Below are 57,671 nucleotides of genomic sequence, written 5' to 3' on the forward strand. Positions count from 1 at the left end.
CGGTCGTCAAACCGTCGTGGCGATAACCGTCAACGGAAAGAAGCTGCGGGCGATGATCGATTCCGGAGCGTCCGTCACCGTGTTGAGTCGCCATGCTGCAGAACATGTCGGCATCAACCTCGATGGACCGGACGCGAAACCTGGCGTCACCGGTACTGGTATCGGTTCGAAGTCCGTCAAGGCGTGGACGGTCAATATCGATTCCTTCTCCGTCGGCACCGAGTTGATTCAACACACCCAGCTGGAGGTCATCGACTCCTCGATAGGCCGCGATGTCGACATGCTGCTCGGCGCGGATTTTCTTCTGGCCCATCACATGTTCATCGCAAACAGCCAGGACAAGGTGTATCTCACCTACAACGGCGGCCGCCTGTTTGCGCTAGCCAAAGCCACCACCGATGGCGAAAGCCCAGATAGCGAAAAAGCTGCGCCACTGCAGAATGCCGCCGACTACGCATTGCGTGGTGCAGCGCATGTATCTCGTGGTGAGCCGGAAGCAGCGATCGCTGATTTGAACGAAGCGATTCGCCTGGCGCCCGAACAAGCCACTTACTATCTTGCGCGCGCACGTGCCTATCTTGCCGAGCGACAACCTGGTGCTGCATTGGCTGATCTGGACAAGGCTGTGGGTCTCGAACCAAAAAATGTCGATGCGTTGCTGATGCGCGCCCACGTTCGTTTCGAGCACGGAAACGGTGCCGGCGCGTTGTCGGATGCCAATGCGGCAAATCCGCTAGCGCCCATGGGATCTCCGGACTCCCGCACCGTCGCGGGCCTGTACGTCGCGCTCGAACAACCCGCCACGGCTTTGCCTTTGCTGGATGGCTGGATTCAAATGCATCCGTATGATGTACATCTTGGCAACGTACTCAACGAACGCTGCTGGGCCCGCAGCTTGAGCAATCAATCGCTCGACGATGCCTTGAGTGACTGCCGCAAAGCCATCAAGCGCGATGGCGAAAATCCACAATATCTCGACAGTCTCGGCATGGTGCAACTGCGACTCGGCCATTATCCCGAGTCGATCGCTGCCTACGAAAAGGCGGCCAAGGACACGCATTCCGCCTGGACACTTTATGGACTCGGGCTGGCAAAAATCCGCATCGGCCAGAAAGAGGCGGGCAATGCCGAGCTCGTTGCCGCGCGCGCGATCAAGCCGGACATCGATGCACACGTCGCGAAAATCGGTTTGATCGCGACGAAGCCTTGAAGCGGGTTAATCGATTTGGAAACTGAAGCGCCCGAAACGCTTCAGGCGTAGCGCCAGCCGTCGATTTCCACCAGCAACTCGCGGCGACAGATATCGCCGTGCAACAGCAACACGGGCACGCCGGGCAGGCGGCGTTGCAGGAAGTCGCGCACGCGCGACACATCGCCACTGTTGCGCACGTAGGCTTTCATCGGCGAACGCGTATCGAAGCCCGCAGCCATGTGCGCGTTGGCCAGCAGCGCTTCGAGATTGACGAGCGTTTCCTCAAGCTGCGCGTCGAGATCGTCGTGATGCGCGGATGCATGGCCGACCACCGCCGCCGTGCCGGAGATTGCCAGCGCATCGCCTGCCGGCAACACCATCGCGCGGGCGAAACTCGGTGGCGTGCGACCGTACTGGCGTGGGTAACGCCACGCGCTGACCTGGCGTGGATTCTCCACGCGTGTACCGGGTTGGTCGCATGCCAGCAGGTAAACCTGCAGGCGTGGCGCGGAATCGAGATGCCCGATCGCCGTCGCCGCGGGAAAGCCGTCTGCGAAAAACGAACCCATGCCACGCGCGCGCCCTTCGCAGAACTGCTTGTAGCGTTCGGCGTCGTCTTCGCCCTGGTTGATCGCGCCGAGGTAATTCCATACGCGCGTGACGTGCTGCGTGCCGCGTGCACCGACGAAACGGTGCATCTGCTCGTAGGCGAGTTGGGCTGTGCGCAACGGGCCGCCGTGTTCGGTTTCATCGAGCTCGATGGCCGCGAACAACCAGCCACCACCGGACGACCAGCGAAGTGCGCCTTGCATGCCGTACTGGACTTCGGCATCGACCTGCCAGAGTTCCATCGGCGCCGGCGAATCGACGCTTTCCAGCGCGACTTGCAGCAGTCGTGGATCGTCAATGGCAGGGCCGCCGCTGCCGAAACGCAGCACCGCCAGCGTGCCGGGTTCGGCCAGCGCGGACGCCACATCGGTCAGCCGATACGACACCCGAGGTGCCTGGCGTGGAAGCGTCTGGAGCAGTGGGTCTTCACATCCCTGAATCATTGCGTCTAACCGGGAACGACAAGGGCGCTATGTTACACTCCGCGCCCACTGCCACCGGGGGGAGGCAATGCAATCAGAGTACGGAATCGAGCATGGCAGAACAGACAGCGGCACAACACGACCTGGCCACGTTGATCGTGCAGTGCCTGAACCTCGAGACCGTCACGCCGGAACAGATCGATCCTGATGCGCCGCTGTTCGGTGGTGACCTCGGGCTGGATTCGATCGACGCGCTGGAAATCGCGCTGGCCGTATCCAAGCGCTATGGCTTTCAGCTCCGTTCGGACAATCCGGACAACCGGCAGATCTTCACCAGCCTGCGTACGCTATCCGAACACGTCGAGCAACAACGCGCGGGCTGAAGCCGGCCGAGCCGGGTTTCATGGCGACCTCACACGCAGGCCGGGCATCCGTGGCACGCTGTGATCAGGTTGCGGTTCTCGCGGAATCCGGCATGACATCCACCACTGCAATGCCTGATAATGCACGGCGCTACGCGTTGTTGCCGTGGCTTGCCTATCCGTTGCTCGCGGTAGCTGGTGCACTGACCCATCGACAGATTTTTCCGCTGCTCGCGCTGATGTCGCTGATGACGGCAGTGATGTGGTCGCGGTTGCGTGCGCGTCGCGTCACTGCCTGGCTGCTGTGGTTTGCGCTGGCAGCAGGCATGGCATGGCTCTCGTTGCTCGGTTTCGCCGGCTTGTTGCTCGAAGCGGTACCGGTGCTGATCAACGCGCTGCTTGCGTACGGCTTCGGCCGCACATTGTGCACCGACGAACCGCTGGTCGCGCGCATCATCGTTGCCGTCGAAGGCGAGGATCGGTTGGCGATGGCGGGCGTCTCGCGGTACGCCCGTCAGCTCACGGGGTTCTGGACGTTTCTGCTGGCGACGCAGGCACTCGTGCTGGCGGTGCTGCTGATGTGCGCGCAGCACAGCGGATTGCTGGCGCAATTACATATGACATCGCCGTTGCCGATTCCCGATCACTGGGCTGCACTCTGGTTGCACGCGGGCGGCTACATCCTGCTCGGGTCGGTGTTCGCGCTTGAATATGGCTACCGCCGCTGGCACCTGCGTCATCTCGAACACACCAGCCTGCGCGATATCGTCACGCGGGTATCGCGACACTGGCCGCAGCTTTTGCGCAGTCATGGGACGCCTGCTGCATGAACGCCCCGGCTTTTGAACAGTCATTTGCCATCGACGCCGGACATCCGTCGTTGCCAGGACATTTTCCCGGTCACCCGCTAGTGCCTGGCGTGATGCTGCTGGAACAGGTGGCGCTGGCGCTTCGTGCATGGCGTGGTCAGCGACTGGCCGGCGTGAGCGAGGCGAAGTTCGTCGCGCCATTGTTGCCTGATCAGATTGCGACCGTTCGACTGACGCGGTCCGATGCAGCAACGCGCGTGCGCTTCGAAATCCATCGCGAAGGCAACCTGCTCGCACGCGGCATGATCGAAGGCGCGACATGAGCACGAACGAACACTGGCAGAGCCGGCCCGAAGGCGGCGGACGTTTCGCGATGTGGCTGATCCGCGCGATCGCCCTCTACGGCGGTCGTCGACTTGGCCGGATTCTGCTGTACCCGATCACGTTTTATTTTTACGTGCGCCGCGCGCCGGAAAGAAAGGCGTCGAAGCAGTACCTGCAACGCGTGTTCGGGAAGCCGCCGATGCCGTGGCAGGTGTTTCGTCATCTGCATGCGTATGCAGCGACCACGCTGGATCGGATCTTTCTTCTCGCACATGGCGAGAAGGGATTCGAGATCGAGACCGTCGGCCTGGAAATGCTCGACCGGCAACTGGAATTCGGGCGCGGCGCGCTGCTGTTCGGTTCGCATCAGGGGAGTTTTGAAGCCCTGCGCGCGATCGGCACGCGGCGCCCGGATCTGTTGCTGCGCGTGGTGCTGGACAAGCAGAAGACGCCAGCGATGACGGAACTGCTTGAAGCGCTGGCGCCCGAGGTCGGCGCATATGTCATCGACGCATCGCGCGACGGCACATCGATTGCGCTGGCGATGGCCGAAGCGTGCCAGGCCGGACAGCTGGTGGCGATGCTCGCCGATCGTGGACGCGGACACGAGGTTCTGCGTCGTGCGCCGTTCCTCGGATCGCCGGCGCCGTTCCCCGTCACGCCGTGGTTGATGGCGCACACGCTGCAAGTGCCGGTGATGCTTTGCTTCGGCCTTTATCTCGGCGGCAATCGCTATCGGCTGGTGTTCGAACCGATGGCCGAGCGCGTGCATATTCCAAGGCACGATCGTGGGCCGGCGCTGGACGCGCTGATCGCCGCCTATGCGCAGCGGCTGGAGCACTACATTCACCTCGCGCCATACAACTGGTTCAACTTTTTCGATTTCTGGCAGGACGACGGTGCCGCGGCGCCAGCCATTGACGAAACAGCGGGCGAACACGTCGGTGCGTGATGTTCCGCTGCTGGAAAAAGCCGACTGGGCTTCGCTGATTCCGCATGCCGGCGCGATGTGCCTGCTCGACGCAGTGCTGGTGTGGGATCAGCAAGGCATCCACGCGATCAGCGAAAGCCATGCGCGCGCGGATCATCCGTTACGCAGCACACTTGGACTTCATGCCGTACATCTTGCGGAATACGGCGCGCAGGCGATGGCCGTGCACGGCGGCTTGCTGGCGCGATCGAAAGGCGCGCAAGCTGCGCGAGCCGGCCGGCTGGTCAGCCTGCGTGATGTGCAGCTGCACGTTGAATACGTCGATCTTTCCGATGGCCGTCTGGACGTCCATGCCGAATGTCTCTACGCCGACGACGGCGGCGCGCAATACACGTTTCGCATCGAGCATCGGGACAGCGTGCTGGCCACCGGCCGCGCCGCGGTGATTCACCCGGCGGACTGAAGCTTTCGGCCGCTCGGCGCGGCTGTCGTTCTACGCAAACTCGAACAGCATCGGTTGCGGATGTCCCGACAACGGCGCGTGCAGTTTTGCATCGGTAGCGGCGGCGCGCAGCGTGATTGCATCGGCGATCCCTTCGAGCAGGCGCACATTCTCGCGCAGGCGCGCACGAAGGCCGGCATCGTCCAGTGGATCGTGCAGTCCGCGGTTGAGTTCGGCGAACCACGCCAGCGAGCACTGATCGAGCATCTCGCGCCGTGTTTGGCGCCCGCCGGCCTGATGCCAGTCGCGAAACAGTTGCTGCATGCGCTGGTTGAGCGCCTGTGCGCGTTCCAGTTGCGGGCGCATCTCGCCGAGCAGATCGAGATCGGTCAGCCGCTGCTGGAACATCAGCTGACACAGCACGCCCCAGTAGTACGCGTAATCCCAGATCACCTTGGTCGGCAGCACTTCGGGGTTGCCGAACAACGGGTACTGATTGCGGAAAAGCGCCAGCGTGTTTTCGTAGAACGAGAAATAAAGCTTCTCGTAGAAATGCGCGTAAGGCGCCACGTTGCGGCCGGCGCGATCGTGGCCGATCAGGGCGACGATGTACGTGTTGGCGATGGCGATGAAGTCGCTGCCCGGCGAATAGAACGGATCGAGGAACGTGCCGGCTTCACCGGTCAGCGCCCAGCGATCAGCGGAGAACAACTGCTTGCAACCGTGCGAGTAGCCGCGCAGGAAACGGAAGTCGAGCAGCGTATCGCGCTCAGCTTCAATCGCACGGCCCATCGCGGGTTGGCGTTCGTGCAGCCAAGCCAGCGCCTTGTCGAAATCGCGCATGCCGTCGAGCGGATGCATCTTCGCGTCAGTGACGATACCGATCGAATGCGCGCCGGAACCGAGCGGAATCAGCCACGCCCAGTAACCCGGGCCCATCAGGTGATTGGTCGAGCGCCAGCGTTCCGGCGGCGACACGCGGCCGCGCCAGTCGGCGTCGTCGTTCCAGCTGTCGATGTCGATCATCGCGTCCATGCGGAACCACACCGCGTTGGCGTGATGGCCGTTGTCCAGGGTGAGATCGAATCGCCGACGCAGGAGTGCAGCGCGGCCGGATGCGTCGAGCAACCAGCGTGAGCTGACATGGTGCTCTCCGTTGTCGTCGGTGAAGCGCACTTCGTGCGCAGCGCCGTGCGTGCCGACGTTGAAGGATTTGACCGTGGCACCATCGCGAAAATCGATGCCTCGCCGACGCGCTTCCTCGCCAAGGAAAGTTTCGAAAATGCCGCGATCGAGTTGATAACTCGGCGCTGGCAGAATTTTGCTGACGCCGAGCTCGGTGGTGTTCTCGACGTCTGTTCGGCCGTCCGAAAAGAAATAGCGCAGGCCGAACTTGCGGATGTGTTCTTCATCCAGATGCTCGCGCAGGCCCAGCGTGTGATCGAAATAATGCGCGCCGATTTCCACCGTCGATTCGCCGACCTTGTGCGCCGCCGACTGCAGCGGATGACGCTGGCGTTCGATCACCAGAATGTCCATGTCCGGAAATTCGCCGCGCAACTGCAGCGCCAGACAAAGTCCGGCGAGGCCGCCGCCGAGAATCACTGCTTCACGCATCGCATCACTCATGGATAGAACGCCTTGTCGCCATCGCCGGTTTCGCGGCGCTGCGGGTGAAATACAGCAACATCGGCGTGGTCATCATCGTGGTGACGATCGCCATGATCAGCAGAAGGGTGAACATGCGATGGTCGATCACGCCGGTGTCCAGGCCGACCTTCATCACGATCAGTTCCATCATCCCGCGCGCATTCATCAGCGAGCCGATGGCGAATGAGTCACGCCAACTCTGCCGCGCGATGCGCGCGCCGGCAACGCCGCCGAGGACCTTGCCGAGAATCGCCACTGCCAGCAGCAAGGCCAGTGCCACGCCCATGCCCGGCTGCAGCAGGTCGGCGCTCGTGCTCAGGCCTGCGAGCGCGAAGAACACCGGCAGCAGCAACAGCAGTGCAACCTTCTCCACCCGTTCGATCAGGCTGGCGAGCAAGCGGTCGTCGCGTGGTAGACAGAGCCCGAACAGGAATGCGCCGAACACCGGATGCAGGTTCAGGAATTCGGTGACCGCCGCGCAGGCCAGCGCACCCATCAACAACAGGGCGAGCGCGCCGCCGTCCACGCCACCGTTCGGTACGTGCCTCGACAGCGCGCGTGCGCTGAGCGGGCGTATCACCAATAGGCATAACGCCAGCAGCAGCGTCAGCCCGACGAGCGTGCGCCAGAACGGCATCCAGTCGCCGTGCGCGGAAATCAACGCCACGATCACCGCGAGCATCAGCCAGGCCAGCACGTCGGCCACTGCAGCTGCGGCGATCGCAAGCTGGCCGGGGTTGCTCTGGGTCAGTTCGCGATCCTTGAGGATGCGCGCCATCACCGGCAATGCGGTGACTGCACCTGCGGTCGCCATGAACAACGCGAACGGCCAGAACGCGATGCCGTGCGGCGCGAATTGCGGATACAGCATCGGCGCCGCGCCGAGACCCAGCGCCATCGGCAGGATCACTGCGCAACCGGCGATCCAGCCCGAGGTGGCGAGGTTGCGACGGATGCTGCCGGGCAGGCGCAATTCCGCGCCGACCACCACCATGAACAACACCAGCCCGAGCGTGCTGAGGCTCTCGAGTCCTGCAAGGCTTTGCGGTGCGAACAGCGTTGCCTGCCAGTGCGGCGCAAGCGCGCCGAACACCAGCGGACCGAGTGCGAGTCCGGCGATCATTTCGCCGACGACCGGCGGTTGTCCGAGCCAGCGCAATAGCCAGGCAGCGACCCGCGAAGCGAGCAGAATCACCAGCAATTGCATCAGCAGCATGGAATGAATCACGACAACTCCCTCGGTCGCCAGGTCAGACGCAGGTATCGCCCATGATGACGGGTTTGCCGCGCGAGCGTCGATAGCTCGCCGGGATTTTCCCGTATTGGATGACGCGCCCCACCGTGTAGAACGTGATGCGCGTGACATCCCGCACCGGGCTGAAATGACTGCGCCGGAATTCGCCGTGATAGCGCGAGGCGATCGGCACCGACACGACGCCGATGTTCTTTTCGCGCGATGCGGCGATCAACACGGCGGCCTCGAAAACGAAATCTTCCGCCGGCAGATCGACCAGCTCCAGCGCGGCAGGTGGATACCAGCGCTGCCCGCTTTGCGTGTCGGCAATCGGCTGCGCACAGGCGAACGAGATGCCCCAGTCCGCCACCGCGTTTGCGCGACGACGGCCTTTGGGCTGTTGTTCGCGATCGAGCAGGCGTGCGCCGATCACGATGCGATCGGGGTAGCGTGCGGCTGCAGCCACAATGCGCGGAATGTCGCTGGCCTGATGCTGGCCGTCGCCATCCATCGTCAGCACGGCGTCGTAGCCGCAGCGCAGCGCTTCACGAAAACCCCTGCGCAGCGCTTCGCCTTTGCCGCCGCGCACAGGCTGGCGCAGCAGCGTGACCGGCAGTGCACCGACGATCTGCGGCGTCTGATCGTCCGAGCCGTCGTCGATCACGATCACCGGTGCGCCGAGCGCCAGCACCGATTCGACCACACCGCGAATGGCCGCCTCTTCGTTGAAACAGGGAATCAGCACGCACCAGCGCAAAGCGGTGGTGTTCACGCGGCGCGCTCGGCAACCATCGCCTGCGTGTCGATGCGCAACTGCATTCCGCTTGATGCGTCGACGCGACAATGACCGCCGCCGCGCGCCAGCACCGCGAGCAATGCCAGCGCAGTGGCCGACGGATTGCCGCGACTCCAGCCGGAGAGTGGCTCGGGCAGTTCGCTGATGTCCTGTCCCGATGTCAGCGTCATGTCGAGGCACGCGAGCGTGTCGATGCTGCGCTCGGGTGTGAGCACCAGCGCACAGGCGAACGCCTGCGTGCAGCCGGTGACTTCGTTCAATGGACCGCTGCCGGCGGTGTCGCTGCAAACCAGCAGCACCGGGCGTCGTTCGGCGACGACCTGGCACGCCGCTTCGAGCAGGCCGGCACCGAAACTCGCGCGTTGCGCGGCCAGCGCGGTGGATGGCGCGTGGCAATCGGTGGCGATCGTCCAGTAGCCGACCGGCGCGTTGTGGACGGAATTGTGGAAGCGCGTCGGCGAGAGTTCGCCGGGCGCATTCGCAAGGGTTGCGCACATGTAATCGGTGATCGGCTGGTCGCCGTGCGACGAGGCGAAAACGCAGGCCAGATTGCGAGCATCGCGGCCGCTCATCACCACTGCCTGTCCGGCGACTTCCACCGCCAGCAGTACGCTTTCCGGTGCACGCCGGCGTTCGTTCGCAGGCAGCGTGATCGCGGCTGGCCGCGCCGGCGGCGGAGTCGGCTCGATGCCATCGAGTAGCTCGCGCAGCGCGGCGAAATTCGCCAGTTGCGGCGACCACACGCCGACACCTTCGACATGCACGCGCAACGCGCTCATCCGCTGAACCCCGCGCGTGCGAAGGCGAGGCATGCGTTGTTGCCGCCGAAGCCGAATGAATTGCTGAGCGCCACATTGACGCGCTGCTTTTCGTTGCGCCATGCGAACTGCGCGCCGCACACCGCGTCGGGCGTATCGCCGCCGAGGTTGCCGGGAATCAGGTCGTGTTCGATGGCGAGCAACGCGATCACCGCTTCGACGATGCCGGCCGCGCCCAGCGTATGGCCGGTGAAACCCTTGGTGGAACTGGCGCGCGTGCTTGCCGGAAACGAGCGGCTGACCAGCGCCGCTTCCACTTCGTCGTTCTTCTGGCTCGCGGTGCCGTGCAGGTTGATGTAGTCGACTTGCGACGCATCGAGCCCGGCGCGGAGCAACGCATCGCGCAGCGCCAGTTCGGCGCCGAGTCCTTCGGGATGCGGCGTGGACATGTGATGCGCATCGCTCGCTTCGCCGTAGCCGAGCAGACGCGGCGCATGCGGCGCGACGTCGGCGCGTTCCAGCAATGCGAAGCCGGCCGCTTCGCCGATCGAGATGCCGTTGCGCGATGCGTCGAACGGGCGGCACGGTTCGGGCGACACCAGTTCCAGCGCGTTGAAACCGAACAGCACGCTGTCGCACAACGTGTCCACGCCGCCGACCACGGCAGCATCGACCAGGCCCAGCCGCATCAATCGTTCGGCGTTCGCGAACACCTTGGCGCTGGACGAGCACGCGGTGGAAACGGTCAGGCACGGACCTTCGATGCCCAACGCCTCGGCAACGAACGCGGACAGCGAATGCGGCGCATGCACCGGTGGCCAGAGCATGTCGTCGGGAAGGCCGCCATCGGCGTCGAGCCGTCGATACGACTCTTCGGTGGCGCCGATGCTCGATGTCGATGTGCCCAGCAACAGCGCAACGCGTTTGGCGCCGTAGCGATCGCGCGCGGCGCGCACGCGTTCGAGAAAACCGTCCTGGTTCAGCCCGAGCCAAGCCAGCCGATCGTTGCGGCATTCCCAGCGGGCGAAAGCGGTGGGCAGCGGTCGATCCTCGATGCCGTCGACGCGGCCGATCCAGCAGTCCAGCGGCGCGCTGCTGAAATCGTTGTGGCGCAGGCCGCTGCGTGCATGCTCCAGCGCATGCAGATGCGCCACCAGGCCGTGGCCGATGGCGGAAGTGACGGTGTATGCGGAGACCGCAAGGGGGTTCATCGGTACTGACATCGCAAAAGCCTAGCGGTCACTTCGGGAATTGCCTAGCCGCAACTGGGGCAGCACCTGTGCATCGTCTCCATGCGCGCATGAAAATGCTGCGAACCTCTTCGCCGGCCGCACTCTTGAACGCTGCGCACGCTCCCGGCAGACTGCGCGGGCCGCGCGTTCGCCGGTGCCAGGGGAAAAACGATGTCGCGCTCACGACTGCTGCTGTTGCCAATGTTGTTGCTGGTCATGGCCTTCGGTCGGGCGCCGCTGGTGAATCCGCCGCCCGTCGCTGTGCCAAGCGGCATGACCGCAGCACGGGTGAGCAAGGCGGTCGATGCCGCTCTGATCGGACGTGGCTGGACACTGAGTGCCGAACAGGCCGATGGCGTCGACGGCACCCTCAGTCGCAGCGACTACTCCGCAAAGATTCACGTGTCCTTCGACACCAGCAAAGTCTTGATCACCTACGTCGACAGCCACAACCTCAAGTACGAGGTCGAAAGGAATGGCCAGCGCATGATCCATTCCAATTACATGAACTGGATGCGCTTCCTGACGCAGGACATCGGCCGCAACCTGCAAATGATGAGGGTCAGCTGAGCCGAATTTGCCCCGGTTGCGTGCGTTGTGGATATGAGGATCAGGTTTTTCGCGCGGCGTCACGCCACAGTGTGCAGTCGGTGACCCTTGCTAAGCTCGGCGCATTGAATCGACGAGCCACACGATGAGCGAACAAGCCGACCTGGCCGAAACTTTCCTGCGCGGATTGCAGCAGCGCATCTGCACTGCTGTCGAAAAGATCGACGGCGGCGCGCGTTTCGAGGAAGACGCCTGGGAACGCGCGGCTGGCGGCGGCGGAATGACCCGCGTGCTGCGCGATGGCGCGGTGTTCGAGCAGGCCGGCGTCAACTTCTCGCGGGTCAGCGGTAACCAGCTTCCGCCAAGTGCCACGGCGCATCGGCCCGAGCTCGCCGGCGGCAGTTTCGTCGCCACTGGCGTGTCGCTGGTGCTGCATCCGCGCAATCCGCATGTGCCGACCACGCATGCCAATGTGCGGTACTTCGAGGCGAGCAAGGAAGGCGTCGATCCGGTGTGGTGGTTCGGCGGCGGCTTCGACCTGACACCGTTTTATCCGCGCGACGAGGATGTGCGGCATTGGCACACGGTAGCGCGCGACTTGTGCGCGCCGTTCGGCAACGACGTCCATACGCGCTACAAGCAGTGGTGCGACGAGTATTTCTATCTCAAGCATCGCGACGAGACGCGCGGCGTCGGCGGCTTGTTTTTCGATGACTTGAACGAAGGTGGCTTCGAACGCTGCTTCGATTTCATGCAGGCGGTGGGCAACGGGTTTCTCGACGCGTACACCCCGATCGTCGAACGCCGCAAGGACACGCCATACGGCGACCGCGAGCGCGAATTCCAGCTGTACCGGCGCGGGCGCTACGTGGAGTTCAACCTGGTCTACGACCGCGGCACCTTGTTCGGGCTGCAATCCGGTGGACGCACCGAGTCGATTCTGATGAGCCTGCCGCCACGCGTGCGTTTTGAATATGCGTATGTACCCGAGCCAGGTTCCGCCGAAGCGAAACTGGCCGAGTATCTGAAACCGCGCGACTGGCTGTAGGAGCGCACCCTGTGCGCGACGCTTTTTGTGACATAACGAAAAGCGTCGTGCACAGAGTGCGCTCCTACGCGCGTTTCGTTACGGCGTCGCGCCGCTGAACTTCACCGGCGTCGCACCTTTCACCGGGCCGATCTGCGCGCTGTCGCTGACTTTCAGTTCCACTTCGCGGCGAAATTCCAGCGTGCCTTGTACGACGGCGTGTGGGCCGATCACGATCACCGGGTTGCGGCTGTTGGAGTGAAACCAGCCGCTCGGCTTGTCGACCAGGATGCCGCCTTCCACACGCGAGTTCGCGCCGACGGTGATGTCGCCGCTGACGGTTTCGATGCCGCCGGCCACGTGCGCCGCGTCGAGTTCGATCGCACCGTTGACGTTGTCCAGCTTGCCGCCGACATCCGCGTTCTGGCCGAGCTGAATGTGGCCGTTGACCGCATTCACTTCGCCGCGCACATGGGTGGATGCGCCCAGCGTGATCGCACCGTTGACCGTGCCGACTTCGCTGGCCTGCGCATGAGTACCGAGATCGACCGAGCCGTTGACGGTGCTGGCTTTCTGCACCACGGCGTTGTCGCCGATCTCGACCGAGCCATTCACCGAGCTGACGTCGCCGGCATGCTGGCCGGCTTCCACGCGCGCGGTACCGTTGATCTTGTCGATATCGTCGTCGTGTGCCGCCGCCATCAGCGGCAGGCCCAACGCGAGCGTGGTGGAAATAAGTACCGTCGAAAGACGACGCATGGCGATCTCCGTGTAGAGGTTGGTGCTGCTTAGGATGCCGCTCGCGGCCATCGGGTTTAGCATGACCTGTGGCAGGGTTCGCATTTGACGATGTCCGGGCCGGCCTGCACCATTCCCGGTTCACGCACCCAGCAGAGCGTCCTCATGCATCGACTTGTATTGATCCGGCACGGCCAGTCCCAATGGAACCTCGACAACCGCTTCAGCGGCTGGGCCGATGTCGATCTCACCGAACAGGGCGTGGCCGAGGCGAAAGAGGCGGGCGAGCTGTTGATCGCCAATGGCTACACGTTCGACGTGGCGCACACCTCGGTGCTCAAGCGCGCCGTGCGCACGCTGTGGGGCGTGCAGGACACGATGGGGCTGATGTGGCTGCCGGTGGTTACCGACTGGCGGCTCAACGAACGCCACTACGGCGGCCTGACCGGGCTCAACAAGGCCGAGACCGCCGCGAAGTACGGCGAGGATCAGGTGAAGATCTGGCGCCGCAGTTACGACATCCCGCCGCCGCCGCTGGAACGCAGCGCGAACGAATCCGTCAACGATCCGCGCTACGCCACGCTCGATCCGAAAGACATCCCCGACACCGAGTGCCTGAAGGACACCGTCGCCCGCGTGCTGCCGTACTGGCACGAAGTGCTGGCGCCGGCGATCAAGGCCGGACAGCGCGTGGTGGTGGCCGCGCACGGCAATTCGCTGCGTGCGCTGGTGAAATATCTCGACAACATTTCCGACGATGCGATCGTCGACCTCAACATTCCGAACGGCGTGCCGCTGGTGTACGAGTTCGACGACGACCTCAAGCCGCTGCGTCATTTCTATCTCGGCGACGCCGCTGCGATCGAGGCGAAGATGGCCGCGGTCGCCAACCAGGGCAAGGCGAAATAACGCGATGCCACAAGCCACGTCACCAAAAGATATCGCCGCGGCGCTCACCGAGCACTGGTCGCCGCGGGTGATCGGCGAACTCGACGACAATTATCTCAAGGTCGCGAAAGTACACGGCGAACTTTGCTGGCACAGCCACGACGCGGAAGACGAGCTGTTCCTCGTTCTTCGCGGCCATCTGCGCATCGAGCTGGAAAACGCCGAGCCGGTGGAGCTCGACGAAGGCGAACTGTTCGTGGTGCCGAAAGGCGTGCGGCACAATCCGGTCGCCGACGAGGAATGCCTGATCATGCTGATCGAGCGCAAGTCGACACTGCACACCGGCCACACCCTCAGCGAAAAAACCCGCACGCTGGCCGAACAACTCGGCGCGATCTGAGCGCGGCGCATGACAGTCGTCATGCGCAATCACAGCCTGTGGTCAATCGTCACCCGCAGGTGACTGCTTTAATCTGACACCGATTCGTTGAACGGGAATACGCATGTCGCAGCAGCTGCTTCACTACCTTCCGATTGCCGCCCTGATGGCTTTCATCGTCTGGCGTCGCGTCAGCCGTTCGTTCGGCCAGCAACGCATCAAGCGCAAGTCGATGATCTTCCGCATCGTCATGTTCAGCATCATCGGTGCGCTGCTCGCGCTCAGTGGTTTCCACAAGCTCGCGTTGCTCGAAGGCCTGGTCGGCGGCGTGTTGATCGGCGCGGTCATCGGTACCGTCGGCCTGCGCCTGACCCGTTTCGAAACCGATCCGGTGAAGGGTGATTGCTACGTGCCCAATCCGTGGATCGGCGCACTGCTGACGGTGCTGTTTCTCGGCCGCATGGCCTGGCGTTTCATGGCGATGGCGCCAGCCATGCACGCCGCCACGCAGAACGACATGTCGCCGTTCGCCGGTTACACATCCAGTCCATTGACCATGCTGATCGTCGGCCTGATCGTCGGTTATTACATCGTCTACTTCACCGGCCTGCTGATTCATCACCGTCGCTTTCAGCGCGGCGAGCCTGCCGGCAGCACGGTCGCCTGATCGGGCGACTTAATGGGTAATGCTGACGTCGATCTCGATCGGATAAACCGGCTGGTCGGCGAGCTTCGGCGGGGCCGGCAGCATGGTCGATGCGAGCCACGCCGTCATGCAGTTCGCGACCGGCGTGCCCGGTTCTGCTGCCACGCGCGTGGTGCGTCCGTCGGATGTCACATCGGCAACCAGGGTGAAGGGTGATCGATCCGCCGGTGCGTTGCTCGCCAGGCAATCTTTCAATGCCGTGGTCATCGGGCCGGTGATCTGCGACCACAACGCTTTCTGATAGGCCGGCCCGGTCGGTCCGACCTCAACCAACCTGCCGCGCGTCACGCGTGCCGCAAAGGCCTCGTCTGCACGTGCAGTCGGCGGCAGCAATTGCAGGGCGATGGCGAGAACGATGGACATGGCGATCTCCGGCATGAGTTGGCAGCGCGCACGGTAGCAGTTCGCGTAGGTCGCGCGTGGCGTTTTGACATCACTCGCGATGCATGTTGCGCCGACGCGGATCGCGATAGACCAGCATCGTTGCGACCAGTCCGCACAACGCCGCGAACGAAAGCCACAGGCCCGGCGCGGCTTTGTTGCCGGTAAGGTGGATCAGCCACTGCGAAATCGCCAGGCTCGATCCGCCGAGCGTGGTCGCAAGGCTGTATGCGAGCGAGAACCCGGCCGTGCGAACGTCCACCGGCATGATCTCGGTGAGCGCCACCACCAGCGCACCGTTGTAGCTGGCGTAGAGAAACGACAGCCACAGCTCCACGCCAAGCAGACGTCCAAATCCCGGCGCGGCAACCAGCCAGTGAAGCACCGGATATGCGGTGAGCAAGGCCAGCACCGTGCATGCGATCAACAATATTCGGCGACCGAAACGATCGGACAGCGCACCCATCAGCGGCAGCCAGACCAGATTGGACAAGCCGATCAGCAGCGTCACCACGAACACGTCCGACTCCGACAGTTTCAGCACTTCCTTGCCGAAGGTCGGCGTGTACGCGGTGATCAGATAGAACGACACCGTGGTCATCAACACCATCGCCATGCCGCTCAGCACAATGCGCCAGTGCGTGATCATCGAGCGATAGATTTCACCGACGTCGGGGCGATGCTTGCGCGCGAGAAACGCTTCCGTTTCCTCCAGCGAGCGACGCAGCAGGAACAGGAACGGCACGATCAGGCAGCCGACGATGAAGGGAATGCGCCAGCCCCAGTCGTACATCGCCTGCACAGGCATCCAGCGCTGCAACATCAGGCCGAGCAACGCGGCGAACACCACCGCGACCTGCTGACTCGCCGACTGCCACGAACAATAGAAACCGCGATGGCCGGGCGTGGCGATTTCGGACAGGTACACCGACACGCCGCCGAGTTCCACGCCCGCGGAAAAACCCTGCAGCAATCGGCCGCACAACACCAGCAGCGGTGCGAGCGCGCCGATCGTTGCGTAGCCCGGCACGGCCGCGACCAGCAAGGTGCCGGCGGCCATCATCGCCAGCGTGAGAATCAGGCCTTTGCGACGGCCGTGATGATCGATGTACGCGCCGAGCACGATCGCGCCGATCGGACGCATCACGAAACCGGCGGCGAACGTGAGCAGGGTCAGCAGCAGCGACGCGTATGCGTTGTGGCTGGGGAAATACGTGCGCGCAATGGCCGAGGCGTAATAGCCGTAGACCATGAAGTCGTACATCTCGAGGAAGTTGCCGCTGACGACGCGGAACACCGCCTTGATGTTTCCCGCGCGCGTCATTCCGCCCGATGCTCCTGCGCCAAGTAGTCCTCGCTCTGCATTTCGATCAGCCGCGATTCGGTGCGACCGAATTCCGCGCGCAGCCGCTCGCCGTCGTAAAGCTCGGTGATCGGCGCGGCGGCGGACAGCACGAGTTTCACGCGGCGGTCGTAAAACTCGTCGACCAATTGCACGAAACGTTTCGCCGCGTCTTCGCTGTAGAGGGTGAACTGCGGCACGTTCGCCACGATGATCGCCGGGCCGGCCTTCGCCAATGCGATGTAATCGGCAACCGCGCGCGGGCCTTCGCATAGCGCGGCAAAATCGAACCAGAGAATGTGCTCGGCGCGCTTGCGGAACGCAATGTCGCGACCGTTGACCTTGATGGCGCCATCCTGTTCCACCGCACCGCTGGCCTGGCTGGCGAAGATGCGTTCCAGCGCGCGATGCGCTTCCGCGCCCGGGGGCGTCAGGTACACCGGCGCCTGCGCCAGCGCGCGCAAGCGCCAGTCGCGCGACGATGCCATCTCCACCACGTGGCAGTGTTTTTCGATCGCGGCGATCGCCGGGAGAAACCGCGCGCGCTGCAAGCCGTCCTTGTACAAGTTCGATGGCGCGGTGTTCGACGTGGTGATGAGCGTGACGCCGCGCTCGAACAGCGCATCGAGCAGGCCGGAAAGAATCATCGCGTCGCCGATGTCGTTGACCAGAAACTCGTCCAGGCACAGCACGCGACAACGATCGGCCAGCCCGGCGGCCACTTCGGCCAACGGATTCTGTCGTTCGCCCAGCGCGCGCATGCTCTCGTGCACTTCCCCCATGAAGCGGTGGTAGTGTCGGCGCAGCGCGACGCCCTGCGGCAGGCTCGCCACGAACAGATCCATCAGGAACGTCTTGCCGCGACCAACGCTGCCCCATAGATACAAGCCCGGCACGGCCGCAACCGGCTCGCTGCCGAGCAGGGATTTTAGCCGTCCAAACAAACCGCCGCCGTTGTCACGCTGCGCGCTGAGTGCGGCATGCATGCGATCGAACTCCGGCAGGATCGCCTGCTGCGCCGGATCGGCTTCCCAGCGATGCGCGGCGATGCCTTCCCGATAACGCGCGCTTGGCGCTGGCGATGGCGTTTCGATCATGCGATGAAAGTGGCCGACGACGACATCAGCTTCTCGCCGGAGGCAGCCAGCCGCGCACGGCGTGCTTGATCGCGCCACGCAGATCCATCAGGCGGCGATGGAAGAAATGACTGGTTTCGGGCATGCGCACCAGCTCGGGCGGATGTTCCAGCGTGTCGATCCAGTCGAATACCGCCTGCGGCTCGACCACTTCGTCCGCTTCGCCCTGCACCACGAGCCAGGGGAATGTCGGCAGCTCGATCTCGTCGAACGGCCAGCGGCCGACCGGTGGCGCAATGCTGATCAGTACATCGGCGTGCAGCGGCACTGCGTTGGCGATACTCACGTAACTGCCGAACGAGAAACCGGCCAGCCACAACGCATCGTCTGGGCGCACGCGTCGCACCCATGCGACGACTGCGGCGAGGTCGGCGCTTTCGCCAACGCCCTTGTCGTATTGACCGTCCGATTCGCCGGCCTGACGGAAATTGAAGCGCACCGTGTCGAGGCCGGATTCGCGCAGCGCGCGCTCGACCATCGTTACCACCTTGTTGTGCATCGTGCCGCCTTCGGTGGTGAGCGGGTGGCAAATCACCGCCACGCCGCGTCGTGCATCGGAAGGGTCGGCGACATCGCTGATGGCTTCGAGCTTGCCGGCGGGGCCGGCGAGCATGAAACTGGCCGCTTCCTCGGGAAAGCGGTCGGGTTCAATGGACAGTGCGGTGGGATTCATGCACGCGATGATAACCGCCGCTCGCGTGCATCGTTCGTCGTCGCGCAGCGAACCGATGTCGTGAACCATCTCGCGCACGCGCTGCTCGCCGGCGACGACGAATGGCTGCTGCTTGGTTCGGTGATGGGCGACTTCGTGCATGGCCCGATCGACGGCCTGGATTTTCCGCCTCGCGTGATCGAGGGCATTCGTCTGCACCGCGCGGTCGACGTGTTCACCGATGCCCATCCGGAAGTACTTGCGGCCAAGGCGCTGCTGCCGCCGCCGTATCGGCGCTACGCCGGCATTCTTCTGGACATGTGGTTCGACCATTGCCTGGCACGTGATTTCACGCGCTGGTGCGCGCAGCCAGTGCGTTCGTACTCCGACGATCTGCGCGCGCTGCTGTGGCGGCACGACGCGCTGCTGCCCGCGAGCCTGCGGCGCTTTCGCCAGTACATGGAAGCCAACGATTTGCCTGCCGGTTACGCCGGACTGGCCACGCTGGATCGCGCGATGGCCGGTATCGGCCATCGGCTGACCCGCGCCAATCCGCTCGATTCGTCGCTGCCAATTCTTGTTGAACGCGATGCCGAGCTGCAGCTGCATTTCGAGGCATTCTTTCCGCAGTTGCAGGAATTCGCGCGCAAGTGGATCGACACGGTCGAAAGCTGACGCATTTTCCGCCACTGCAGGCCAAACGAAAACGCCGCCCATGGGCGGCGTTTGAAGTTGCTTGATCGAGGGGGTTCTTACTTCGCCTGACCCACAATCCAGGTAACAGCTGCCTTGACCTGCGCATCGGTCAGCGCGGGGTTGCCACCCTTGGGCGGCATGAAGTTGCCGTCCGGGCCGTGGTAACCCTCGGTGGCGTGCTTGACCAGCGTATCGATGCCTTCGGCGATACGCGGACCCCACATGCTCTTGTCACCCAGCTTCGGTGCGCCGGCGACGCCGGACGTGTGGCAGCTGGTGCACAGGTGATCGTAGATCGCCTTGCCGTCGGTGGTGCCGCCGTAAGCGACCTGTGACGCCGCAGCCTTGGCGGCGGCATCGGTAGCGGCCTGCATCGCGGCGCGACCCGTGTTGCCGGCGTAGACGTCGCCGGCCGGCGCGATCCGCTCGTTGACCTGCGCGGTCTGGTTCGGATCGGTTTCCTTCGGCTCGTGCTCGTAGATCATCAGTGCCGTGAAAATCAGCACGACGGTCAGCACCATCAACCCACCGATCATGAAGGCGAACTGGCGCATCACGCCCTGATCGGAATTGCTTGTCGGACCGCTCACGCACGTACTCCTGTCGGTGGTCATGTCGCGGACGCCGTGGTGGCGGGCGCGGCAGGCCTGAATCGCTTGTCTGTATAACCGGGCTGGCGAAGCTGCACCGGCATGATTGCCGGTCCGCGCAGGCACGGCATGGAACGTTGGCCGTCCCCAGGACTCTCAGAGGTGTCCGGAAGGCAACCAGTCGCGGATTATAAACGAAGCACGCGGCAAGTTTCAGACTCCGATTTGTTGCCGTAACCATGTCGGTCTCGCGCGGAGTCTGCGAAAATGGCGTCGTGGCCGCATTTACCCTGCCATCGGTCATGGCGGACCCCTGTCAACCGGCATTGTTCAACATCGTTCCACTGGCCCTATGCTTTGATCCCGAGGGAAGTTGCCGGTGCTGCCCGAAGGGGCGAACCGACAAATTTCCGACACGGACATCGCGCACACTGGCGCGCCGTGCATCGGTCAGCCGCACCGTTTAACCCAGGAGTTTTACATGTCGCGTTTTTGGAAGATCGCGTTGATCGTCGTGCTGGTGATCATCGTGGCCGTCGTCGGGTTTCGCCTGTTGCACAAGCCGTCGGCCGATGGCTCGGCGCGGCATGGCGCGCATGACAGCAGCGGCAAGGACAAGGACGGCAAGGATGGCGACGACACGCCGCCGGTTCCGGTTACCGTGGTGCCGGTGGTGCGGCAGAGCGTGCCGGTCTACCTGACCGCGCTGGGCACCGTGCAGGCGCTGAACACCATCACCGTGAACCCGCAGGTCGGTGGCCAGCTGATGACACTCAACTTCACCGAAGGTCAGCCGGTGAAAAAAGGCGATGTGCTGGCACAGATCGATCCGCGCACCTACCAGGCTTCCTACGACCAGGCGATCGGCAAGAAGAATCAGGATGTGGCCTTGCTCGCGACCGCGCGCAGTAACCTCAACCGCAGCCAGGATCTGGCCACCAAGGGCTACATCTCCAAGCAGGACCTGGACACCTTGCGGAATACCGCCGCGCAGTACGCCGCCGCGGTCGCGTCCGACGAAGCCAGCGTGCGCGACAGCCAGGTGCAGCTGGCCTACACCAAGGTGCTGTCGCCGATCGACGGCGTTGCCGGCATCCGTTCGGTCGATCCGGGCAATGTGGTCACCACCACGACCGCCATCGTGACGCTGACGCAGATGCATCCGATCAACATCATGTTCTCGCTGCCCGAGCAGAACCTCGACATGGTGCGCGCCGCATCGCAGAACGGCGTGCAGTTGCCGGTGACCGCGCTCGATCGCACCGACGCACATCCGCTGGCCACCGGCGGCGTGCTGAAGGTGATCGACAACCAGATCGACACCACCACTGGCACGTTCCGCGCGAAATCGGAATTCCCCAACGCGAAGAACGAGCTCTGGCCGGGCCAGTTCGTCAACGTGCAACTGCTGGTCAATACGGTCAGCGGCGGGCTGGTGATTCCCTCGCAGGCAGTGCAGCGCGGGCCGGATGGCGATTATGTCTATCAGGTGCAGGCCGACAGCACGGTCAAGATGCAGCCGGTGGTGCAGGCGGGCGAAGTCGGCGACAGCCACGTGATGATCGGTAGCGGCCTCAATGCCGACGATCAGGTCGTGACCGAAGGCCAGTTCCGCCTCAAGCCGGGCAGCAAGGTCAAGGCGTTGAAGCCTGGCGAAGTGCCGGCCGCGCCGAGCGCTGCCGATATGGACAAGTCCAAGAAGGGCGGCCGCCAGGGCGGTCGTCGCAACCGCTGATCACGCGCGGCATCGCCACGGCGATACCGCAACTGCTACAGGTCAAGACGCGACCTGAGACCGCTTTTACACGTCACGGATAGTCATGGGATTTTCGACCCTCTTCATTCGCCGCCCGATCGCCACCTCGCTGTTGATGGTGGCGGTGCTGTTGCTGGGCATCCTCGGTTATCGCGAACTGCCGGTATCGGCGCTGCCCGAGATCGAAGCACCGAGTCTGGTCGTCACCACCCAGTATCCGGGTGCCAGCGCCAACACCATGGCGGTGCTGATCACCACGCCGTTGGAGCGCAATCTCGGACAGATTTCCGGACTCAGCATGATGAGTTCGGATTCCTCCGCCGGCCTGTCGACCATCGTGCTGCAGTTCTCGATGGATCGCGATGTCGACATCGCCGCGCAGGACGTGCAGGCCGCGATCAACCAGGCCAAGGGCACGCTGCCGGGCAACCTGCCGTACCCGCCGGTGTACAACCGCGTGAATCCGGCCGATGCGCCGATCCTCACGCTCTCGCTGCAATCAAGTAGCCGTCCATTACGCGACGTCAACGACCTGGCCGACTCGATCCTCGCGCAGAAACTGTCGCAGGTGCAGGGCGTGGGTCTGGTGTCGATCGCCGGCAACGTTCGCCCGGCCGTGCGTGTGCAGGTCAACCCCGCGCAGCTGGCGAATCTCGGTCTCACGCTGGAAGACGTGCGCAGTGCGCTCACCGAAGCGAACGTCAACGCGCCGAAGGGCACGCTCAACGGCAAGACCCAGAGCTACAGCATCGGCACCAACGATCAGCTGGCGACCGCCGCGGAATACAAGAGCTCCATCATCAGCTACAAGAACAACGCGCCGGTGCGTTTGTCCGACGTCGCCAGCGTGGTCGATGGCGTCGAGAACGACCAGCTCGCCGCGTGGGCCAATGGCAAGCCGGCGGTTCTGCTCGATGTCCGCCGCCAACCCGGCGCGAATATCGTGCAGACCGTGCAGCAGATCCGCGCCGTGCTGCCGGAGCTGCGAGCCGCGTTGCCGGCCGATGTGCGCCTCGATGTGTTCGCCGATCGCACGGTCACCATCCAGGCTTCCGTGCACGATGTGGAATTCACTCTGCTGCTGACCATTTTCCTGGTCGTCGCGGTGATCTTCGTCTTCCTGCGCAGGCTCTGGGCCACGGTGATTCCGTCGGTCGCGGTGCCGCTGTCGCTGCTCGGCACGTTCGGTGTCATGGCGTTCACCGGCATGTCGCTGGACAACCTCTCGCTGATGGCGCTGACGGTCGCCACCGGCTTCGTGGTCGACGATGCGATCGTGATGATCGAGAACATCGTTCGCTATATCGAACAAGGCAAGGACGGCAAGGAAGCGGCGGAAATCGGCGCGAAGGAAATCGGCTTCACCGTGCTGTCGCTGACGGTGTCGCTGATCGCGGTGTTCCTGCCGCTGCTGCTGATGCCTGGCGTCACCGGTCGTCTGTTCCATGAATTCGCGTGGGTGCTGACGATCGCGGTCGCCATCTCGATGCTGGTGTCGCTGACGCTCACGCCGATGATGTGCGCGTACCTGCTGAAGGCGGACGAGCTGCCCGAGGGCGACGACGCGCACGAACGTCACGCCGCTGTCGGCAAGCGCAACCTGTGGACGCGCACGGTTGACCTCTACGCCAACACGCTGGACTGGGTGTTCGATCATCGCCGCCTGACCATGCTGGTGGCTGCGCTCGCCGTGGTGCTCACGGTGATCCTGTACATCATGATCCCCAAGGGCCTGCTGCCCGAGCAGGACACCGGCCTGATCACCGGCGTCGTGCAGGCCGATGACAACATCGCCTTCCCGCAGATGGAAGACCGCACCAAGGCCGTGGCCGAAGCGTTGCGCAACGATCGCGATGTCGCTGGCGTGGCGGCGTTCATCGGCGCGGGCACCATCAACCCGACCTTGAACCAGGGCCAGCTCAGCATCGTGCTGAAGGATCGCGGCAAGCGCGATGGCTTGGACAAGTTGTTGCCGCGACTGCAGCGGCTGGTTGCCAACGTGCCCGGTGTCGCGCTGTACCTGAAGCCCGTGCAGGACGTGACGCTCGACAGCCGCGTGGCCGCCACCGAATACCAGTACACGATGTCCGAAGTGAACTCGGCCGAGCTGGCGAACTACGCCGGCCAGATGACGCAGGCCCTGCGTCAGCGGCGCGAGCTCGCCGACGTCGACAACAACCTCGCCAACAACGGCAACGCGCTCAAGCTCACCATCGATCGCGAAAAAGCCAGCCGTCTCGGCGTGCCGGTGCAGACCATCGACGACACGCTGTATGACGCCTTCGGCCAGCGCCAGATCTCGACCATCTTCACCCAGTTGAACCAGTATCGCGTGGTGATGGAAGTCGCGCCGGATTTCCGCTCCAGCGACGATCTGCTCAACAAGCTGACCGTGCGCGGCAACGGCAACGGCGCGCTGACCGGCAGCACCGCCACCAGCTTCGGCCAGTTGAAGTCGAGCAACTCGGCGACGCCTTCGGGCATCGGCAATGCCGGCAACGTGGGTTTCCAGATCGGCGCCGGTGGCGGCATTCCGTTGTCGTCGGTGGCCAGTGCGCAGATCACCAGCGCGCCGCTGGTGGTCAGTCATCAGCAGCAGTTGCCGGCGGTGACGCTGTCGTTCAACGTCGCCGAAGGCTATTCGCTTTCCGATGCGGTCAGTGCGATCCACGACGTCGAGGCGCAACTGAAATTTCCGCCGCAAGTGCGTGGCGAATTCGTCGGCAAGGCAGCGGAGTTCAACTCCTCGCTCGGTGATGAAGTGCTGCTGCTGCTCGCCGCGATCGTGGTGATTTACATCGTGCTGGGCGTGCTGTACGAGAGCTACATCCACCCGTTGACGATCATCTCCACGTTGCCGCCGGCCGGTGTCGGCGCGTTGCTGGCATTGATCCTCTGCGGCATGAGTTTGTCGGTGGACGGCATCGTCGGCATCGTGCTGCTGATCGGCATCGTCAAGAAAAACGCGATCATGATGATCGACTTCGCGATCGAGGCGCAGCGCACCGGTATGAACGCACGCGACGCGATACGCCGCGCCTGCCTGCTGCGTTTCCGCCCGATCATGATGACCACCGCCGCGGCGATGCTTGGCGCCTTGCCGCTGGCGCTCGGCAACGGCATCGGTGCCGAACTGCGCCGGCCGCTGGGCGTGTCGATCGTCGGCGGTCTGCTGCTGTCGCAGCTGATCACGCTGTACACGACACCGGTTATTTATCTCTACATGGAACGCTTCTCGGACTGGCTGGCAGCGCGTCGCGAGCAGCGCGCGCTGGAGCGTGCACGCGCGAGCGGAGTCGCGTGACGGCTGCTACGATCGCCACGATGGCGATCAACCTTTTCGCGGCTGCAACGTTGAGATCGGATGACTCCTTCACGCGCTGCCTGTCATAACGTGACAGGCAGACCGATCAAGCGCGATCCATGAATATTTCCGGACCCTTCATCCGCCGACCGATCGGCACGTCGCTTCTCGCGATCGGGCTCTTCGTGGTCGGCATGATCAGCTACTTCCTGCTTGGCGTGGCTGCTCTGCCGGACATGCAGTTCCCGGCCATCTTCGTCCAGGCCCAGCAGGCCGGTGCGGATGCCAACACCATGGCATCGACGGTGGCCGCGCCGCTGGAGCGGCACCTGGGCCAGGTGCCCGGCATTGACACCATGCGGTCGTCCAGTTCCGAAGGCAGCACCTCGGTGTTCATGATGTTCGCGAACGGCACCAATCTCGATTCGGCCGCGCGCGAAGTGCAGGCGGCGATCAACGCGGCGGCCCCGGATCTGCCGACCGGCCTCAACGGATCGCCGAGCTACGAAAAAGCCAACCCCAACGACGACCCGATCATCGCGCTCGCCGTGACGTCGGAAACGCAGTCGGCCGCCGACCTCTACAACGTTTCCGACACGCTGCTCGCGCAGCGCCTGCGCCAGCTTCCCGGCATCTCATCGGTGGATATTGCCGGCGCGGCGACGCCGGCGATCCGCGTCGACGTGAATCTGCGCTCGCTCAACGCCATGGGCCTGTCGCCTGATCAATTGCGCAATGCGCTGGCGGCGGCCAACGTGACTTCGCCCGAAGGTTTTCTTTCGGACGGCAAGACCACCATGGCGGTCAGTGCCACCACGCAATTGAATACCGCGGACGATTTCGCACAACTGGTGATCGCCACGCACAACGGCGTGCCGGTGCGTCTGTCTGACGTGGCGAATGTCTACGCAGGCCAGCAGGATGCGTACCAGGCGGCGTGGTTTCACGGCAAGCCGGCCGTGCTGATGTACGTCTACAAGAAGGCCGACGCCAACGTCATCGCCACCGTGGATCTGGTCAAGGATCAGTTGCCGTTGCTGCGCGCGTACCTGCAGCCCGGCACGGAGATGAACTCGTTCTTCGATGGCACGCCGACTATCCGCGCGTCATTGCACGAAGTGCAGGCCACGCTGCTGATCAGCCTGGCGATGGTGGTGCTGACGATGGCGCTGTTCCTGCGCCGACTCGCACCGACGCTGATCGCCGCGATCGCCGTGCCGCTGTCGCTCGCCGGCGCCTTCGTGGTGATGTACATCCTCGGCTACACACTCAACAACCTGACGTTGCTTGCGCTGGTGATCGCCATCGGCTTCGTGGTGGACGATGCGATCGTGGTGATCGAGAACATCATCCGGCACATCGACGACGGCATGACGCGGATGGAAGCGACGCTCGCCGGTGCGCGCGAGATCGGTTTCACCATCGTCTCGATCACCGCGTCGCTGGTCGCGGTGTTCATTCCGCTGCTGTTCGCCGGCGGCATCACCGGCATGTTCATGCACGAATTCGCCGTGACTCTGGTCGCGGCGATCGTGGTATCGGCAACCATTTCGCTCACGCTCACGCCGTCTCTCTGCGGTCACTTTCTGAGCGGTCACGCGGAACATGGGCCGAACAAGGACAAGCCACCGTCGCGGCTATCGCGCGCGCTCGATGGTTTCCACGAGCGCATGGTCGGCACGTACACCAGGGCGTTGAATTTCTCGTTGCGTCACGCATTGCTGTTTTCGCTGACGCCACTCGTGCTCATCGGACTCACGTTCTTCCTGTTCGGCGTGGTCAAGACCGGTCTGTTTCCGCAGCAGGACACCGGCCTGATCGGCGGGCGCGCCAGCTCCAGCGCCACCGTGTCGTTTGCCGAAAGCGCTTCGCGCCTGCAGCGACTCACCGCAATGTTGCTCGCCGATCCCGATGTCGCACAGGTGGGTTCGCGTCTGGGCAGCAGCCGGCAAGGCACCAGCGGCATGTTCAACATCGATCTGAAGAGTTACGCGCAAGGCCGCAAGGACGATACCTTCGCAGTACTCGCGCGGCTGAGCGCGAAGGCAGCCAAATATCCCGATCTCAACCTGCGGCTGCGACCGATCCAGGATCTGCCCAGCGGCGGCAGCGGCGGTACAAGCCAAGGCGCGCAGTATCAGATTTCACTGCAGGGCGACAACCTTGAAGAGCTGCAGGAATGGCTGCCGAAGCTGGTGCTCGAGCTGAAGAAAAACCACAAGCTGCTCGATGTCGGCTCCGACGTCGACGAAGCGGGCCTGCGCCAGAACGTGGTGATCGATCGCGACAAGGCCGCGCGTCTGGGCGTTGGCGTCGGCACCATCGACGATGCGCTCTACGATGCTTTCGGCCAGCGTTCGGTGTCCACGATCTACTCGGACATCAACCAGTACAAGGTCGTGGTGAATGCATTGCCATCGCAGACCGCCACGCCCGATTCACTCAATCGCATCTACGTGCCGGCAGCCAGCGGCGAGATGATTCCGATCACCGCGTTCACCACGCAGGTGCCCGGGCTCGCGCCCTCGCAGGTCACGCACCAGAACCAGTTCACCACGATGGACCTGAGCTTCAATCTCGCACCGGACGTGAGCATGGGCGAGGCACTGCAGATCGTGCAGGCGACCGCGAACAACATGCGCATGCCCGGCGATATCAAGCTCAATGTCGGCGGCGATTTCCGGCGCTTCCAGCAATCGCAGAGCGGCATGTTGTGGCTGGTGCTGGCGGCGGTGATCACCGTCTACATCGTGCTCGGCATGCTTTACGAAAACCTGATTCATCCGGTCACCATCCTGTCCACACTGCCCGCCGCCGGCGTCGGCGCGTTGCTCGCGCTGTGGCTTACCGGCACCGAACTTTCGGTGGTGGCGCAGATCGCGCTGGTGCTGTTGATAGGCATCGTCAAGAAAAACGCGATCATGATGATCGACTTCGCACTGGTCGCCGAACGCGAACACGGCAAGACGCCGCTGGAAGCTGCGCGCGAAGCATGCATCGTGCGATTCCGCCCGATCATGATGACCACGATGGTGGCGATCCTAGCCGCGTTGCCGATCGCCATCGGCTTGGGCGAAGGTTCCGAATTGCGTCGTCCACTGGGCATCGCGCTGATCGGCGGCTTGCTGATTTCGCAGAGCCTGACCCTGCTCAGCACGCCGGCGCTGTATGTGATTTTCTCGTGCCTGGCGGCACGCCGGAAAGCGTGGTCCGCGCGGCGGCGCGAGCGCAAGGTCGCCTCGTTGCAACTGCCACAGCGTACGTAATGTCACGAAAGTGCGCGTGAATCCCAAGGATGAATATTGCAAGTCACCGCTCACGGGCCGTTAACCTGCCGCTGGCTATCACTGCACACTGATCCGAGCGGAGAGATGTGCCGATGACAGGCGACAGCAGCAAGCCGGGCCATTCGAGTGCGAGGGAAATCGTTAAGGAGCAGGCCGCCAATATGTCGCCGGCATCCAGGGCGGATTTCGTCGATGTGGCGTCGCATGCGGCGGCGGTCATCGGCGACACAACCATCCACAGGGTCGCGGAAGGAGATACCCTAGCGTCGATCGCCACGTATTTCTATGGAAATGCGGACGCAGGGAAGCTGATCTTCGATGCCAATCGCGATCAACTCACCGACCCGGATCGGATCAAGCCCGGACAGATGTTGAAAATTCCCGCCAAGCCCTAGCCCTGAACAGGAGATGCCCGATGAAGATGATCCGCCAGACCTTGATGTGTACCTTTTCGCTCGCTGCCGTACTCGCCTTGAGCGCGTGCAACAAGAGCACCGACGACACGACCGCTACGCCGCCGCCTGCCGCCGCTACCACGCCTGCTCCTGCGCCCGCACCGACTCCGGCTCCCGCTCCCGCGACCACCGCTCCGGCCATGGCTCCTGCCACGGGCGGTTCGGCCATGTCCCCGGCTGGCAGCGGCTCGGCGATGGCGCCGATGCACAGCGGTACCGCCGCGGCGCCGGCCAGTGCTTCGACCGCTGCGCACTAAGCAGCTGACGATATCGATGGGCCGCACAGGCGCCGCGTGACGGCGCAGTTCTGCTCACCGACATCGACGTGAAACAAAAGGCGCGCAGCTTTCTGCGCGCCTTTTTTTGTGCTGATTCTTCATGCGCCCATCGATTGGCGATGGTTCGCCAGCACCCGCGCAAGCTTTCGTCCGCGCCGCGAAAACGCGACAATGGGCAGCTGTCGTGACGGTGACGCACCGTGACGGACATCATGTCCGATCCAGCTTCATGCGCCTCGTTGCCCATGTTTCATCGCCACCGATGCGCGCCTTTTCCATCCTGCAGAAATTTCGCAGCACCCAACAAGGTCCATGCCGACAATGTCCAACACACCGAAGATCATCTACACGCTGACCGACGAAGCGCCCTTCCTCGCCACGCAGTCGCTGCTGCCGATCATCGATGCGTTCACCAGCACCGTCGGCATTTCGGTAGAGACACGCGACATCTCGCTGGCCGGCCGCATCCTCGCGCAGTTTCCGGATCGGTTGAACGATGACCAGAAAATCGCCGACGACCTGGCCGAACTTGGCGAACTGGCGACGACGCCGGATGCCAACATCATCAAGCTGCCCAACATCAGCGCATCGGCACCGCAGCTCAAGGCGGCGATCCGCGAATTGCAGCAGCAGGGTTATGCGTTGCCGGATTATCCCGAAGCGCTGCAAAACGACGACGACCGCAACGTCAGGATGCGCTATGACAAGGTGATGGGCAGCGCCGTCAATCCGGTCTTGCGCGAAGGCAATTCCGATCGTCGCGCGCCGCTTTCGGTGAAGAATTACGCGCGCAAGCATCCACATCGGATGGGCGCGTGGAGCGGCGATTCCAAGACGCACGTTGCGCACATGGACGGCGGCGATTTCTACGGCAGCGAAAAATCCGTGCTGATCGACAAGGCCGGCAGCGTCCGCATCGAATGGTTCAGCAAGGACGGCAGCCACAGCGTGCTCAAGGAAAAAACCGCGCTGAAAGCCGGCGAGATCATCGATGCCGCCGTGATGAGTCGCCGTGCATTGGCCAGTTTCGTCGACGAGCAGATCGCGGACGCGAAACGTCAGGACGTGCTGTTCTCGCTGCACCTCAAGGCCACCATGATGAAGGTCTCCGACCCGATCATGTTCGGCGTCGTGGTCACCGAGTTCTATAAGGATATGCTGACCAAACACGCCGACACGTTGAAAGCGATCGGCTTCAATCCGAACAACGGCATCGGCGATCTGCAGGCGCGCATTGGCACGCTTCCGGCCGAACAGCAGGCCGCGATCGAAGCGGACCTCGCCGCGGAATATGCCAATCGTCCGGCATTGGCGATGGTCAATTCCGACAAAGGCATCACGAATCTGCACGTGCCCAGCGACGTCATCGTCGATGCGTCGATGCCTGCGATGATCCGTGATTCCGGCGGCATGTGGAACACGCAGGGCAAGCTGCAAGACGTCAAGGCGTTGATTCCCGATCGCAGCTACGCCGGCGTCTATCAGGCAGTCATTGACGATTGCCGCGCGCACGGCGCGTTCGATCCGGCGACCATGGGCAGCGTGCCCAACGTCGGCCTGATGGCGCAGAAAGCCGAAGAATATGGTTCGCACGACAAGACCTTCCAGATTGCCGCCGATGGCGTGGTGCGCGTGACCGATGACGCTGGCAATGTGTTGCTTGAGCACGCTGTCGAGGCCGGCGATATCTGGCGCATGTGCCAGACAAAAGACGCGCCGATCCAGGACTGGGTGAAGCTCGCGGTCGAACGCGCGCGCCTGAGCAACACGCCGGCGGTGTTCTGGCTCGATCCGCAGCGCGCGCACGACGCGCAGATGATCACCAAGGTCGAGCGCTACCTGAAAGACCACGACGTGGCCGGTCTGGATATCCGTATCCTCTCGCCGGTCGAGGCGACGAAGTTTTCGCTTGAGCGCATTCGCAAAGGCCAGGACACCATCTCGGTCACCGGCAACGTGCTGCGCGATTACCTCACCGATCTGTTCCCGATCATGGAGCTCGGCACCAGCGCGAAGATGTTGTCGATCGTGCCGCTGATGGCCGGCGGCGGCCTGTTCGAAACCGGTGCCGGCGGCTCTGCGCCCAAGCACGTGCAGCAGTTCGTCGAAGAGGATTACCTGCGCTGGGATTCGCTCGGTGAATTCCTCGCACTGGCCGCGTCGCTCGAACATCTCGGCAATCGTTTCGGCAACGCCGGCGCGAGTGTGCTCGCGCGCACGCTGGATCAGGCCAACGGCCAGTTCCTCGACAGCAATAAATCGCCGGCACGAAAAGTCGGCGAGCTCGACAATCGCGGCAGCCATTTCTATCTGGCGATGTACTGGGCGCAGGCGCTCGCCGCGCAGAATGACGACGCGGCATTGAAGACGCGCTTCACCGCGATCGCGCAGGTTCTGAAAGATAACGAGGCAACCATCATCGGCGAACTCAACGGTGCGCAAGGCAAGCCGGTCGAGATCGGCGGCTACTTCCATCCCGACCTGAAGCGGGTGAGCGCAGCGATGCGTCCGAGCAAGACCTTCAACGACGCATTGGCGACACTCGCTTCCACGCGTTGACCGCGGTCGCGAACAATCACGGCAGAAGGAGCGCCAAGGTGCTCCTTCTGCCGTCGATGATCAGGGTTTTCGCCGCGACAAGGACTTCGCGTTGCGCCGGTTCGGGAAACGCATTCACGAGCATCCTTTGAATCGCAATCGCTTGTCCGGTCAAGGCGCCGACGTCGCGCGACATTTTCGTCGAGTGACGCGTGTTCGCACAGCGACATTCAGGCGATGCCGCGCGCCAAACCGTTGCTGTCTGTCGGCCCAACGAACTCTTGCACTTTCGCGGTCGCGCGCGGTCGAATCGCTAAGATGACCAGTCAGGCGCCGTGCCTGTTTCGTGGTTCGATGGAGTCGATCATGCGCCTCGTACTTGCCAGCATCGCGCTGTCGCTGAGCCTGCCAGGCTTCGTCCATGCGCAGGTGTCAGCATCGACAGTGCCGACGCCCGATCAGATCACTAACCTCGAGGCCACCACGGTCAGCGGCGTGATGCCCGGGCCCGGGCTCTGGAGGGTGAGCAAGGGCGATCACGTGATGTGGGTACTCGGCACGCTGTCGCCGTTGCCGCAGCGCATGCAGTGGGAATCGCGCGACCTCGAAGATGCGATCAGCCATTCGCAACAGGTGCTGCTGTCGCCCACGATCAAGCCGAAGGTCGACGTCGGCTTCTTCGGCAAGTTGTTTCTGCTGCCTTCGGCGTACAGCGCGCGCAAGAACGACAACGGTGCCACGCTGCAGCAGGTGCTGCCGGCACCGACCTACGCACGCTGGTTGGTGCTGAAACAGAAATACATCGGCAAGGACAATGGCGTCGAGCGCTGGCGACCTATCTTTGCCGCGCAGCAGCTGTACCGAAAGGCGATCAGGGCCAACGACCTCAGCAGCTCCGGCGGCGTGCAGGCGAACATCGACGCGCTGGCGAAAAAATACGGCATCAACGAAACACCGACCACGTACGAGGTGGTGATCGAACATCCGCACGATGCGATCAAGACATTCAAAAGCTCGGGTATCGACGATGTCGGTTGCTTCGGACGCACGCTGGACAGCATCGAGCACGACATGCCGGCGATCACGGCACGCGCGAATGCATGGGCCACCGGCGATCTGCAGGCGCTGCGCACGCTGCCGCACAGTGATCGTTTTGGTACTTGCGTCAACGCGATCACCGGCGCCGAGTTCGCACGCAAGCTTGGTTTCGCCGATGCGCCGCAGAAACTCGAAGCGCTCTGGATCAATGCCGCGCGCGTGGCATTGCGCGACAACAAGCAGACGTTCGCGATGCTGCCGATCGATCAACTGCTCACCGCCGACGGTTACCTGGCGAAACTCAAGGCGCAGGGTTATCAGGTCGACGCGCCCGAAGAAGATACCGACACCGATGCCGGCAGTACGCCGTGATGTTCGTCAACTCGATCGCGCATTGATCGTTGCCGGAGGAGTGACTGGAGGAGGCAGGATGCGATATTCGAAGGTGCTGTTTTTCTGTGCCGTGTTCGCTACAACCTCGGCCATGGCGCAAACGTCGACGACATCTGCAGCAGCGCCAGCCAGCGCGCCCGACAAAGATCGCGCCACCAATCTTCAGCAGGTCACCGTGAGTGGTGTTCAGCCCGGGCCGGGCCTGTGGAAAATCAGCAAGGGCGATCACGTGCTATGGGTGCTCGGCACGTTGACGCCGCTGCCGAAGAACATGCAGTGGGAGGCGCGCGAAGTGCAGGACGATCTCGCACGCGCACAACAGGTGCTGGACGCGCCGACCATCGATGTCGATGCGGACATCGGGTTCTTCGGCAAGCTGGCCTTGCTCCCGTCGCTGATCGGCGTACGCAGCAATCCGGGTGGCCGAAAGCTGCAGGACTTGATGCCTGCGACGGAATACGCGCGATGGCTGGCGCTGAAAAAGAAATACATCGGTCACGACAATGGTGTCGAGAAGCAGCGGCCGATTTTCGCAGCGATCACGCTGTACTTCGCCGCGATCAAGCAGGCGCAGCTGGCGGACAAGGTGATCGATCCAGTGATAGGGAAAGAACTGAAGCAGCGCGGCATGAAGGCCACGCCGGTGGCTTTCACGATCCAGGTGAAAAATCCGCGCGAGCTCGTGAAGGATTTCAAGCACGAATCGATCGGGGATCTCGACTGCTTCAGCAAGACGCTCGATCACCTCGAAAGCGACGTAGGCATGATGCGCGAGCGCGCCAACGCCTGGTCGACGGGCGATCTGGATCACCTGCGCGCATTGCCGATGAGCAACGAGATGGACGTTTGCGTGTCGGCGATCACCGAATCGGGTATCGCGCAAAAACTCGGCGTTGCCGATCTCCGCAAAAAACTCGCGGCGACCTGGGTATCGGCGGCGAGTCAGGCGCTGGATGCCAACCGATTCACCTTTGCTTCGTTGCCGATAGCCAATCTGCTCGGGCCGAATAGCTACCTGAGCACGATGAGATCACGCGGGTATCGTGTCGACCTGCCGGACGGACTGAGCGACGAATCCGGCAGCCCCGAAAAGTAGAGTTCCAGCTCAGTCGCTCGCTGCATCCAGTTGGGCGATTTCGTTGTCATTCAATTCGAGTTGGGCGGCGCCGAACAATTCGCGCAATTGCTCCACGCTGGTAGCGCTGGCAATCGGTGCAGTGATACCGGGGCGTGCCATCAGCCACGCCAGTGCGACCTGTGCAGGCTTTGCCTGATGGCTGACGGCAATATCATCGAGCGCGGCGAGAATCTGCGTGCCGCGCGGGTTGAGGTATTTCTTCACTGCGCCGCCGCGCGCCGCACTCTTGGAAAGGTCGGTATCGCTGCGGTATTTGCCGCTGAGGAAACCGCTAGCCAGCGAGTAGTAGCTGATCACGCCAATGTTTTCCGCGCGGATCAACGGCTCCAGCGCCTGCTCGTAACCCGAACGGTCGGCGAGGTTGTACTCGGGCTGCAGGCTTTCGTAGCGCGGAAGATTGTTGTCCTTCGACACCTTCAACGCGTCCGCGAGACGATCAGCTTTGTAGTTGGAAGCGCCGATCACACGCACCTTGCCGGCATCGATCAGACGTCCAAACGCATCGAGCGTTTCATGCAGCGGTACGCTGGCATCGTCTTCATGCGCCTGGTAGAGGTCGATGTGATCGGTCTGCAGACGCTTGAGTGAACCTTCCACCGCCAACTGGATGTTGCGTGGCGAAAGGCCAGGTTGCTCGTTCCACTTGGCCACCTTGGTGGCGATCACCACCTGATCGCGCTTGCCGCTCTGCGTGAACCACTTGCCGATGATGGTTTCCGAATCGCCGCCGCGGTTACCCGGCACCCACGCCGAATAGACGTCCGCCGTATCGACGAGGTTGAAGCCAGCGTCGACGAACGCGTCGAGCAGTTCGAAGGAACGTTTTTCATCCGCGCTCCAGCCGAACACGTTGCCGCCGAAGGCGAGCGGGGCGATGGACAACGACGATTTTCCAAGAGGACGCTTTTGCACGGAACACCTCGGACGATGGGGAGCGACAAGCATGCGCGCGACCGAGCTAAGACCATGTGATTCGTCCGAGGTTTTTGTGTGTGTGCGCGAATCAAACACTGCCGATCAGCGCGGACCCATCAGCCGCGGCCACACGGCCGCGCAGCGCACGAGCAACGTTCGCTGCGGCTTGGCGAAAGGCCTGGATGTCTTGCGCTGCGCATCCGGGCGCCAGACAAGATCCTTGTGCGCAACGTGGCCGTGCAAAAACAGAAGACGAGTCCAGATCGAACGCATGGGAAGCACCTTCCGATAGCCGCCGAGGCTTGGCGAAAATGCAATATAGGCGCGCGTCGGATGGCCAAAAAGCGATATATTCGCAAGTCAGCCTTGAGGAAAATTCAAGATGGGAAAGCCGCCGCTGGCCTTGCTGCAACAGTTCGTACTGGTCGCTCGCGAGGGCAATCTTTCGCGCGCGGCGGCACAGGCCAATCTCACTGTCAGCGCACTCAGCCATCAGATTCGTCAGCTGGAAGAACGACTGCAACAACGGCTGTTCGAACGCGGCCCGCGCGGCGTGAAGCTCACCATCGACGGATGCACTTTGCTCGATGCGGTGGGCGAACATTTCGATCACATCGAGCACGCGATGGCGCGCTATCGCAAACGCCCGAACGATACGTTCACCCTGAGCGCCAGCACCGGCATCATGTCTGGTTGGCTGGTGCCACGCCTGCCGCGTTTGGTCGCTGCGCATCCCGAACTCGAACTCAATCTGCAGTCCGGTTCGGCGCTGGTGAATTTCGAGCGTGAGCCGGTGGACGCGGCGTTGCGTTACGGCCGCGGCACGTGGGATGGATTGCAAAGCGAACGTCTGTTCGGCGAGTGGATCGCGCCCGTCGCTGCGCCGGAGCTGGTGGCGAAAATGGCCGGCGCCGATCCATGTGATCTTTCGCAATGGCCGCTGCTTGGTGATCCGAATCCTTCGAGTCGCTGGAAACAGTGGTTTTCCAAAGTGGGCGGCGCACCACCCAGCCGTTACGTGGCGAACTTTGACAGCCTCGACGCGCAGCGCCATGCAACGCTGGAAGGGCTCGGTGTGGCGATGGGCCGCATGGTGATGTCGAAATCGCTGATTGATGCCGGGCGCCTGACGGTACTCGGCGACCGCTATTTGCCGGTGGAAGAAGCGTACTGGTTGGTATATCCGCCACGCTCACAGGAACATCGCGGCTTCCTGCTTTTTCGCGAATGGCTGCTGGCCGAGGCGGACGATTATTGTGGGCAGATGTCGGTATTCCGACCTGACGACACGCCTGTTCGCTGATGCAGTTTCGAAAACCGGTCGCAAGCGTCATCATCGTGGGCTGTCATCGATCCATCGTCAGGAGTTGAGCCATGAAGTCACGCGCCGCCGTTGCATGGGAAGCGGGCAAGCCGCTGTCGATCGAGGAAGTGGACGTCGCCGCGCCGAAAGCCGGTGAAGTGCTGGTGCGCATCGTCGCGACCGGCGTCTGCCACACCGACGCGTTCACGCTGTCTGGCGCGGATCCGGAGGGCATGTTCCCGGTGATACTCGGTCACGAAGGCGGCGGCGTCGTCGAGGAAATCGGCGAAGGCGTGACCTCGCTGCAAGTGGGCGATCACGTGATTCCGCTGTACACACCCGAATGCGGCGAGTGCAAGTTCTGCCGTTCGGGCAAGACCAACCTCTGCCAGAAAATCCGCGTCACGCAAGGCAAGGGCCTGATGCCCGACGGCACCTCGCGCTTCTCGCACAACGGTAAACCGTTGCTGCACTACATGGGCACCAGCACCTTCAGCGAATACACCGTGCTGCCGGAAATTTCACTGGCAAAAATCAGCAAGGCCGCGCCGCTGGAAAAAATCTGCCTGCTCGGTTGCGGCATCACCACCGGCATTGGCGCCGTGCTCAATACCGCGAAGGTGGAACCGGGCGCGAGCGTGGCGGTGTTCGGCATGGGCGGCATCGGTTTGTCCGTGGTGCAGGGTGCGGTGATGGCGAAAGCCGGACGCATCGTGGTGGTTGACACCAACCCGGCGAAATTCGAGATGGCGAAGCTGCTCGGCGCCACCGACTTCATCAACCCGAAGGATTATCCGGACACGCCGATCCAGCAGGTGATCGTCGACCTCACCGATGGCGGCGTGGATTATTCGTTCGAATGCATCGGCAACGTCCACGTGATGCGCGCGGCGCTGGAGTGCTGTCACAAAGGCTGGGGCGAATCGATCATCATCGGCGTCGCCGGTGCCGGCCAGGAAATCAGCACTCGGCCGTTTCAGCTGGTGACCGGCCGGGTGTGGCGCGGCTCCGCCTTCGGCGGCGTCAAGGGTCGTTCGCAGCTGCCGGGTTACGTGGACCGCTACATGGCCGGCGATATCAAGATCGACGAAATGATCACCGAAGTGCTGCCGCTGGAACGCATCAACGATGCCTTTGATTTGATGCACGAAGGCAAGGTGATCCGCTCGGTCATCCACTACTGAACATGCGGACGACGAAGACTCTCATGCATATCCGCACCTTGAAAAATATTGCTCTCGTCGCGCTGCTCGCTTTCGCCGGCGGCTGGCAGCCGTCGATCCACGCCAAGGAGGTGGCGCATGGTTTCCATGCGCTGCCGAAGCAGGATCAGGCAATGCTCGACGACGTCGAGAAACGCACATTCGAATACTTCCGCGACAGCGCCAACCCGGCGAGCGGACAGATGCCGGACCATTGGCCGCAGCAACCGCACAGCGATTATTTCTCGTCGATCGCCTCGATCGGTTTCGGCCTCACGGCTTACGGCATCGGCGTCGATCGGGGCTGGATGACGCGCCAGGAAGCCGTCAAGCGCACGCTGACCACCTTGCGTTTTTTCCACGATGCGCCGCTGAGCGATGCGGTCGATGCGCCCGGGAACCACGGTTTCTTCTACCACTTCCTGGACATGCGGAGCGGTCACCGCTCAGGCAGCCAGCAGCTGTCGGAGCTGTCATCGGTGGATACGTCGTGGTTGATGATGGGCGTGCTTTTCAGCGAGTCGTACTACGACCGCCCGAACAAGGACGAGAAGGACATCCGCCGGCTGGCTGACGAAATCTATCGCCGCGTGGACTGGCCGTGGTTCACCGGCGGTAGCCCGTACATACAGGGCGGCTGGACGCCGGAGCACGGCTACGATTTCAATTACTGGCGCGGCTTCAACGAGGCGATGTCGGTCTACATCCTGGCGATCGGCTCGCCCACGCATCCGGTCGAGCCGGCCGCCTGGCAGCGCTGGACTGAAACCTACAGCCGCACCTGGGGCGAGTTTCAGGGGCAGGAATACCTCGGTGGTCATCCGTCGTTCTGGCACCAGTACAACCACGTGTGGATCGACTTCCGCGGCATCCAGGACGACTACATGCGCGCGCATGGCATCGACTATTTCATCAACAGCCGGCGCGCCGCGCTGGCGCAGCGGCAGTACGCGATTCACAACCCGATGCAGTGGACCGGTTACGGCGCCACGGTCTGGGGTCTCACCGCGTCCAACGGACCTCGCGGTGATCCACTGCCCGGTCAGCCCGATCCGTATGCCAACGACTCGAAGGAATTTTTCGGCTACATGGCTCGCGGTGCCAGCGTGCGGCAAGTGGTCGACGACGGAACGATCGCGCCGACCGCTGCGGTGTCGTCGATCGCATTTGCGCCGGAACAGGTGATCCCGACCATTCGCGATATGGAGAAGCGTTACGGCGCCAATGTTTACACGCGCTACGGTTTCGTGGACGCGTTCAATCCGAGCTTCCATTTCACCGATCGTCCGCTCCACAGTGGACGGGTGGTGCCGGGTCTGGGCTGGGTGGATAACGAATATCTGGGTATCGACCAGGGGCCGATCGTCACCATGCTCGAAAACTACCGCAGCGATTTCGTCTGGCGCGTGATGCGACGCAACCCGTACATCCGTGCCGGGCTCGAACGCGCCGGCTTCAAGGGTGGATGGCTCGACCGACACTGAGCGCATCAACAACTGCTGCGATTCGAAGGTGACGACAGGATTCCACTGTTCGTGCACATTTTCACCGCCACATTGCGGCAAACTTGGGCGGCATGGTCGGCCATGCCAGAAACGCGTGGGAGCGCACGACATGGAAAAGAACCGGATTGGAAAACGCACGCGTCTCGCAACGCTGTGGCTGGCGTCGCTGTGCCTGTTGCCGTTGGCTGCGTTCGCACAGGCCGCGCCCGCAACAACGTCGGCCGACCAGCCAGCCGACGAACTGGTGCCGCCGACCAGCGCCAGCGATTTCACTTCAAGCCAGCTCGACGATGCACTCGCCGGCAGCTGGCGTACCGCGAGTTTTCGCGCGCGCGACGTGTATCGACACCCCAAGGCGACGTTGCAGTTCTTCGGTATCCGTCCCGATCAGACGGTGATCGAAATCACGCCCGGCGGCGGCTGGTACAGCGAAATCCTGGCGCCGTTGCTGCACGACAATGGGCACTACATCGCCGCTGTCGAGAAGGCGGATGCTGGCGAGGCGAAGCAGGATCACGATGCGCTGCATACCAAGTTCGCCGTTGATTCCGCGCATTACGGCAAGGCGCAGTTCGTCGAGTTCGACCCGAAGGCGCCGGTGTTCGGCGCGCCGAATTCGGCGGATCTCGTGCTCACTTTTCGCAACGTGCACAACTGGGTGATGGCTGGCACGGCGCCGGCGATGTTCAAGGCGTTTTTCGCCGTGCTGCGACCCGGCGGCGTGCTCGGCGTGGAAGACCATCGCGCCAGCGACGGCGCGGCGCTGGACTCGGTGAAAGCCAGCGGTTACTTGCCAACCAGCTACGTCGAAAAGCTCGCGACCGACGCGGGGTTCCGCCTCGATGAAAGCAGCGAGATCAACGCCAACCCGAAGGACACCAAGAATTATCCGAAGGGCGTGTGGACGTTGCCGCCGACGCTGGCGCTGGGCGAACAGGACAAGGCGAAGTATCATGCGATCGGCGAATCCGATCGCATGACGCTGCGTTTCGTCAAACCCGTGGGGTCTGCTGCAGCCGACTCCGCGCGCTGATTTTGCGCAACGTCCGGCCATGTTGATCGCGCTCAACAAGCCGTACGACGTGCTGTGCCAGTTCACCGACGCGCAAGGCCGTCGTACGCTCGCGGATTATGTACATCAAAAGGACGTCTATGCGGCTGGACGTCTGGATCGCGACAGCGAAGGCCTGTTGCTTCTCACGGATGATGGCAGCGTGGCACATCGGCTCACCGATCCGCGGCACAAGCAGGAAAAGACTTATCTGGTGCAGGTCGAGGGCGAGATCGACGATGCGGCACTGTTGTCGTTGCGCCGTGGCGTGCATCTCAACGACGGACTCACTCTGCCGGCGCTGGCCGAGCATGCGATCGAACCGTCGTGGTTATGGCCGCGCGATCCGCCGGTGCGTTTTCGCCAGAACATTCCCACCTGCTGGCTCACGTTGACGCTTCGCGAAGGACGCAACCGACAGGTTCGGCGGATGACAGCGGCGGTCGGGTTTCCGACGCTTCGATTGATTCGCGTGCGCGTGGGCGAGCACGCGCTCAACGAGCTGGCGCCCGGCAAAACGCGCGTACTCGTGTAATCCCGAAGGTCAGATGGAAGACAAACCGAAGAACGCTTCGGCCGTAACGGTGCTGTTCGCCGCCGTCACTTCCACTGGCTCGCCACGATCGCGCGCCACTTCCTCGCAGATGTGTCGCAGGTACATCGGTTCGTTGCGTCGGTGCGCGGGCTGCGGTCGTACCGTGCGTGGCAACAGATACGGCGCGTCGGTTTCCAGCATCAAACGATTTGCGGGAATCTCGCGAACCAGTTCGCGCAGATGTGTGCCGCGCCGTTCGTCGCAAATCCAGCCGGTGATGCCGATGTGGCAATCCAGCGCAAGGTAATCGCGCAGTGCTTCGCCGGTATCGGTGAAGCAGTGCACCACCGCTGCCGGCAGCTTGTCGCGATAGCGGCGCAGCAGCGCGATGAAATCCGTATGTGCATCGCGCTGATGCAGAAACAGTGGCTTCTGCACATCCACCGCGATCTGCAACTGCCGTTCGAATACCTGCAACTGCACTTCGCGCGGCGAATAATTTCGGTTGTAGTCGAGGCCGGTTTCGCCGATGGCGCATACCATCTGGTCGCGCGCCAGCGCGCGCAACTCATCGTCTGTCGCGTCGTCGTAGTCGATCGCGTGATGCGGATGCACGCCGGCCGTAGCGAACAGCACACCCACGTGCGCCCGCGCCAACTCCAGCGCATGTCGACTTCCATCGCGCGAAGCGCCCGTCACGATCATCCGACCCACGCCGTGGGCGCGAGCACGCTGCAGCACAACATCGAAATCATGCTGGAAAGATTCGTGTCCGAGGTTGGTTCCGATATCAAGCAACTGCACTAAATACGCTCCCCGAACGAATCGCGATCGCGGCCGTACGCGGTGGTCGCAGCGCTGTCTTTCTGCACTCGCACAATTGAATTTTCCTCGAAGCAAAAGTTTGCGTTGACGATCGCAAGTTTTGGCTGCTAGTTTCGATGAACGGCATCACATGGAGTGGCCGTTTGGGGGCTTGACACCGATCGTCGATCCGGTGGCAAGGGGCGCGGGGAGCGCTCCGGGCAAATCACTCTTGCCAGAGTTGCACGGCAAGGTCGCAGCCACTCATAGGGATAGCTCCAATGGCGAATCGTTTAGTGATCAAGGGGCTGCTTGCAGCCTCCGTTGGCATCGCTCTGTCTTTCACCGGGTTCACCTCTGCCGCCCAGAGCCAGAACGTCGCGGCATCAGCCAACTTCAACGTGAGCGCACTCCAGGCCGGCAGTGCTTACGACCGTTTCATCGTAACGTACCGTGATGGCAGCACCGAGCGCCTCAGCGCTGCTGCTGCCACACAGAACGTGAGTGCTGCGGCGTTACGCGCGAAATTGTGGGGTACGGCAGGTACCAACGCCAAGGCCATCACCGTGCTGGGCGTCAGCCACATGCGCAAGTTGGCCATCGGCGCCGAATTGATGCATACGTCACGCAAGCTGAGCAGCACAGAGGCTGATACGCTGATCCGCCAGATCGCTGCCGATCCCGCAGTAGCCTTCGTCGCTCCCGATGTGATGCGCCATGCAGTGAAGGATATCCGCGCCACAGCTGTGACTCCTTTCGTCCCGAACGACACGTATTACGCGCACTACCAGTGGCATCTGCGCGCCCCTGATGGCACTCCCGAGACCGACACTGCGCTCGGAACAACGGTTCCGAACATGGGCGGCGCCAACGTCGCGCAAGCGTGGACTTTGGCCGATGGCACGGGCGTCACGGTTGCCGTTCTTGACACCGGTATCACCACACACCCTGATATCGATACCTCACTGGCTGCCGCGGGCTACGACTTTATTACCGACGCGCTCGTGTCCGGGCGTGCCACCGACGGCAGAGTGCCGGGCGGCTGGGATACGGGCGACTGGACCACGGGCGCCGCCTACACGAGCTGTGTCAGTGCAACCAACCCAGCAGAGGCCAGCAGCTGGCATGGCACACAGGTTACCGGGACGGTCGCCGAGCTCACCAACAACGGCGTCGGCATGGCCGGTATCGCTTATAACGCCAAGGTGTTGCCGGTCCGCGTACTCGGCCACTGCGGTGGCAGCGACAGCGACATTGCCGACGCGATCATCTGGGCTGCCGGCGGTGCCGTAAGCGGTATTCCCGCCAACACCCATCCCGCTCAGGTAATCAACCTGAGCCTTGGCGGCGGCGGTATATGCACTGCCAGCGACGTCACTGCCCAGGCCATCGCACAGGCCAACGCACTAGGTGCCGTGGTCGTCGTTGCTGCGGGCAACGACGGCAAGGATGCCGCGAACTACTCGCCGGCCAGCTGCCCTGGCGCGGTGACTGTGGCATCGGTGGGCATCACGAGCAAGAAGGCCTACTACTCTAACTACGGCACCCGCGTGAATATTGCTGCACCGGGCGGCGGCATTTTTGCCAATGACGCCAGCAGCGGAACCCAGGCCGACACGGGTTTCGTCTGGCAGGCGATCAACAGCGGCGCCACGGTACCTGCGGCCGCAAGCTACATCGGTTTCGCGGGCACCTCGCAAGCCACGCCGCACGTGACCGGCACAGTCGCGTTGATGCAGAGCGCTCGTCTGGCCAGTAGCCAGGCGCTGCTCTCGCCAGCTGATGTGCTGACCATGTTGAAGAATACGGTCCATGCGCCAACCGTGGTCCCGACCCAGAAGATCGGCGCCGGTATCGTCGATGCCTACGCAGCCGTGACCGCGGCGATCAACAATGACCTTGGCGGTGGTGTCGGTGGTGGCACCGATACCGCAACCCCGCTGGACAACGGGATTGCGGTGAGCGGCGTCTCCGGCGCAGCAGGGGATGCGCTTCAGTACAAGATCACGGTGCCGGCCGGCGCGCGTACGCTGATATTGCGCACGCTCGGTGGCAGCGGCGACGTGTCGTTGTACGTGAAGTCAGGCGCGCCAGCGAGCGCCACCACTTTCGACAAGTCGTCGGTTCATGCCAACTCCAACAACGAGTCGGTATCGATCGCGGTTCCGGATGCAGCCACGTATTACCTCAGTGTGGTCGGAGTGAAGAACTTCAGCGGCCTCACCGTCCAAGTGAACTACGTGCAGTAAATGATCCCGCCCTCCGGCGCATCGGAGGGCATATCTGCGGGGAATGGCGGATTGTTTGCGAGCTGGCGAGCGGGCGTGCAAGGGCAGATGTCACCGGAGAGACCGGTGACATTACTTCGGCGTGGGAGCGCACTCGTTGAACACGCTGCGCCGCCGCCACGACAAGGTCGAAGTCTGCAATAGACACTTGTTGCGTCAGTAACGATCGTTCCAAGGGAGTGGCTCGTGAGTAATGGAAATGCCGCCGGCAAATGGGTACCAAAATATGGACGTATAGACGTCTATATGACGAATCCATACAGCTGATCGAAATTCAAAAGTTCCGTGTTTCAGCGCGTCGCTTTGACATGTCATGTCAATTCATCGCAGTCGTGGACGCCCTTTGCGTTGCGTGCTGCATCTGATCGCAATTCCGCTTGGTAGGAGAGCTCGATGAACAGGATCTACAGCAAGGTATGGAACAAGTCGCTCGGCATATTGGTGGTTGCCAGCGAGTTCGCGAAAGCCAGCGGAAAAGGCGGTGTCAGCAAGCGCTCGCGTGCATCGATGGTTGCAGCATCGGCGATGCTGGGCACCATGCTTACGATCGGGGCGACCTCACTCCAGGCACAGACATTCGTGGCTGATTCCGCTGGCGCCCCGGTCGTTCCGGCGAGCGCAGGCACGGGTGGTACAGCTGGCGGTCAATCCGCAGTGGCTGGAAGCTACGCCACGGCGATCGGTTACAACGCGGTAGCGGATGGCTCCGAATCGTCCGCGTTTGGTATGTACTCTCATGCCGCTGGTGGGCAAAGCCTTGCCGCGGGGTTCTCTTCCAGTGCTTATTTCGACAGCAGCACGGCGCTCGGTGGCTATGGAGCGACAGCTTACGCAGTGGGCGCAACGGCCCTGGGCAGCATGAGCTATGCGGCCGGTGGAAACTCGGTCGCCATTGGCCCGCAATCCGATTCCCGCGCCACGGACAGCGTAGCCATTGGCCACGGTAGCCAGAGCTTTGCTGGCAGCAGCGTGGCGCTGGGTTCGAACTCGCTGGCCGATCGTGCGAACACGGTATCGGTCGGCAGTGCGGGTGCGGAGCGACAGATCACCAACGTTGCAGCAGCGACAGCGCCCACCGATGCGGTGAACTACGGTCAGCTGACATCGGTATCGACGAGCGTGGCCAGTGCGTTAGGTGGCGGCGCGGGCTTCGATCCGGTGTCGGGTCTGTTCACCGGTCCGACGTACTCGCTGACCAACGCGGGCGGCAACTACACGAACGTGGGCTCGGCTCTGACCGCGCTGGACACCTACGTGGGCGCGATCAACAGCAAGGGCAGCAAGTACTTCCAGGCCAAGAGCACTGGCGTGGCATCGTCGGCGACAGGCACCGACAGCGTGGCGGTGGGCGCCGGCACAGTGGCCAGCGGCACCAGCAGCTTGGCCGAAGGCAAGGGCGCCAAGGCCAGCGCGACAAACAGTCTGGCCGAAGGCACGACAGCCACGGCGTCGGGCACCGGATCGATCGCGCTGGGCACGATCAGCACGGCCAGCAAGACCAACGCGATTGCCTTAGGTACGAGCAGCGTGGCCAGCGGCACCAACGCGGTGGCAGTGGGCGGCACGGCGTCGGGTTTTGCCACGATCGCCAGCGCCACCGGCGCGTCGGCGTTCGGTGGGGGTGCGGGTGCGGAAGCGGCCGACGCCACCTCGCTGGGATACCTGAGCGAAGCGGACACGGCCGGTGCGACGGCGGTCGGCGCGGTCTCGTACGCCACCGGTACCGAATCGGTGGCCGTGGGTTATCTGAGTGCAACCGGTGCGGACTTCGCCACCGCGGTCGGCGCCGAAGCGCAGGCCAACGGGGTGCAGTCGACCGCGCTCGGCGGAGCGGCGGATGCCGAAGGAGAACTATCCGTGGCATTGGGCAGCGGCTCGTTTGCCGCAGCCGATGGCGCGGTGGCGGTGGGCTTTGCCTCGGCGATGGATCAGGACGCCGTGGCGATCGGCGACAACGCCGTGGCGACCACCGCCAACAGCGTGGCAGTGGGCGCAAACAGCCAAGCGGCCGGTGCCGAAGCGACGGCGCTGGGTGCCAATGCCGTGGCTCAAGGCGACGAGTCGACGACCACCGGCTCGGGCGCAACCGCGTTCGGTGCGAACAGCACGGCGAACGGCGCTGGCGCCACTGCAAACGGCGTGGAGAGCTCGGCGTTCGGCAGCAACGCGATAGCGTTCGACGACAACAGCACCGCAGTCGGTACCGGCAGCACCGCTTTTGGCGTTGGCTCGTCGGCGATCGGCAGCCTGGCCAGCACGAACGGGGATTACGCAACGGCCAGCGGCTACGGTGCATCGGCCTCGGCGATCAACAGCGCGGCGTATGGCGCCGGCGCGACAGCCGGTGGCGCCAGTGCGGTGGCCGTCGGCGGTCAGGCGGTGGATGACACGGGAACGGCGCTGATCACGCTCACGGCAACTGGAGACGAAGTGGGTCCGGCCAGTGCGACGGGTCTGGCCTCGACGGCGATCGGTGCGAGTGCGCAGGCCCAGGGCGATCTATCCACGGCGCTGGGTGCGGCATCGTTCGCGATAGGCGAGCAATCCGTAGCTGCCGGCTTCCTGTCCGAAGCCGATGGCGCCGGATCGGCTGCCTTCGGTGCGCAGGCCTATGCCGCTGGCGAGCAATCAACGGCGATCGGTGGCTCGGCCGCAGCCCTCAGCGACGGCAGCGTGGCGCTGGGTACCAATGCCACCGCATCGGGTCAGGACAGCATCGCGATCGGCAACGCCGCTTGGACCGGTGCCGGTTTGTTCGGCATCGAAGCGGTCAATGCCGTGTCGATCGGCAACAACAGCGTGGCGCTGAACGACAACAGCGTGGCGCTTGGTGCCAATGCGTTCGCCGCGGCGGACAACGCGGTGGCACTGGGCCAGGGCTCGTTCAATGATCGGGCCAACACAGTGTCGGTCGGTGATGTGGGCGCGGAACGCCAGATCACCAATGTGGCCCCCGGTACCGAGGGTACCGATGCGGTGAACAAGGATCAGCTCGACGACTCCGTGAGCGGCTCGATGCGCTACTTCAAGGCGAACTCGTCGGGCACCAATGACGATGCGCAGATCAACGGCATGGACAGCGTGGCGATCGGCCCGCGTTCGGTTGCCAACGGCAACGGTGCGATCGCGCTCGGTAGTGGTGCGACGACGACCGGCAACTACGGCGGCACGGCGATCGGCGGTGGCGACGGCACACCGGGGAAGACGAACATCGCCGGCCAGTTCGGCTCTTCGATCGGTTATGGCGCGCAGGCCAAGGGCGTGGGCGATACCGCCGTCGGCACCTTCGCCAACACGGGTGATGCCAATGCGACCGATCCGAACGACGACAGCAGCCAGTCGTATCGCACGGCGTTGGGCTACAGGTCCTCGGCCACGGGTGACGCATCGCTGGCGCTGGGTGCGTTCAATCAAGCCACCGGTGCACGCAGCGTGGCGATCGGTTATGCAGCCAATGCAAGCACGGACGACAGCGTGGCGCTGGGTTCGAACTCGGTGGCTGACCGTGCAAACACGGTATCGGTCGGCAGTGCGGGTGCGGAGAGACAGATCACCAATGTTGCCGCCGGTACCGACGGTACCGATGCGGTGAACAAGGATCAGCTCGACGCCGTGCAGGATCAGCAGACCGCGGCCGATGCGTCCAACGTGAAGTACGACGACCCAGGCAAGGGGCAGATCACCTTGCAGGGTGCCGGCGGTACAAAGATCAGCAATCTGGCGGCAGGCGATGTAAGCAGTACCAGCACGGATGCGGTGAACGGCAGTCAGCTCGACAGCACCAATCAAGCCGTTGCACTGAACACCACGGCTATCGGCGCCATCAACAACACGGCGGTCTTCTACACCGATGCCACACGCACGGCGGTGACGCTGGGTGATGGCACCACACCGGTGAAGCTGGGCAACATCGCAAGCGGTTCCGCCGACACCGACGCGGTCAACGTCGCGCAGTTGAATCTGGTGGCGCAGGGCGTCGGCGAAAACTCCGCCAACCTTGATGCGGTATTTGCAGCGATTGGCGGCGGTTCGGGTGTCGGTGCCGGCGGCAATGTCACCGCACCGACCTTTGCCATACAGGGGGCGAGCTACCACAATGTCGGCGATGCACTCGGCGCGCTGGATATCGCGGTGGGCAGTGCGCTGGTCAGCATCGGTGATCTGCGTACGGACGTCGATCAACTGCAAGCCAACAACGGTTCGGGCAGCAATGCACACGTTTCCACGGATGGCAGCGACGGCGCCACGACGGTTGCCGGTTCCAAGGGGGTGGCGGTGGGTTCGGGTGCGACCGCCGGCGGATCGCTGGGTACGGCGGTAGGTGGCGATAGTTATGCCGCGGGTCCGAACGACACGGCCATCGGCGGCAATGCCAAAGTGAACGCCGATGGCAGCACTGCCACCGGCGCCAACACCACGATCTCGGCGGTGGCAACGAATGCAGTGGCGGATGGCGAAAGCGCATCCGTTACTGCGGCATCCGGCACTGCGGTTGGCCAAGGCAGTTCGGCCACGGCGGTCGGTGCGGTCGCCCTCGGTCAGGGGTCCGTCGCGGATCGTGCTGATACGGTGTCGGTGGGCACGGCGGCGAACAACCGTCAAATCACCAACGTCGCTGCCGGCACACAGACGAACGATGCGGCGAATATGGGTCAGGTGCAGGAGGCACTGATCACGGCCAAAACCTATGCCGATGCCGGAGACACGCAAACACTGAGCGCATCCAAGGCCTATACCGATCAGAAGTTGAGCGGGTTTGCCAGCAGCAGCGATCTCAACACGTTGCGCGATCAGGTTGCCGACCAGTTTCACACGGTCGACAAACGCATCGACCAGGTTGGTGCGATGGGTACGGCGATGTCGCAAATGGCGTTCAGTACGCAGGGCATCGACACGGACAACCGGATGGGCGTGGGCGTGGGCGGCTATCACGGCGAAGGTGCGATCTCGGTCGGCTATTCGCGACGGCTGTCGCCCAAGGCCAACCTCACCTTCGGTGCAGCGGTGAGCGGTAACGAGACGTCGGCCGGTGTCGGCCTGGGCATCGGCTGGTAATTCAGCGACGAGATTTACTGAGTGGAAAAAAATACAAGGCCGGCTTCATGCCGGCCTTGTATTTTTTTAAAGGAACACATGATTCACTGATCGCGTTGCTCAAGGAAGCGATCGTTTCAAAACAGCTTGATGACCTCACAACCGTCGTCTGTTTTCGGCGTATCACCGAGAGCTTACGTCAGCATGCGTGAGCAACGAGTTATTCGTGCAAGGCTGCTCCGGAAGGCTATTGCGCCGCAGGTGCCGCGTGATCGAACGCACGCCATGCGATGAGCAAGTTCCTTGCGTTCACCGAACCCAGACCTGCCGCATAACTCCAGCCCGGTTGCGCGCTATACGCCTTGGTCTGCGGGTTGTATGCAGTCGTATTGAGTGCTGTCAGGCCGATGGGCGTCGGTGTATATCCCGGCACCTGAAGCATGCCGTAGATGTAGCAATTCGGCGTGCTTCCCGTGCCACCTTCCGCAACGGTCAGGATGGCGCAATTGACGGAATTCGAACCGCGCGTGATGTTGTGGAAAACGCAGCTACTTGTTCCATTGATGCCGTTGATGGAGTTGCAGGCAGCCAGACTGGCGGGTGCGCTGCCGGTACCCGTGCCATATTCCTGGGCCGCCAAAGCATAAAGCGTTGGAGCGGCATTGCCCTGATCGAGCGACAGGCCACGCGCGGCGAGGCCCTGGTCCATCACCGCTTGAATGCCGGCGAACATGGCTGTCGACGCGAACATCCCGTAGCCATAGGCTGCGTTCACTTCCCAAAAAAAGTGCGGAAAACAGGGATTTATTATTGTGTCGTAACACTCTGCCAAATTGGTGTAATTGCCATAAGATCCAGCAAAAATGGCCACGTCAGGCACATCGCGATACAGACCGGAAGGTGTGCCAGTCACCTTTTGCCAACTTGGCTTAAGCTCGTAAATGGAAGGCGCTCCACCCGTGCCATATTCAATGAGCGTCGATCCATCGGGATGAGCCAGGAGTTGTGCCTGGCAGAGAGCTACCGCGCTAGACCATCCTCTGGACGTGGCAGCTACGCCATTGCCACAAGATTGGTTGAGTGGAATTTCGGGAACGTAGGACAGCGCGGTGCCGTCTACGGCGTTGGGCGTACTACTGAAATACTGGCTGGTCGTATGGTCGAGTACGTCGGCGGTGTCTGTTCCGCCCACCGCAGTCACGTGAGGTGAAGATGCAAATGCATTGGCATCCACACCATTGTCGTAATCGAGATTTTCAAGCGTTTCGATTTCACTGACAGGCGAGTCGCCACTGCCAAGCTCTCCGCTGCTGACAAATACGGAAATGCCTTCGGCATCGGCCTGTGCCCAAGTGTCCATGATCACGAGTTCAAGTCCGCCGTCCGTCATTATTTCCCCACCCACATACCCGACCTCGATGATGTCCGGGCGAGTCGTGCTGTTGACGAGATTGGTTGCGGCGGTCATCACACCGCTGTCGACGTCGGTGTCGCTGGAATCTTTGCAATTTGCCACGACGATGTTTGCTCCTGGCGCCATGGCGGTTGCCCATTCCGCTTCTGCTGCCAAGGCTTCACTGCCAGGGGGTTGAGTGCCTGGCTGAGGAGGCGGTACGGGGTCGAGGCAGTTGTTCAAGTCAGAAGCAGTTGGCTGCGGCGCGATTTGCGCGAACGTACCGCCATAACTTCCGAGCTGGAACGTGTTGACGAACATGTTCCAGTCCGCGACGTTCATGTATGTGTCGCTCACTATCGCGAGAGTTACGCCCTCGCCCGTCATGCCATTCGCATGTAACGGTGCGATGTTGTACATCTGGGCCAGATCGTATGGAACGAGAACGCGGGGATTGGCAGTTGGCAACGTTTCTGGTTGCGTTTTTTGGTGATTTGCCTGTTCGACGCGTTGACCCGTGTGTTCCGTTTTCTGATGCAGATTGCTCAGCCCGGCGACTCCTGTAACCACCGGACGAAGTGCCGACGGGATGCTGATGTCGTTGGCAATGGCGAAGTGCGTGCGGCCATCGCCAAGCTTGTATCGCATCTCCCGAGTCCGGAATGAGTGGTTCACCTGCCCCACGGTGCCGCTGAAGTCGATCTGCAACTTGTTCGGATAGACGCCGTTGACCTTGAAGCCTTGCGACGCCAACCAGGCCGTGACTGCCTGTATATCCTGATCGGCGATGCCGAACGTCCGGCCGTATTCCGCAGGCGTCAGCCAATGCTGGAAACGTGGCGAATCCGGGTTGTGCTGATCCGCAATCAGGGCATTCAACGCGTCGGTCCGCTGCTGACTGCGCTGAAGTATCAGCTGCATGTGATTCATGGGCGTGGCGATATCCACACTGCCCGTCGGACGCAGTTTGTCGACAAGAGAAAGATGGCTTTTCTTCAGCATCGACACGATGGTGTCGTCGACGACATGCGTTATCCGCGGCGCTTCGGTCAGCCCGACAACATCTGGCCGCGCATTGCGGGTCGCGGTCAACGGCGTGGCACTGGTCGTAGATAAAGCGACGAGCCCGACCACGATGAAAGCGTGTTGAAGCCGACGGCTGTTTTTCACGATGTACCCCTGAAATCGGAAAGAAATAAACACGTGCCACTCAAGGTGGGTTCCAGCCGCACGATCGCGTTGACGGTCAACGTCTTTTGCGTTGGCGCGTCGAAAGAAGTGCATGGTCGTCCCCACGCCGAGATTAGCTGAGCCAGACGAGAGTGGGCCCCATTTCCCAGATCGAAATTACTTGCGTGGCTCACGGTCATGCGCTTCATGGAGAAAACGCTCACGCGGTGCGCTTCAGGCCTGTTCGCGCGCATACGGTCTGGCAACTCCATGAACAGCGTGCCTTCGCGCAAGGCCGACGCTCGCCCGTCGCCTGCCGGATGTGATAACTATGGTGTTTGCCGTTTGCGCTTTGAGGCGTTGATGGTGTCTGTGGATTCAGCGGGGTGTGAGGATGTCGGCAGTCATTCAGCCGCAGGCGGGTGAGGCGAACAAGGCGGCGGTGGATCGAGAGGCCGAGGTGTGCGCGTGGCTGGTGGCGCGTGGTCGGCTGAAGGACACGGATCTGGGCCGTGCGCGCCGATTGCACGAGGAATCGGCCGAAGGCACGTTGACCACGCTGATGGCGCGGCTCGGGCTGGTGTCCGAGCGTGATCTGGCCGAGGCCTGGGCTGATCTCCTGCAGGTGCCGCTGCTCGCCGCGCGCGATGCGCCGGAATTGCCACCGCCCGATCTGGAATTGTCGCTGCGCTTCCTCAAGCAGCAGCATGTCGTGCCCGTGCGTGATGAAGAGCACGGGCTCGCGCTGATCGTGTCCGATCCGGCCGATCCGTATCCGCTGCAGGCGGTGGAACTGGCTGCCGGCCGGCCGGTCGCGCTGCGCGTTGGCTTGCGCTCGGAAATCGACGGCCTGATCGAACGTTATTACGGCACCGGCCGTTCGGCCATGGGAACCATCGTGGAGAACCTCGATGGCACGGCGGCGGAAGAAGACGACGTCGAGCATCTGCGCGATCTGGCGTCGGAGGCGCCAGTGATTCGTCTGGTCAATCTGATCCTGCAGCGCGCGGTCGAGCAGCGCGCGTCGGACGTGCACATCGAACCGTTCGAGAACCATCTGAAAGTGCGCTACCGCATCGATGGCGTGCTGCATGAGGTGGAAGCGCCGCCATCATCGTCGACTGCCGCAGTGATTTCGCGCGTGAAGATCATGGCGCGACTCAACATCGCCGAACGCCGCCTGCCGCAGGACGGCCGCATCCAGTTGCGCGTCCAGGGCAAGGAACTCGACCTGCGTGTGTCGACCGTGCCGACCAGCTTCGGCGAGTCGGTGGTGATGCGTATCCTCGATCGCGAATCGGTAGTGTTCGATTTCGAATCGCTCGGTTTCACCGACAGCTTCAAGCAGCGTTTCATCGACGTGCTGGAGAAGCCGCACGGCATCCTGCTCGTCACCGGCCCGACCGGTTCGGGCAAAACCACCACGCTGTACACGGCGCTGTCGCAGATCAACACGCCCGACGTGAAAATCATCACGGTCGAGGATCCGGTCGAATACCAGATCGAGGGCATCAACCAGATTCAGGTGAAGCCGCAGATCGGGCTGGATTTCACCGGCGCGTTGCGCTCGATCGTGCGACAGGATCCGGACGTGATCATGATCGGCGAAATGCGCGATCTTGAAACCTGCCGCATCGCGATCCAGTCCGCACTCACCGGCCATCTGGTGTTATCCACGTTGCACACGAACAGCGCCGCCGGCGGCATCACGCGACTGCTCGACATGGGCGTGGAGGATTACCTGCTCGGTTCCACGATCAACGGCATTCTCGCGCAACGACTGGTGCGCCGGCTCGATCCGGAAACCGCGACATCGTACGAGGCACTGCCCGAAGTGATCGCGCAGTTCGAGCTGGAGAAATACACCAACGAGCGCCCGATCCGCTTGTGGAAACCCGGCGCCAGCGCCGCCAATCCGAGTGGTTATCGCGGACGTCGCGCGATCATGGAATTCCTCACCATGAGTGACCCTTTGCGTCGGCTGGTGATGCAACGCGCCGATGCCGGAGAGATCGAGCGCCAGGCGCGCGCCGAAGGCATGCGCACCATGTACGAAGACGGCATTGCCAAGGCCGTGGCGGGTATCACCACGCTGGAAGAAGTCCTGCGCGTCACGCAGGAAAACTGACGTGGCGCAGTTTCGATACAAGGCAGTCAGCGATGCCGGCGAATTGCTCAACGGCGAGATGGAAGCGATCAGCGTCGAGGAAGTCATCGGCCGGCTGCAGGATCAGGGCCACACGCCGCTCGATGCGCGACCGGCTATCGGTGCCGCGGGTGGCGGCGGGTTTTCAACGCTGTTCAAGCGCGGTCCGTTCACCGGCGATCAACTCGCGCAGTTCACTCATCAACTCGCGACTTTGCTTGGCGCGGGGCAGCCGCTCGATCGCGCGCTGAGCATCCTGCTCGATCTGCCTGAGGGCGAGAGCGCGAAAAAACTGGTGGAGCGCGTGCGCGATCGCGTGCGCGGCGGCAACACGTTGTCGTCGGCGCTGGACGAAGAGCACGGCGTGTTTCCCAAGCTCTACGTCAGTCTGGTGCGCGCGGGCGAAGCGGGCGGCTCGCTGGAAGAAACGTTGCGCCGCCTGGCCGACTACCTCGAACGTTCGCAACAGATGCGCGGCAACATCGTCAACGCGCTGATCTATCCGGCGTTCCTTTTGGTAGGCGTGCTCGGGTCGCTGGTGCTGCTGCTGGCTTACGTGGTGCCGCAGTTCGTGCCGATCTTCACCGACATGCAGGTGCCGATTCCATGGATCACGCAGGCGGTGCTGGCGGTTGGCGACACCTTGCAGTCATGGTGGTGGTTGATGCTGATCGTGCTGATCGGTGGATGGTTCGTGTGGCGCGCGCGCCTGCGCGATCCGGAAGCGCGGCTGGCATGGCACACGAAATTACTGAAAATGCGACTGGTCGGCCCGCTGTTGCTGAAGGTAGAAACCGCGCGCATCGCGCGCACGCTCGGCACGCTGCTGAAGAACGGCGTGCCGTTGCTGGGCGCGATTACCATCTCGCGTCAGGTCACCGGCAATCGCGCGCTGGATACCGCGCTGGGCGCGGCGCACGAACAGGTCAAGGGTGGCGCGGGGTTGAGCCTTGCGTTGGGTCAATCGAAGTTGTTTCCGCGTCTGGCGATCCAGATGGTGCAAGTGGGCGAGGAGGCCGGCCAGCTCGACAACATGTTGCTGAAAGTGGCCGATACGTTCGAGCTTGAATCCAAGCGATCGATCGATCGCCTGCTCGCCGCGCTGGTACCGACCATGACCATCGTGATGACCGTGATGGTAGGCGTGATCATGGCGTCGATCATGCTTCCGCTGCTCAGCCTGACCGGCAGCATCCAGTGATCGCGCAGCTGACAACAGGCACGCGACGCGAAGATATTTCCATTCGTTCTTTCGAGGTTTCCATGTACAAGCAGCCATCACGATCCATGCGCCGCGCAGGCGGTTTCACCCTTCTCGAAATGCTGGCCGTGATCGCGCTGATCGGCGTGATCGCCGCGGTGGTCGTGCCTTCGGTGATCGGCAAGCTCGACAAGGGCAAGTACGGCGCCGGCAAGGCGCAGCTGACCACGCTCGGCCAGAAGATCGAGAACTACGCGCTCGACAACGGCACACCGCCGCAGCAACTGCAGGATCTCGCCGTGAAGCCGGCGAATGCAACGAACTGGCAGGGTCCCTACACCAAGCCTTCGGATCTGAAGGATCCGTGGGGCCACGAGTTTGGCTACAAGTCGCCAGGTGATCACGGCAGCTACGACCTGATCTTCTACGGCCAGGATGGCAAGCCCGGCGGCGATGGCAACAGCAAGGACGTGGGCAACTGGGAGTAGTCGAAGCCCATGTTCGTCCGCCCGACCCGCGCCAAGTCATCGCCTCGTCCGATCGCGGGTCGCCGCGCGGCGCGCGGCTTCACGCTGATCGAAATGCTGGCGGTGATTTTGCTGATCGGCATTGCGGCGGCGGCGGTGTCGATCTCGATCACGCAGGGTCTGGCCGGTGCGCGCGTGCGTGCAGCCAGCAGCGAACTGGCCGGCGCGCTGCGCGCGACGCGCGCACAGGCGATCGTGCGCGGCAAGGAACAGAACTTTGACGTCGATACGCGTGCCAATACGTATCGCGACATCAAGAAGCACGACGTCGCGCTGCCGCGCGGATTGCGCCTGAGCATCACCAGCGCGAAGGAAGATCAGCCGAACGATCACACCGGACGCATTCGCTTTTTCCCCGACGGCAGTTCCACCGGCGGTCGCATCACCCTGCAGAACGGCAAACGCCAGTGGCACGTCAACGTGTCGTGGCTCACCGGCGAAGTGCGCGTGGTCGACATGGTGGCAGCGCGATGAAAGCCGTGAATCCACCATCCCGCCAGACCGGCTTCACTTTGATCGAGATGATCGCCGCGATCATGCTTCTGGCGATCGCATTCACCGTGTTGATGAAAGTTGCCGGTGCATCGACCGGGCTGACGCAGAACGCCTCGACGCACAGCGAAGCCGCCATGTGGGCGCGCAGCAAGCTGGACAGTGTTTTCGTCGGGCGGGCGCTGAAGCCGGGCAGCAGTTCGGGGCAATTCAATGCGAGGTATCGCTGGCAACTGGACGTGACGCCGTGGCAGGGCGCTGGTTCCGTGACCGCGGATGCGCCGATGCATCTTTATCAACTCGATCTCGATGTGCTGTGGGGCCCGCCATCGCATCCGCAGTCTGCGCATTTCCGTACCTTGCGCCTGTCGGCCATGCAGGCGAACCCATGAAATACGCAGGCGGTTTCACACTGATCGAAGTGCTCGCCTCGCTGGTGCTGATGGCGCTGCTGATGCTCGGCGTGTATTCAGGCATCCAGACCGCCAGCCACAGCGTGCGTTCGGGCACGGCCGCGGTGGAGCGAATCGACCAGCTCCGTTCCGCGCAGGATTTTTTGCGACGCGAACTGGCACAGAGCCTGATCCAGCCGATCAGCCACAACGAGCGTGGCGAGGATCTCTATTTCGCCGGTGGCCCGCGCCAGATGCTTTACGTGGCACCGTTGCCGGGATACCTCGGCAAGCTTGGCCCGCAATTGCAGCAGTTGCAGCTGATCGATGACGGCCACGGCAGTTCGCGACTCGAACTCAGCCTCGCCGTGCTGCCGCCGGACGGCCAGCCACCGCGTCCGCTCGGCGATCCGCAGGTGCTGGTCGACCATATTCGCAGCGGTGGTTTCAAATACAGCGGCGTCGACACACAAGGCAACGTGTTGCCGTGGTCCGGCTCGTGGGCGGACGGTCGCCTGCTGCCACAACTGGTCAGCATCGATCTGAAGGTCGATGGCAACTACGACTGGCCGCAGCTGCAGATTCCGCTGCGTTCCAATCCGTTAAACAGTACCAGCCCGCAGAACGGCCAGATGTCGAAGCCGCTGTCCGGAGCAAGCCTGTGATCCCGCGCGCGCCGCTGCAAGGCCGTCGTCAACGCGGCATGGCTTTGCTGCTGGTGCTTTGGGCGTGCACGTTGCTGGCGATTCTGCTTGGCGGCTACGCGGCGCTCGCGCGCACCGAGGGCTTGCAGGCGCATTACCAGTTCACCCAGGCGCAGGCGCATTACGCGGCCGAGGCCGGCATCATCCGCGGCATCTACGGCGTGCAGGATCCGGTGTCGAAGCAGCGCTGGATCGGCGATGGCCGTCCGTATTCGTTCCAGTTCAATGGCGCGACCGTGAAGGTTTCGGCGATCGGCGAAGGCGGCAAGGTGGATATCAACACCGCCACGCCCGAGGTGCTGCAGGCGTTGTTCCAGGCCGCGGGCATGGCGGCCGATCAGGCACAGCCGCTTGCCGCGCGCGTGGTGGAATGGCGCAACGCGATCGGCGTCGTGGCGGATTCCGCCAGCCAGAAGGCGGCTTACGCAGCGGCGGGGCGCGATTACGGCCCGCGCCATGGTCCGTTCGCCAGCGTGGAAGAGTTGCAGATGGTGCTCGGCATGCCGCCGGCGGTGTATCGCACGGTGGCGCCGGTGGTGACCATCTGGTCGGGCAATCCGAGCCCCGATCCGAACACGGCGCCGCCGCTGGCGCTGGCGGCGATCCCGGGCATGACGCCGGAACAACTTGACGCGATTCGTGCCGCGCGGCTGAAGAATGCCAACGACGCGAGTCTGGTTCTCAACAACGGAACAACGCATAGTATCCGGTCGGAGGCGACGCTCGCCGACGGCACGCGTGCCGTATTGCGGGCCACGATTCGCCTTCAGGTCGGGCAAGCCACTGCGCAACCCTATTCGGTGTTGCGCTGGCAGGAGGGAGATACGGAATGAGTACGGCAACGCAGTCGCTGCGGCCGCTGCTGGATCGCCTGCGCCGCGGATGGCGTGCTTCGCCATTGCCGGCGTTCTTTGGCTGGTGGGGCGGCGAACTGCGCGAGTTGCTGCCGGTGCGCTGGCGCGGCTGGTTCACCGGCG

The 57,671-nt window shown here is 63.0% G+C and carries 52 protein-coding genes (1 of these 52 running past the window's edge); 35 read left to right on the top strand and 17 right to left on the bottom strand.

Annotation, left to right across the window (positions count from 1 at the left end; translation table 11 throughout):
- Positions 1 to 1,210: aspartyl protease family protein (locus tag GSQ73_RS07150; RefSeq protein ID WP_158882514.1), on the top strand; the 1,210-nt coding region annotated here is incomplete at its 5' end.
- Between the two features lie 41 nt (positions 1,211 to 1,251).
- Here the strand turns inward: GSQ73_RS07150 and GSQ73_RS07155 are convergent.
- Complete coding sequence (locus GSQ73_RS07155) at positions 1,252 to 2,244, bottom strand: pteridine-dependent deoxygenase (protein WP_158882516.1); 993 nt, start codon at positions 2,242 to 2,244, stop codon at positions 1,252 to 1,254.
- 92 nt (positions 2,245 to 2,336) lie between these two features.
- On the opposite strand from GSQ73_RS07155, the gene GSQ73_RS07160 reads away from it, so the two are divergent.
- The 5 genes from GSQ73_RS07160 to GSQ73_RS07180 all read left to right on the top strand — a co-directional run bounded on the left by GSQ73_RS07160 (position 2,337) and on the right by GSQ73_RS07180 (position 5,112).
- Positions 2,337 to 2,606: a phosphopantetheine-binding protein gene (locus tag GSQ73_RS07160; RefSeq protein ID WP_158882518.1), complete on the top strand. Its 270-nt coding sequence runs from the start codon at positions 2,337 to 2,339 to the stop codon at positions 2,604 to 2,606.
- 92 nt (positions 2,607 to 2,698) lie between these two features.
- Positions 2,699 to 3,415, top strand: coding sequence for a xanthomonadin biosynthesis protein (locus GSQ73_RS07165; RefSeq protein WP_158882520.1), 717 nt, complete (start codon positions 2,699 to 2,701; stop codon positions 3,413 to 3,415).
- Positions 3,412 to 3,717: a hydroxymyristoyl-ACP dehydratase gene (locus GSQ73_RS07170; protein ID WP_158882522.1), complete on the top strand. Its 306-nt coding sequence runs from the start codon at positions 3,412 to 3,414 to the stop codon at positions 3,715 to 3,717. The genes GSQ73_RS07165 and GSQ73_RS07170 overlap by 4 nt, the downstream gene beginning before the upstream one ends.
- Entirely contained in the window at positions 3,714 to 4,670 is a 957-nt protein-coding gene (locus tag GSQ73_RS07175) for an acyltransferase (RefSeq protein WP_158882524.1), read from the top strand. The genes GSQ73_RS07170 and GSQ73_RS07175 overlap by 4 nt, the downstream gene beginning before the upstream one ends.
- A 7-nt stretch (positions 4,671 to 4,677) precedes the next feature.
- Positions 4,678 to 5,112 (top strand): phosphotransferase, encoded by a 435-nt coding sequence (locus GSQ73_RS07180; RefSeq protein WP_158882908.1) that lies wholly within the window; start codon positions 4,678 to 4,680, stop codon positions 5,110 to 5,112.
- Positions 5,113 to 5,142: 30 nt separating this feature from the next.
- Here GSQ73_RS07180 and GSQ73_RS07185 read toward each other — a convergent pair whose 3' ends face one another.
- From GSQ73_RS07185 to GSQ73_RS07205, 5 genes are read right to left on the bottom strand one after another with little or no spacing between them, the layout of a single operon-like run.
- Positions 5,143 to 6,720, bottom strand: a complete 1,578-nt coding sequence (locus GSQ73_RS07185; protein ID WP_158882526.1) for a tryptophan 7-halogenase — start codon at positions 6,718 to 6,720, stop codon at positions 5,143 to 5,145.
- Positions 6,713 to 7,969 (bottom strand): cation:proton antiporter, encoded by a 1,257-nt coding sequence (locus GSQ73_RS07190; protein WP_158882528.1) that lies wholly within the window; start codon positions 7,967 to 7,969, stop codon positions 6,713 to 6,715. The genes GSQ73_RS07185 and GSQ73_RS07190 overlap by 8 nt, the downstream gene beginning before the upstream one ends.
- A 22-nt stretch (positions 7,970 to 7,991) precedes the next feature.
- Complete coding sequence (locus GSQ73_RS07195; protein ID WP_158882530.1) at positions 7,992 to 8,747, bottom strand: glycosyltransferase family 2 protein; 756 nt, start codon at positions 8,745 to 8,747, stop codon at positions 7,992 to 7,994.
- A complete protein-coding gene (locus GSQ73_RS07200; RefSeq protein ID WP_158882532.1) occupies positions 8,744 to 9,550 on the bottom strand; it encodes a beta-ketoacyl synthase chain length factor in 807 nt (268 codons plus the stop codon). The genes GSQ73_RS07195 and GSQ73_RS07200 overlap by 4 nt, the downstream gene beginning before the upstream one ends.
- On the bottom strand, positions 9,547 to 10,740 hold the full coding sequence (locus tag GSQ73_RS07205) for a beta-ketoacyl-[acyl-carrier-protein] synthase family protein (RefSeq protein ID WP_158882534.1): 1,194 nt from the start codon (positions 10,738 to 10,740) through the stop codon (positions 9,547 to 9,549). Before GSQ73_RS07205 ends, GSQ73_RS07200 begins: the two co-directional genes overlap by 4 nt.
- A 192-nt stretch (positions 10,741 to 10,932) precedes the next feature.
- Between GSQ73_RS07205 and GSQ73_RS07210 the strand changes: the two genes are divergently transcribed.
- Complete coding sequence (locus GSQ73_RS07210; RefSeq protein ID WP_158882536.1) at positions 10,933 to 11,331, top strand: hypothetical protein; 399 nt, start codon at positions 10,933 to 10,935, stop codon at positions 11,329 to 11,331.
- Between the two features lie 124 nt (positions 11,332 to 11,455).
- Positions 11,456 to 12,358, top strand: a complete 903-nt coding sequence (gene hemF, locus GSQ73_RS07215; RefSeq protein ID WP_158882538.1) for an oxygen-dependent coproporphyrinogen oxidase — start codon at positions 11,456 to 11,458, stop codon at positions 12,356 to 12,358.
- A 78-nt stretch (positions 12,359 to 12,436) separates the two neighbouring features.
- Here the strand turns inward: hemF and GSQ73_RS07220 are convergent, their stop codons facing one another.
- A complete protein-coding gene (locus tag GSQ73_RS07220) occupies positions 12,437 to 13,096 on the bottom strand; it encodes a hypothetical protein (RefSeq protein WP_158882910.1) in 660 nt (219 codons plus the stop codon).
- Positions 13,097 to 13,240: 144 nt separating this feature from the next.
- Here GSQ73_RS07220 and gpmA point away from each other — a divergent pair, with 144 nt between their 5' ends.
- From gpmA to GSQ73_RS07235, 3 genes are all read left to right on the top strand, one after another.
- A complete protein-coding gene (gene gpmA, locus GSQ73_RS07225) occupies positions 13,241 to 13,984 on the top strand; it encodes a 2,3-diphosphoglycerate-dependent phosphoglycerate mutase (RefSeq protein WP_158882540.1) in 744 nt (247 codons plus the stop codon).
- Positions 13,985 to 13,988: 4 nt separating this feature from the next.
- Positions 13,989 to 14,363: a cupin domain-containing protein gene (locus GSQ73_RS07230; protein ID WP_158882542.1), complete on the top strand. Its 375-nt coding sequence runs from the start codon at positions 13,989 to 13,991 to the stop codon at positions 14,361 to 14,363.
- A gap of 103 nt (positions 14,364 to 14,466) precedes the next feature.
- Positions 14,467 to 15,009: a DUF1453 domain-containing protein gene (locus GSQ73_RS07235; RefSeq protein ID WP_158882544.1), complete on the top strand. Its 543-nt coding sequence runs from the start codon at positions 14,467 to 14,469 to the stop codon at positions 15,007 to 15,009.
- 9 nt (positions 15,010 to 15,018) lie between these two features.
- On the opposite strand, the gene GSQ73_RS07240 is transcribed toward GSQ73_RS07235, so the two are convergent.
- The 4 genes from GSQ73_RS07240 to GSQ73_RS07255 all read right to left on the bottom strand — a co-directional run bounded on the left by GSQ73_RS07240 (position 15,019) and on the right by GSQ73_RS07255 (position 18,580).
- Positions 15,019 to 15,411 (bottom strand): peptidase C13, encoded by a 393-nt coding sequence (locus GSQ73_RS07240; RefSeq protein ID WP_158882546.1) that lies wholly within the window; start codon positions 15,409 to 15,411, stop codon positions 15,019 to 15,021.
- Positions 15,412 to 15,481: 70 nt separating this feature from the next.
- Positions 15,482 to 16,753: an MFS transporter gene (locus GSQ73_RS07245; protein WP_158882548.1), complete on the bottom strand. Its 1,272-nt coding sequence runs from the start codon at positions 16,751 to 16,753 to the stop codon at positions 15,482 to 15,484.
- On the bottom strand, positions 16,750 to 17,868 hold the full coding sequence (zapE, locus tag GSQ73_RS07250) for a cell division protein ZapE (protein ID WP_174236071.1): 1,119 nt from the start codon (positions 17,866 to 17,868) through the stop codon (positions 16,750 to 16,752). Before zapE ends, GSQ73_RS07245 begins: the two co-directional genes overlap by 4 nt.
- A 25-nt stretch (positions 17,869 to 17,893) precedes the next feature.
- Positions 17,894 to 18,580: an alpha/beta family hydrolase gene (locus tag GSQ73_RS07255; RefSeq protein ID WP_158882550.1), complete on the bottom strand. Its 687-nt coding sequence runs from the start codon at positions 18,578 to 18,580 to the stop codon at positions 17,894 to 17,896.
- Positions 18,581 to 18,640: 60 nt separating this feature from the next.
- Between GSQ73_RS07255 and GSQ73_RS07260 the strand changes: the two genes are divergently transcribed.
- Positions 18,641 to 19,234 carry an ACP phosphodiesterase gene (locus tag GSQ73_RS07260; RefSeq protein WP_158882552.1) on the top strand — a complete coding sequence of 198 codons (594 nt, stop codon included), beginning with the start codon at positions 18,641 to 18,643 and terminating at the stop codon, positions 19,232 to 19,234.
- 77 nt (positions 19,235 to 19,311) lie between these two features.
- Here GSQ73_RS07260 and GSQ73_RS07265 read toward each other — a convergent pair whose 3' ends face one another.
- Positions 19,312 to 19,809, bottom strand: coding sequence for a c-type cytochrome (locus GSQ73_RS07265; protein ID WP_174236078.1), 498 nt, complete (start codon positions 19,807 to 19,809; stop codon positions 19,312 to 19,314).
- A gap of 517 nt (positions 19,810 to 20,326) precedes the next feature.
- Between GSQ73_RS07265 and GSQ73_RS07270 the strand changes: the two genes are divergently transcribed.
- The 6 genes from GSQ73_RS07270 (at position 20,327) to GSQ73_RS07295 (ending at position 31,484) form a co-directional block, all read left to right on the top strand.
- On the top strand, positions 20,327 to 21,580 hold the full coding sequence (locus GSQ73_RS07270) for an efflux RND transporter periplasmic adaptor subunit (protein WP_158882556.1): 1,254 nt from the start codon (positions 20,327 to 20,329) through the stop codon (positions 21,578 to 21,580).
- Positions 21,581 to 21,665: 85 nt separating this feature from the next.
- Positions 21,666 to 24,905, top strand: a complete 3,240-nt coding sequence (locus tag GSQ73_RS07275) for an efflux RND transporter permease subunit (protein ID WP_158882558.1) — start codon at positions 21,666 to 21,668, stop codon at positions 24,903 to 24,905.
- 119 nt (positions 24,906 to 25,024) lie between these two features.
- Entirely contained in the window at positions 25,025 to 28,171 is a 3,147-nt protein-coding gene (locus GSQ73_RS07280) for an efflux RND transporter permease subunit (RefSeq protein WP_158882560.1), read from the top strand.
- 113 nt (positions 28,172 to 28,284) lie between these two features.
- On the top strand, positions 28,285 to 28,587 hold the full coding sequence (locus GSQ73_RS07285) for a LysM peptidoglycan-binding domain-containing protein (RefSeq protein WP_158882562.1): 303 nt from the start codon (positions 28,285 to 28,287) through the stop codon (positions 28,585 to 28,587).
- Between the two features lie 20 nt (positions 28,588 to 28,607).
- Positions 28,608 to 28,904: a hypothetical protein gene (locus GSQ73_RS07290; RefSeq protein ID WP_174236072.1), complete on the top strand. Its 297-nt coding sequence runs from the start codon at positions 28,608 to 28,610 to the stop codon at positions 28,902 to 28,904.
- Between the two features lie 342 nt (positions 28,905 to 29,246).
- Positions 29,247 to 31,484, top strand: coding sequence for an NADP-dependent isocitrate dehydrogenase (locus GSQ73_RS07295; RefSeq protein ID WP_158882564.1), 2,238 nt, complete (start codon positions 29,247 to 29,249; stop codon positions 31,482 to 31,484).
- Between the two features lie 16 nt (positions 31,485 to 31,500).
- Here the strand turns inward: GSQ73_RS07295 and GSQ73_RS07300 are convergent, their stop codons facing one another.
- The gene (locus tag GSQ73_RS07300; protein ID WP_158882566.1) at positions 31,501 to 31,659 is read right to left on the bottom strand and encodes a hypothetical protein; all 159 of its coding nucleotides are present in this window, start codon (positions 31,657 to 31,659) and stop codon (positions 31,501 to 31,503) included.
- Positions 31,660 to 31,829: 170 nt separating this feature from the next.
- On the opposite strand from GSQ73_RS07300, the gene GSQ73_RS07305 reads away from it, so the two are divergent.
- Both GSQ73_RS07305 and GSQ73_RS07310 read left to right on the top strand, forming a co-directional pair.
- Positions 31,830 to 32,873, top strand: coding sequence for a TraB/GumN family protein (locus GSQ73_RS07305; RefSeq protein WP_158882568.1), 1,044 nt, complete (start codon positions 31,830 to 31,832; stop codon positions 32,871 to 32,873).
- A 58-nt stretch (positions 32,874 to 32,931) separates the two neighbouring features.
- On the top strand, positions 32,932 to 33,990 hold the full coding sequence (locus tag GSQ73_RS07310; protein WP_158882569.1) for a TraB/GumN family protein: 1,059 nt from the start codon (positions 32,932 to 32,934) through the stop codon (positions 33,988 to 33,990).
- Positions 33,991 to 33,999: 9 nt separating this feature from the next.
- Here the strand turns inward: GSQ73_RS07310 and GSQ73_RS07315 are convergent, their stop codons facing one another.
- Positions 34,000 to 34,944, bottom strand: a complete 945-nt coding sequence (locus GSQ73_RS07315) for an aldo/keto reductase (protein WP_158882571.1) — start codon at positions 34,942 to 34,944, stop codon at positions 34,000 to 34,002.
- Positions 34,945 to 35,049: 105 nt separating this feature from the next.
- On the bottom strand, positions 35,050 to 35,220 hold the full coding sequence (locus tag GSQ73_RS17860; RefSeq protein ID WP_174236074.1) for a hypothetical protein: 171 nt from the start codon (positions 35,218 to 35,220) through the stop codon (positions 35,050 to 35,052).
- 109 nt (positions 35,221 to 35,329) lie between these two features.
- Here GSQ73_RS17860 and GSQ73_RS07320 point away from each other — a divergent pair, with 109 nt between their 5' ends.
- From GSQ73_RS07320 to GSQ73_RS07340, 5 genes are all read left to right on the top strand, one after another.
- Positions 35,330 to 36,250: a LysR substrate-binding domain-containing protein gene (locus GSQ73_RS07320; RefSeq protein ID WP_158882573.1), complete on the top strand. Its 921-nt coding sequence runs from the start codon at positions 35,330 to 35,332 to the stop codon at positions 36,248 to 36,250.
- A gap of 71 nt (positions 36,251 to 36,321) precedes the next feature.
- Complete coding sequence (locus GSQ73_RS07325) at positions 36,322 to 37,434, top strand: S-(hydroxymethyl)glutathione dehydrogenase/class III alcohol dehydrogenase (RefSeq protein ID WP_158882575.1); 1,113 nt, start codon at positions 36,322 to 36,324, stop codon at positions 37,432 to 37,434.
- Positions 37,435 to 37,457: 23 nt separating this feature from the next.
- Entirely contained in the window at positions 37,458 to 38,936 is a 1,479-nt protein-coding gene (locus GSQ73_RS07330; protein WP_158882577.1) for a glucoamylase family protein, read from the top strand.
- A 130-nt stretch (positions 38,937 to 39,066) separates the two neighbouring features.
- Positions 39,067 to 39,990, top strand: a complete 924-nt coding sequence (locus GSQ73_RS07335) for a methyltransferase (RefSeq protein WP_216844741.1) — start codon at positions 39,067 to 39,069, stop codon at positions 39,988 to 39,990.
- 19 nt (positions 39,991 to 40,009) lie between these two features.
- On the top strand, positions 40,010 to 40,543 hold the full coding sequence (locus GSQ73_RS07340) for a pseudouridine synthase (protein ID WP_158882579.1): 534 nt from the start codon (positions 40,010 to 40,012) through the stop codon (positions 40,541 to 40,543).
- A gap of 9 nt (positions 40,544 to 40,552) precedes the next feature.
- Here GSQ73_RS07340 and GSQ73_RS07345 read toward each other — a convergent pair whose 3' ends face one another.
- Positions 40,553 to 41,347 carry a TatD family hydrolase gene (locus tag GSQ73_RS07345; protein ID WP_158882581.1) on the bottom strand — a complete coding sequence of 265 codons (795 nt, stop codon included), beginning with the start codon at positions 41,345 to 41,347 and terminating at the stop codon, positions 40,553 to 40,555.
- Between the two features lie 281 nt (positions 41,348 to 41,628).
- Between GSQ73_RS07345 and GSQ73_RS07350 the strand changes: the two genes are divergently transcribed.
- Together GSQ73_RS07350 and GSQ73_RS07355 are read left to right on the top strand one after the other, a co-directional pair.
- Positions 41,629 to 43,596 (top strand): S8 family serine peptidase, encoded by a 1,968-nt coding sequence (locus tag GSQ73_RS07350; RefSeq protein WP_158882583.1) that lies wholly within the window; start codon positions 41,629 to 41,631, stop codon positions 43,594 to 43,596.
- Positions 43,597 to 44,028: 432 nt separating this feature from the next.
- Positions 44,029 to 48,690, top strand: a complete 4,662-nt coding sequence (locus GSQ73_RS07355) for an ESPR-type extended signal peptide-containing protein (RefSeq protein ID WP_158882585.1) — start codon at positions 44,029 to 44,031, stop codon at positions 48,688 to 48,690.
- A gap of 226 nt (positions 48,691 to 48,916) precedes the next feature.
- Here the strand turns inward: GSQ73_RS07355 and GSQ73_RS07360 are convergent, their stop codons facing one another.
- Positions 48,917 to 51,232 carry a protease pro-enzyme activation domain-containing protein gene (locus tag GSQ73_RS07360; RefSeq protein ID WP_216844742.1) on the bottom strand — a complete coding sequence of 772 codons (2,316 nt, stop codon included), beginning with the start codon at positions 51,230 to 51,232 and terminating at the stop codon, positions 48,917 to 48,919.
- Positions 51,233 to 51,626: 394 nt separating this feature from the next.
- Here GSQ73_RS07360 and gspE point away from each other — a divergent pair, with 394 nt between their 5' ends.
- The 8 genes from gspE to GSQ73_RS07400 form a co-directional block, all read left to right on the top strand.
- Positions 51,627 to 53,360 (top strand): type II secretion system ATPase GspE, encoded by a 1,734-nt coding sequence (gspE, locus tag GSQ73_RS07365; protein WP_158882589.1) that lies wholly within the window; start codon positions 51,627 to 51,629, stop codon positions 53,358 to 53,360.
- Position 53,361: 1 nt separating this feature from the next.
- On the top strand, positions 53,362 to 54,579 hold the full coding sequence (gene gspF, locus GSQ73_RS07370; RefSeq protein ID WP_158882591.1) for a type II secretion system inner membrane protein GspF: 1,218 nt from the start codon (positions 53,362 to 53,364) through the stop codon (positions 54,577 to 54,579).
- A gap of 62 nt (positions 54,580 to 54,641) precedes the next feature.
- Complete coding sequence (gene gspG, locus GSQ73_RS07375; protein ID WP_158882593.1) at positions 54,642 to 55,067, top strand: type II secretion system major pseudopilin GspG; 426 nt, start codon at positions 54,642 to 54,644, stop codon at positions 55,065 to 55,067.
- 9 nt (positions 55,068 to 55,076) lie between these two features.
- Positions 55,077 to 55,580: a GspH/FimT family pseudopilin gene (locus tag GSQ73_RS07380; RefSeq protein WP_158882595.1), complete on the top strand. Its 504-nt coding sequence runs from the start codon at positions 55,077 to 55,079 to the stop codon at positions 55,578 to 55,580.
- Positions 55,581 to 55,585: 5 nt separating this feature from the next.
- Positions 55,586 to 55,990 carry a type II secretion system protein gene (locus GSQ73_RS07385; RefSeq protein ID WP_254063319.1) on the top strand — a complete coding sequence of 135 codons (405 nt, stop codon included), beginning with the start codon at positions 55,586 to 55,588 and terminating at the stop codon, positions 55,988 to 55,990.
- Positions 55,987 to 56,655 carry a prepilin-type N-terminal cleavage/methylation domain-containing protein gene (locus GSQ73_RS07390; RefSeq protein ID WP_158882599.1) on the top strand — a complete coding sequence of 223 codons (669 nt, stop codon included), beginning with the start codon at positions 55,987 to 55,989 and terminating at the stop codon, positions 56,653 to 56,655. The genes GSQ73_RS07385 and GSQ73_RS07390 overlap by 4 nt, the downstream gene beginning before the upstream one ends.
- Positions 56,652 to 57,527, top strand: a complete 876-nt coding sequence (locus GSQ73_RS07395) for a type II secretion system protein GspK (RefSeq protein WP_343160837.1) — start codon at positions 56,652 to 56,654, stop codon at positions 57,525 to 57,527. The genes GSQ73_RS07390 and GSQ73_RS07395 overlap by 4 nt, the downstream gene beginning before the upstream one ends.
- A protein-coding gene (locus GSQ73_RS07400) for a PilN domain-containing protein (RefSeq protein WP_158882601.1) crosses the window boundary here: on the top strand, positions 57,524 to 57,671 show its start. Its footprint extends 1,028 nt past the window's final position; 148 of the gene's 1,176 nt are visible here — the first part of the coding sequence; the start codon lies at positions 57,524 to 57,526; its stop codon lies beyond the right edge, outside the window. Before GSQ73_RS07395 ends, GSQ73_RS07400 begins: the two co-directional genes overlap by 4 nt.

Origin of the sequence: Rhodanobacter sp. L36 (genome assembly GCF_009765755.1) — a bacterium.
Lineage (GTDB): Bacteria > Pseudomonadota > Gammaproteobacteria > Xanthomonadales > Rhodanobacteraceae > Rhodanobacter.

Bases quoted from the DNA above. Each gene is read 5' to 3' on its own strand.
- GSQ73_RS07235 (WP_158882544.1), top strand. From the start codon at position 14,467: ATGTCGCAGCAGCTGCTTCACTACCTTCCGATTGCCGCCCTGATGGCT.
- hemF (WP_158882538.1), top strand. From the start codon at position 11,456: ATGAGCGAACAAGCCGACCTGGCCGAAACTTTCCTGCGCGGATTGCAG.
- GSQ73_RS07300 (WP_158882566.1), bottom strand. From the start codon at position 31,659: ATGTCGCGCGACGTCGGCGCCTTGACCGGACAAGCGATTGCGATTCAA.
- GSQ73_RS07200 (WP_158882532.1), bottom strand. From the start codon at position 9,550: ATGAGCGCGTTGCGCGTGCATGTCGAAGGTGTCGGCGTGTGGTCGCCG.
- GSQ73_RS07270 (WP_158882556.1), top strand. From the start codon at position 20,327: ATGTCGCGTTTTTGGAAGATCGCGTTGATCGTCGTGCTGGTGATCATC.
- GSQ73_RS07175 (WP_158882524.1), top strand. From the start codon at position 3,714: ATGAGCACGAACGAACACTGGCAGAGCCGGCCCGAAGGCGGCGGACGT.
- GSQ73_RS07320 (WP_158882573.1), top strand. From the start codon at position 35,330: ATGGGAAAGCCGCCGCTGGCCTTGCTGCAACAGTTCGTACTGGTCGCT.
- GSQ73_RS07245 (WP_158882548.1), bottom strand. From the start codon at position 16,753: ATGACGCGCGCGGGAAACATCAAGGCGGTGTTCCGCGTCGTCAGCGGC.
- GSQ73_RS07210 (WP_158882536.1), top strand. From the start codon at position 10,933: ATGTCGCGCTCACGACTGCTGCTGTTGCCAATGTTGTTGCTGGTCATG.
- GSQ73_RS07155 (WP_158882516.1), bottom strand. From the start codon at position 2,244: ATGATTCAGGGATGTGAAGACCCACTGCTCCAGACGCTTCCACGCCAG.
- GSQ73_RS07295 (WP_158882564.1), top strand. From the start codon at position 29,247: ATGTCCAACACACCGAAGATCATCTACACGCTGACCGACGAAGCGCCC.
- GSQ73_RS07310 (WP_158882569.1), top strand. From the start codon at position 32,932: ATGCGATATTCGAAGGTGCTGTTTTTCTGTGCCGTGTTCGCTACAACC.
- GSQ73_RS07305 (WP_158882568.1), top strand. From the start codon at position 31,830: ATGCGCCTCGTACTTGCCAGCATCGCGCTGTCGCTGAGCCTGCCAGGC.
- GSQ73_RS07380 (WP_158882595.1), top strand. From the start codon at position 55,077: ATGTTCGTCCGCCCGACCCGCGCCAAGTCATCGCCTCGTCCGATCGCG.
- GSQ73_RS07275 (WP_158882558.1), top strand. From the start codon at position 21,666: ATGGGATTTTCGACCCTCTTCATTCGCCGCCCGATCGCCACCTCGCTG.
- GSQ73_RS07285 (WP_158882562.1), top strand. From the start codon at position 28,285: ATGACAGGCGACAGCAGCAAGCCGGGCCATTCGAGTGCGAGGGAAATC.
- GSQ73_RS07230 (WP_158882542.1), top strand. From the start codon at position 13,989: ATGCCACAAGCCACGTCACCAAAAGATATCGCCGCGGCGCTCACCGAG.
- GSQ73_RS07205 (WP_158882534.1), bottom strand. From the start codon at position 10,740: ATGAACCCCCTTGCGGTCTCCGCATACACCGTCACTTCCGCCATCGGC.
- GSQ73_RS07350 (WP_158882583.1), top strand. From the start codon at position 41,629: ATGGCGAATCGTTTAGTGATCAAGGGGCTGCTTGCAGCCTCCGTTGGC.
- GSQ73_RS07240 (WP_158882546.1), bottom strand. From the start codon at position 15,411: ATGTCCATCGTTCTCGCCATCGCCCTGCAATTGCTGCCGCCGACTGCA.
- zapE (WP_174236071.1), bottom strand. From the start codon at position 17,868: ATGATCGAAACGCCATCGCCAGCGCCAAGCGCGCGTTATCGGGAAGGC.
- GSQ73_RS07325 (WP_158882575.1), top strand. From the start codon at position 36,322: ATGAAGTCACGCGCCGCCGTTGCATGGGAAGCGGGCAAGCCGCTGTCG.
- GSQ73_RS07220 (WP_158882910.1), bottom strand. From the start codon at position 13,096: ATGCGTCGTCTTTCGACGGTACTTATTTCCACCACGCTCGCGTTGGGC.
- gspE (WP_158882589.1), top strand. From the start codon at position 51,627: ATGTCGGCAGTCATTCAGCCGCAGGCGGGTGAGGCGAACAAGGCGGCG.
- GSQ73_RS07290 (WP_174236072.1), top strand. From the start codon at position 28,608: ATGAAGATGATCCGCCAGACCTTGATGTGTACCTTTTCGCTCGCTGCC.
- GSQ73_RS07185 (WP_158882526.1), bottom strand. From the start codon at position 6,720: ATGAGTGATGCGATGCGTGAAGCAGTGATTCTCGGCGGCGGCCTCGCC.
- GSQ73_RS07330 (WP_158882577.1), top strand. From the start codon at position 37,458: ATGCATATCCGCACCTTGAAAAATATTGCTCTCGTCGCGCTGCTCGCT.
- GSQ73_RS07355 (WP_158882585.1), top strand. From the start codon at position 44,029: ATGAACAGGATCTACAGCAAGGTATGGAACAAGTCGCTCGGCATATTG.
- GSQ73_RS07255 (WP_158882550.1), bottom strand. From the start codon at position 18,580: ATGAATCCCACCGCACTGTCCATTGAACCCGACCGCTTTCCCGAGGAA.
- gpmA (WP_158882540.1), top strand. From the start codon at position 13,241: ATGCATCGACTTGTATTGATCCGGCACGGCCAGTCCCAATGGAACCTC.
- GSQ73_RS07390 (WP_158882599.1), top strand. From the start codon at position 55,987: ATGAAATACGCAGGCGGTTTCACACTGATCGAAGTGCTCGCCTCGCTG.
- GSQ73_RS07160 (WP_158882518.1), top strand. From the start codon at position 2,337: ATGGCAGAACAGACAGCGGCACAACACGACCTGGCCACGTTGATCGTG.
- gspG (WP_158882593.1), top strand. From the start codon at position 54,642: ATGTACAAGCAGCCATCACGATCCATGCGCCGCGCAGGCGGTTTCACC.
- GSQ73_RS07165 (WP_158882520.1), top strand. From the start codon at position 2,699: ATGACATCCACCACTGCAATGCCTGATAATGCACGGCGCTACGCGTTG.
- GSQ73_RS07265 (WP_174236078.1), bottom strand. From the start codon at position 19,809: ATGCGCCAGTTCGCCTTCATGATCGGTGGGTTGATGGTGCTGACCGTC.
- GSQ73_RS07170 (WP_158882522.1), top strand. From the start codon at position 3,412: ATGAACGCCCCGGCTTTTGAACAGTCATTTGCCATCGACGCCGGACAT.
- GSQ73_RS07335 (WP_216844741.1), top strand. From the start codon at position 39,067: ATGGAAAAGAACCGGATTGGAAAACGCACGCGTCTCGCAACGCTGTGG.
- GSQ73_RS07340 (WP_158882579.1), top strand. From the start codon at position 40,010: ATGTTGATCGCGCTCAACAAGCCGTACGACGTGCTGTGCCAGTTCACC.
- GSQ73_RS07280 (WP_158882560.1), top strand. From the start codon at position 25,025: ATGAATATTTCCGGACCCTTCATCCGCCGACCGATCGGCACGTCGCTT.
- GSQ73_RS17860 (WP_174236074.1), bottom strand. From the start codon at position 35,220: ATGCGTTCGATCTGGACTCGTCTTCTGTTTTTGCACGGCCACGTTGCG.